At 45.9% G+C, this 49,394-nt stretch carries 49 protein-coding genes and 2 tRNA genes; 8 read left to right on the top strand and 43 right to left on the bottom strand.

Features of this window, described 5'->3' with window-relative positions; all coding sequences use genetic code 11:
- The coding region (locus tag ICN23_RS09615; protein WP_216232033.1) for a SprT family zinc-dependent metalloprotease at positions 1 to 543 on the bottom strand (543 nt) is incomplete at its 3' end.
- Positions 544 to 619: 76 nt separating this feature from the next.
- Here ICN23_RS09615 and ICN23_RS09610 point away from each other — a divergent pair.
- Positions 620 to 1,930 (top strand): amidase, encoded by a 1,311-nt coding sequence (locus tag ICN23_RS09610; RefSeq protein WP_216232032.1) that lies wholly within the window; start codon positions 620 to 622, stop codon positions 1,928 to 1,930.
- A gap of 9 nt (positions 1,931 to 1,939) precedes the next feature.
- Here ICN23_RS09610 and ICN23_RS09605 read toward each other — a convergent pair whose 3' ends face one another.
- Both ICN23_RS09605 and ICN23_RS09600 read right to left on the bottom strand, forming a co-directional pair.
- Entirely contained in the window at positions 1,940 to 2,914 is a 975-nt protein-coding gene (locus ICN23_RS09605) for a tripartite tricarboxylate transporter substrate binding protein (RefSeq protein ID WP_216232031.1), read from the bottom strand.
- A gap of 29 nt (positions 2,915 to 2,943) precedes the next feature.
- Positions 2,944 to 4,065 (bottom strand): NADH:flavin oxidoreductase/NADH oxidase, encoded by a 1,122-nt coding sequence (locus tag ICN23_RS09600; protein WP_216232030.1) that lies wholly within the window; start codon positions 4,063 to 4,065, stop codon positions 2,944 to 2,946.
- A 165-nt stretch (positions 4,066 to 4,230) separates the two neighbouring features.
- Between ICN23_RS09600 and ICN23_RS09595 the strand changes: the two genes are divergently transcribed.
- Positions 4,231 to 5,751 carry a CoA-acylating methylmalonate-semialdehyde dehydrogenase gene (locus ICN23_RS09595; RefSeq protein WP_216232029.1) on the top strand — a complete coding sequence of 507 codons (1,521 nt, stop codon included), beginning with the start codon at positions 4,231 to 4,233 and terminating at the stop codon, positions 5,749 to 5,751.
- Positions 5,752 to 5,819: 68 nt separating this feature from the next.
- Here ICN23_RS09595 and ICN23_RS09590 read toward each other — a convergent pair whose 3' ends face one another.
- From ICN23_RS09590 to rpsO, 22 genes are all read right to left on the bottom strand, one after another.
- Positions 5,820 to 6,305, bottom strand: coding sequence for a DUF1178 family protein (locus ICN23_RS09590; RefSeq protein WP_216232028.1), 486 nt, complete (start codon positions 6,303 to 6,305; stop codon positions 5,820 to 5,822).
- A 65-nt stretch (positions 6,306 to 6,370) separates the two neighbouring features.
- Positions 6,371 to 6,970, bottom strand: coding sequence for an NUDIX domain-containing protein (locus ICN23_RS09585; RefSeq protein ID WP_216232027.1), 600 nt, complete (start codon positions 6,968 to 6,970; stop codon positions 6,371 to 6,373).
- Positions 6,971 to 7,082: 112 nt separating this feature from the next.
- Positions 7,083 to 8,582 carry an NADH-quinone oxidoreductase subunit NuoN gene (gene nuoN, locus ICN23_RS09580; protein ID WP_216232026.1) on the bottom strand — a complete coding sequence of 500 codons (1,500 nt, stop codon included), beginning with the start codon at positions 8,580 to 8,582 and terminating at the stop codon, positions 7,083 to 7,085.
- Positions 8,583 to 8,592: 10 nt separating this feature from the next.
- Positions 8,593 to 10,059 (bottom strand): NADH-quinone oxidoreductase subunit M, encoded by a 1,467-nt coding sequence (locus ICN23_RS09575; RefSeq protein ID WP_216232025.1) that lies wholly within the window; start codon positions 10,057 to 10,059, stop codon positions 8,593 to 8,595.
- A 24-nt stretch (positions 10,060 to 10,083) separates the two neighbouring features.
- A complete protein-coding gene (gene nuoL / locus ICN23_RS09570; RefSeq protein ID WP_216232024.1) occupies positions 10,084 to 12,144 on the bottom strand; it encodes an NADH-quinone oxidoreductase subunit L in 2,061 nt (686 codons plus the stop codon).
- 2 nt (positions 12,145 to 12,146) lie between these two features.
- Positions 12,147 to 12,455: an NADH-quinone oxidoreductase subunit NuoK gene (gene nuoK / locus ICN23_RS09565; protein WP_215358970.1), complete on the bottom strand. Its 309-nt coding sequence runs from the start codon at positions 12,453 to 12,455 to the stop codon at positions 12,147 to 12,149.
- Entirely contained in the window at positions 12,452 to 13,099 is a 648-nt protein-coding gene (locus tag ICN23_RS09560; RefSeq protein ID WP_216232023.1) for an NADH-quinone oxidoreductase subunit J, read from the bottom strand. The genes nuoK and ICN23_RS09560 overlap by 4 nt, the downstream gene beginning before the upstream one ends.
- A 21-nt stretch (positions 13,100 to 13,120) precedes the next feature.
- Positions 13,121 to 13,612 carry an NADH-quinone oxidoreductase subunit NuoI gene (nuoI, locus tag ICN23_RS09555; RefSeq protein WP_216232022.1) on the bottom strand — a complete coding sequence of 164 codons (492 nt, stop codon included), beginning with the start codon at positions 13,610 to 13,612 and terminating at the stop codon, positions 13,121 to 13,123.
- Between the two features lie 11 nt (positions 13,613 to 13,623).
- Positions 13,624 to 14,697, bottom strand: a complete 1,074-nt coding sequence (gene nuoH, locus ICN23_RS09550) for an NADH-quinone oxidoreductase subunit NuoH (protein ID WP_216232021.1) — start codon at positions 14,695 to 14,697, stop codon at positions 13,624 to 13,626.
- An 8-nt stretch (positions 14,698 to 14,705) separates the two neighbouring features.
- A complete protein-coding gene (nuoG, locus tag ICN23_RS09545) occupies positions 14,706 to 17,021 on the bottom strand; it encodes an NADH-quinone oxidoreductase subunit NuoG (protein WP_216232020.1) in 2,316 nt (771 codons plus the stop codon).
- A gap of 32 nt (positions 17,022 to 17,053) precedes the next feature.
- A complete protein-coding gene (gene nuoF / locus ICN23_RS09540; RefSeq protein WP_216232019.1) occupies positions 17,054 to 18,352 on the bottom strand; it encodes an NADH-quinone oxidoreductase subunit NuoF in 1,299 nt (432 codons plus the stop codon).
- A complete protein-coding gene (gene nuoE, locus ICN23_RS09535; RefSeq protein WP_216232018.1) occupies positions 18,349 to 18,855 on the bottom strand; it encodes an NADH-quinone oxidoreductase subunit NuoE in 507 nt (168 codons plus the stop codon). Before nuoE ends, nuoF begins: the two co-directional genes overlap by 4 nt.
- A 22-nt stretch (positions 18,856 to 18,877) precedes the next feature.
- The gene (locus ICN23_RS09530) at positions 18,878 to 20,131 is read right to left on the bottom strand and encodes an NADH-quinone oxidoreductase subunit D (protein WP_215350019.1); all 1,254 of its coding nucleotides are present in this window, start codon (positions 20,129 to 20,131) and stop codon (positions 18,878 to 18,880) included.
- 3 nt (positions 20,132 to 20,134) lie between these two features.
- On the bottom strand, positions 20,135 to 20,734 hold the full coding sequence (locus ICN23_RS09525) for an NADH-quinone oxidoreductase subunit C (RefSeq protein WP_216232017.1): 600 nt from the start codon (positions 20,732 to 20,734) through the stop codon (positions 20,135 to 20,137).
- Between the two features lie 3 nt (positions 20,735 to 20,737).
- Positions 20,738 to 21,220 carry an NADH-quinone oxidoreductase subunit B family protein gene (locus tag ICN23_RS09520; protein WP_011902891.1) on the bottom strand — a complete coding sequence of 161 codons (483 nt, stop codon included), beginning with the start codon at positions 21,218 to 21,220 and terminating at the stop codon, positions 20,738 to 20,740.
- Positions 21,221 to 21,225: 5 nt separating this feature from the next.
- Positions 21,226 to 21,585, bottom strand: a complete 360-nt coding sequence (locus tag ICN23_RS09515) for an NADH-quinone oxidoreductase subunit A (protein ID WP_012357790.1) — start codon at positions 21,583 to 21,585, stop codon at positions 21,226 to 21,228.
- 108 nt (positions 21,586 to 21,693) lie between these two features.
- Positions 21,694 to 21,778: transfer RNA gene (locus tag ICN23_RS09510), tRNA-Leu, on the bottom strand.
- A gap of 86 nt (positions 21,779 to 21,864) precedes the next feature.
- Positions 21,865 to 22,209 (bottom strand): preprotein translocase subunit SecG, encoded by a 345-nt coding sequence (gene secG / locus ICN23_RS09505; protein WP_216232016.1) that lies wholly within the window; start codon positions 22,207 to 22,209, stop codon positions 21,865 to 21,867.
- Between the two features lie 22 nt (positions 22,210 to 22,231).
- The gene (gene tpiA / locus ICN23_RS09500) at positions 22,232 to 22,990 is read right to left on the bottom strand and encodes a triose-phosphate isomerase (RefSeq protein ID WP_216232015.1); all 759 of its coding nucleotides are present in this window, start codon (positions 22,988 to 22,990) and stop codon (positions 22,232 to 22,234) included.
- A 16-nt stretch (positions 22,991 to 23,006) separates the two neighbouring features.
- Positions 23,007 to 24,005: an NAD(P)H-quinone oxidoreductase gene (locus tag ICN23_RS09495; protein ID WP_216232014.1), complete on the bottom strand. Its 999-nt coding sequence runs from the start codon at positions 24,003 to 24,005 to the stop codon at positions 23,007 to 23,009.
- A 24-nt stretch (positions 24,006 to 24,029) separates the two neighbouring features.
- Positions 24,030 to 26,198 (bottom strand): polyribonucleotide nucleotidyltransferase, encoded by a 2,169-nt coding sequence (pnp, locus tag ICN23_RS09490; RefSeq protein ID WP_216232013.1) that lies wholly within the window; start codon positions 26,196 to 26,198, stop codon positions 24,030 to 24,032.
- A 267-nt stretch (positions 26,199 to 26,465) separates the two neighbouring features.
- Positions 26,466 to 26,735, bottom strand: a complete 270-nt coding sequence (rpsO, locus tag ICN23_RS09485; RefSeq protein ID WP_068323724.1) for a 30S ribosomal protein S15 — start codon at positions 26,733 to 26,735, stop codon at positions 26,466 to 26,468.
- 268 nt (positions 26,736 to 27,003) lie between these two features.
- On the opposite strand from rpsO, the gene ICN23_RS09480 reads away from it, so the two are divergent.
- Positions 27,004 to 27,546, top strand: coding sequence for a YSC84-related protein (locus ICN23_RS09480; RefSeq protein ID WP_255532791.1), 543 nt, complete (start codon positions 27,004 to 27,006; stop codon positions 27,544 to 27,546).
- 13 nt (positions 27,547 to 27,559) lie between these two features.
- On the opposite strand, the gene ICN23_RS09475 is transcribed toward ICN23_RS09480, so the two are convergent.
- From ICN23_RS09475 to ICN23_RS09450, 6 genes are all read right to left on the bottom strand, one after another.
- Entirely contained in the window at positions 27,560 to 29,107 is a 1,548-nt protein-coding gene (locus tag ICN23_RS09475) for a 2-isopropylmalate synthase (protein WP_216232011.1), read from the bottom strand.
- Positions 29,108 to 29,332: 225 nt separating this feature from the next.
- Entirely contained in the window at positions 29,333 to 30,196 is an 864-nt protein-coding gene (gene pssA / locus ICN23_RS09470; protein ID WP_216232010.1) for a CDP-diacylglycerol--serine O-phosphatidyltransferase, read from the bottom strand.
- A 28-nt stretch (positions 30,197 to 30,224) separates the two neighbouring features.
- Positions 30,225 to 30,872: a phosphatidylserine decarboxylase gene (locus ICN23_RS09465; RefSeq protein ID WP_216214978.1), complete on the bottom strand. Its 648-nt coding sequence runs from the start codon at positions 30,870 to 30,872 to the stop codon at positions 30,225 to 30,227.
- Between the two features lie 55 nt (positions 30,873 to 30,927).
- Positions 30,928 to 31,944, bottom strand: coding sequence for a ketol-acid reductoisomerase (gene ilvC / locus ICN23_RS09460; protein WP_068323077.1), 1,017 nt, complete (start codon positions 31,942 to 31,944; stop codon positions 30,928 to 30,930).
- 51 nt (positions 31,945 to 31,995) lie between these two features.
- Positions 31,996 to 32,487 (bottom strand): acetolactate synthase small subunit, encoded by a 492-nt coding sequence (gene ilvN / locus ICN23_RS09455; protein WP_011902903.1) that lies wholly within the window; start codon positions 32,485 to 32,487, stop codon positions 31,996 to 31,998.
- Positions 32,487 to 34,274, bottom strand: a complete 1,788-nt coding sequence (locus tag ICN23_RS09450) for an acetolactate synthase 3 catalytic subunit (RefSeq protein WP_216232009.1) — start codon at positions 34,272 to 34,274, stop codon at positions 32,487 to 32,489. The genes ilvN and ICN23_RS09450 overlap by 1 nt, the downstream gene beginning before the upstream one ends.
- Positions 34,275 to 34,467: 193 nt before the next feature.
- Here ICN23_RS09450 and ICN23_RS09445 point away from each other — a divergent pair, with 193 nt between their 5' ends.
- Genes ICN23_RS09445 through ICN23_RS09430 form a run of 4 tightly spaced genes read left to right on the top strand, consistent with a single transcriptional unit; the run spans position 34,468 to position 36,692 of the window.
- A complete protein-coding gene (locus ICN23_RS09445) occupies positions 34,468 to 35,037 on the top strand; it encodes an RNA polymerase sigma factor (RefSeq protein WP_216232008.1) in 570 nt (189 codons plus the stop codon).
- A complete protein-coding gene (locus tag ICN23_RS09440; RefSeq protein WP_216232007.1) occupies positions 35,034 to 35,492 on the top strand; it encodes a DUF3619 family protein in 459 nt (152 codons plus the stop codon). Before ICN23_RS09445 ends, ICN23_RS09440 begins: the two co-directional genes overlap by 4 nt.
- 14 nt (positions 35,493 to 35,506) lie before the next feature.
- Positions 35,507 to 36,148, top strand: a complete 642-nt coding sequence (locus tag ICN23_RS09435) for a DUF3106 domain-containing protein (protein WP_216232006.1) — start codon at positions 35,507 to 35,509, stop codon at positions 36,146 to 36,148.
- A gap of 7 nt (positions 36,149 to 36,155) precedes the next feature.
- Positions 36,156 to 36,692, top strand: a complete 537-nt coding sequence (locus ICN23_RS09430) for an RDD family protein (RefSeq protein ID WP_216232005.1) — start codon at positions 36,156 to 36,158, stop codon at positions 36,690 to 36,692.
- A 10-nt stretch (positions 36,693 to 36,702) separates the two neighbouring features.
- On the opposite strand, the gene ICN23_RS09425 is transcribed toward ICN23_RS09430, so the two are convergent.
- The 8 genes from ICN23_RS09425 to ICN23_RS09390 form a co-directional block, all read right to left on the bottom strand.
- Positions 36,703 to 39,189: an ABC transporter permease gene (locus ICN23_RS09425; protein WP_216232004.1), complete on the bottom strand. Its 2,487-nt coding sequence runs from the start codon at positions 39,187 to 39,189 to the stop codon at positions 36,703 to 36,705.
- Complete coding sequence (locus ICN23_RS09420) at positions 39,186 to 39,971, bottom strand: SDR family oxidoreductase (RefSeq protein ID WP_216232003.1); 786 nt, start codon at positions 39,969 to 39,971, stop codon at positions 39,186 to 39,188. Before ICN23_RS09420 ends, ICN23_RS09425 begins: the two co-directional genes overlap by 4 nt.
- 30 nt (positions 39,972 to 40,001) lie before the next feature.
- Positions 40,002 to 40,988 carry a tripartite tricarboxylate transporter substrate binding protein BugE gene (locus ICN23_RS09415; RefSeq protein WP_216232002.1) on the bottom strand — a complete coding sequence of 329 codons (987 nt, stop codon included), beginning with the start codon at positions 40,986 to 40,988 and terminating at the stop codon, positions 40,002 to 40,004.
- A 4-nt stretch (positions 40,989 to 40,992) separates the two neighbouring features.
- Entirely contained in the window at positions 40,993 to 41,619 is a 627-nt protein-coding gene (locus ICN23_RS09410; RefSeq protein ID WP_216232001.1) for a membrane integrity-associated transporter subunit PqiC, read from the bottom strand.
- Complete coding sequence (locus tag ICN23_RS09405) at positions 41,616 to 42,545, bottom strand: MlaD family protein (protein ID WP_216232000.1); 930 nt, start codon at positions 42,543 to 42,545, stop codon at positions 41,616 to 41,618. The genes ICN23_RS09410 and ICN23_RS09405 overlap by 4 nt, the downstream gene beginning before the upstream one ends.
- Positions 42,542 to 43,327: an ABC transporter ATP-binding protein gene (locus ICN23_RS09400; protein WP_216231999.1), complete on the bottom strand. Its 786-nt coding sequence runs from the start codon at positions 43,325 to 43,327 to the stop codon at positions 42,542 to 42,544. The genes ICN23_RS09405 and ICN23_RS09400 overlap by 4 nt, the downstream gene beginning before the upstream one ends.
- The gene (locus ICN23_RS09395) at positions 43,327 to 44,499 is read right to left on the bottom strand and encodes an ABC transporter permease (protein WP_216231998.1); all 1,173 of its coding nucleotides are present in this window, start codon (positions 44,497 to 44,499) and stop codon (positions 43,327 to 43,329) included. Before ICN23_RS09395 ends, ICN23_RS09400 begins: the two co-directional genes overlap by 1 nt.
- An 89-nt stretch (positions 44,500 to 44,588) precedes the next feature.
- A tRNA-Arg gene (locus ICN23_RS09390) sits at positions 44,589 to 44,665 on the bottom strand.
- A gap of 18 nt (positions 44,666 to 44,683) precedes the next feature.
- On the opposite strand from ICN23_RS09390, the gene greB reads away from it, so the two are divergent.
- Positions 44,684 to 45,190 carry a transcription elongation factor GreB gene (greB, locus tag ICN23_RS09385; RefSeq protein ID WP_216231997.1) on the top strand — a complete coding sequence of 169 codons (507 nt, stop codon included), beginning with the start codon at positions 44,684 to 44,686 and terminating at the stop codon, positions 45,188 to 45,190.
- Here greB and ICN23_RS09380 read toward each other — a convergent pair.
- The 4 genes from ICN23_RS09380 to ICN23_RS09365 form a co-directional block, all read right to left on the bottom strand.
- Complete coding sequence (locus tag ICN23_RS09380; protein WP_216231996.1) at positions 45,187 to 47,574, bottom strand: RelA/SpoT family protein; 2,388 nt, start codon at positions 47,572 to 47,574, stop codon at positions 45,187 to 45,189. The two genes, greB and ICN23_RS09380, sit on opposite strands and share 4 nt — an antisense overlap.
- A gap of 15 nt (positions 47,575 to 47,589) precedes the next feature.
- Positions 47,590 to 47,793 carry a DNA-directed RNA polymerase subunit omega gene (gene rpoZ, locus ICN23_RS09375; RefSeq protein WP_011902918.1) on the bottom strand — a complete coding sequence of 68 codons (204 nt, stop codon included), beginning with the start codon at positions 47,791 to 47,793 and terminating at the stop codon, positions 47,590 to 47,592.
- Positions 47,794 to 47,837: 44 nt separating this feature from the next.
- Positions 47,838 to 48,476: a guanylate kinase gene (gmk, locus tag ICN23_RS09370; RefSeq protein WP_216231995.1), complete on the bottom strand. Its 639-nt coding sequence runs from the start codon at positions 48,474 to 48,476 to the stop codon at positions 47,838 to 47,840.
- 11 nt (positions 48,477 to 48,487) lie between these two features.
- Positions 48,488 to 49,394 (bottom strand): YicC/YloC family endoribonuclease (locus ICN23_RS09365; protein WP_216231994.1); only part of this gene is annotated, 907 nt, incomplete at its 5' end.

Raw genomic sequence — 49,394 nt, 5'->3', positions numbered from 1 at the left:
GTCCTTAGGGCATATTGGCGCCCCATAACTAGCCCATTTTTTGAGTAAGGTGACTTCATAGCCACATTGGCTGCACTTGGCTTTGCTGCGACTGGCATTGCTTGGTCTAGGGGGTGGGAAAACAATTGCCTGATGCGGATATGGACCCAGTTCTTGGCTGATCATCATCAGCTTGACTGTTAACTCCTCAGTGGCATGCGCCATTCTGGCGGGACCTTCCAATCCTACGGTCTGAGCGATACCCTTGAAATCTTCACCATGGCCACTAAAGCAATCATCCACAGCATGACAAAGCTCATGAACCAAGGTATCTAAAAGCTGTACTGGTTCATCTAATTTTGGGGAGATAAATATCTCATTGACACCGCCACCAGATCGCTCGCGAGGCCAACATTGACCAAGCGTGGTTCTAGGGCTGCTGGAAGCCGGAAATCCGCAAGAAACCCTCACTGGAGGGATCGCATAACCTGCTTTTGAAAATACTGGCTCTAGATGCCTTACAGCGTCTTCAAGCCATGCTTCACGTACCGTATGTTGCTTCATCTAACTTCTCTTTTATTGAATTTCTAGTCCAAAACCTTAAATTGCGATCATACGCCACCAAAAGTAGAATGGGGCAATGAAAGATCTCGAAAGTCTCAGCGCCACCCAGGCCATTAAAGCCCTCTCTAGAAGAGAGATTAAGGCAACCGATTTGCTGCTCTCCTGCCTGGACCGCATAGGACAGAGGGAGAGCGTTGTCAAAGCTTGGACAAGCCTTGGCAAGGAGAGCGCCCTAGCCAAGGCTAAAGAGCTTGATAAGGGTGCATTTAAGGGTATTTTGCATGGGCTACCTATTGGCGTAAAAGACCTTTATGACACTTATGACTTGCCAACTTCTTATGGATCTCCGATCTATGCCAATCACTATCCGGCAGCAGATGCTGTATCCATTGCATTAATCCGACAAGCGGGCGGCATCATCCTTGGTAAAACAGTCACCACAGAGTTAGCCTCTTTTAAAAGTGGGCCAACCACCAATCCCCATCTTTCAAACCACACGCCGGGAGGATCTTCCAGCGGTTCTGCTGCAGCAGTAGCTGACTTCATGGTGCCCTTAACAACTGGCAGCCAAACAGCAGGCTCCATCATTCGTCCAGCGTCTTATTGTGGCGTAGTAGGCTTTAAACCCAGCTTAGGAAAAGTCAGTACAGCGGGGGTAAAAAGTCTCTCCACTACCCTGGATACATTGGGATGCTTTGGCAGAACTATTGAAGATGTCGGACTAGGTGTAGCAGCGATGAGTGGCGATCACCGCTTTACAAAAGTAGAGGCTTTGCACAATAAGCCTCGTGTAGCCATATGTAAAACATCTGATTGGCCTCTTGCGCAACAAGAAACCGTGACTGCAATGGCTGTTGCTCGCCATGCAGCAGAGCTTATCTCCAAAACAACCGTTTCTGATCTAAAGCTTCCTCATTCTTGTGATGGTATTACGCAAGTACAAACGCGCATCATGCTCTCTGAGATGTCTCGCAGCTTTGTATTCGAGCGAACCCATTACCCAAAGAAACTAAGTTTAATTTTGAGTAAACAACTTAGTGATGGTGCAGCAATTAGTTATGAGCAATATGCAAAAGATTTACTTTTTACCGATAAAGCAAAAGCATCCATCATCGAGCTATTTCAAGATGAGGTTGATTTATTGATTGCTCCTAGCGCACTAGGAGAAGCACCCAACATTAAAGATGGGACTGGAGACCCGGTCTTCTGTCGTGGATGGACACTATTAGGCCTACCCTGCATCAATATCAATGTGGGCAGCGGCCCCAATGGATTACCTGTCGGAGTGCAACTGATTGCTGGGCCAGGAAAGGATCATTTTCTTTTAAGCGCAGCAAGGGCTTTCGTACTTGCGCTGCCTGATCCCACTTTAAGAGATCAGGCTTAAAACGCATATTTAATCTAAAGTAATGTTCGCCGCTTTAATCGCTTTACCCCAGAAAGGAATCTCTTTTTTCACTAGTGCATCAGTTTGCGCCGGATTGAGATAACGAAGCTCCACTCCAGCGGCATCTGAACGCTCTTTGACTTCAGGTAATGCCAGACTCTGTTTTACAGAGTTCGTCAGTTTTGTAATGACCGGCGCTGGCGTGCCTGCTGGAGCATACAAAGCAACCCAAGACTCTAGCTGAAATGAAGGAAGCCCTGCTTCTGCAGTGGTTGGTACATTGGGCATGCCTGGATGACGGTTTTTCCCTGTTACTGCCAAACCTTTTAGCTTGCCACTTTGCACATGTTGCATCAAAGAAGGTGGCGTACTAATAAATACTTGAACCTGCCCCGCCAATACATCCTGAATGGCAGGACCAGATCCCTTATAAGGAACGTGCACCATTTCTACACCAGTAGTTTGCTTGAAGATCTCGGTACCGATATGAGAAACAGATCCGTTACCTTGTGATGCGTAATTTAATTTACCTGGATTTGCCTTTGCATACGCAATGAACTCTTTCAAGTTGTTCACGGGTACTGAAGGATGTACAGCAATCACATTGGTTGAAACAGTGAGCAAAGCTACCGGCGTAAAGTCCTTGATTGGATCCCAGGAGAGCTTGTCAAATAACGCAGGGTTGCCTACGTGATAACCGGAATAAGAAATTAATAAGGTATACCCATCAGGTTTTGCATTCGCAACATATTGATAGGCGATATTACCGCTGGCACCCGGCTTGTTATCTACCACTACCGTTTGGCCAATCACTCTAGTTAAAGGCTCGCTCAACAAACGCGCAGAGGTATCAACCAGGCCACCTGGTGGATTTGGCACTACTAGGGTAATTGGACGATCAGGAAAAGATTGTGCAGAAACTGTGCCTGTTAAACCCAAACTCAATACTGCTAAAAAACAAAATAAAACCATATTCTTTTTCATCGGTGTCTCCAGATTTTTATTATTGAAAATTATCTTTGCCCTATTTTTACACTACCAAATACCGCTTGAGCCTCACGTGGCAAGCAACGCCAGTAACGCTCATTTGCGGTAACTGTTCCGCCTAAAGCAGCAGCTGCTTCCCAGCCCCAACGGGGTTTATATAAGAAAGCTCTTGCCAGTGCTATCAAGTCTGCATCGCCTGCCTGCAAAATATCCTCCGCCTGTTGCGGCTCAGTAATTAAGCCAACTGTCATGGTAGGCAGGCCAGATTGATCTTTCACAATCTTCGCAAAGGGCACTTGATAATTTGGCCCAATGGCAATTTGCTGTTTTGGTGAAATGCCGCCAGAAGAGATATGAACAAAATCACAACCTAAAGGCTTTAGTCGTTGTGCAAAAACTGCCGTCTCTTGCGGGGTCCAACCCCCTTCTATCCAATCACTAGCAGAAATTCGGATACCGAGAACGCCCTGATAGGCTGCTCTTACAGCAGCAAATAGTTCTAGCGGGAAACGAATCCGATTTTCAAAAGAGCCGCCGTACTCATCGCTACGTTGATTGGCAATGGGTGATAAAAATTGATGTAACAAATAACCATGAGCGCCATGAAGTTCAATGCCATCAATACCAATACGATCTGCACGTTTTGCGGAAGCAACAAAATCAGCAATCAGTTTCTGGAGTTCATCCGTGCTTAATTCGTGTGGCAAACGCTCTCCGTCTAACTGCGGAATAGCTGAAGGCGCTAATGTCTCCCACCCGCCCTGATGTTTTCCAAGCAATTGGCCACCATTCCATGGGGTAGCACTGGATGCCTTGCGGCCCGCATGAGCCAGTTGAATAAAAACTGGCATAGCTGGGGCCAAGGCACGTGCACGACTTAATTTATCTTTTAGCGCAGCTTCGGTACGGTCATCCCAAAGGCCTAGGCATGCCGGCGTAATTCGAGCTTCTGGACTAACACCCGTGGCTTCAATAATGAATAAAGCGGCACCGCTATTGAGCAAATTACCCCAGTGCATCAGGTGCCAGTCAGTCGCCTCACCGTTATTGGCCGAATATTGGCACATTGGCGCAACCACAATACGATTTGCTAGCTCTAAGGGCCCTCGAGGGGAATTCAGGGTATAGCCAGTAAATAAAAGACTCATCGAATGCCTTAAAAATGCCCCAAAGGGTTCAAAAATACGAAATTTGCCGTAAAGCGATAGAATACTTAAAAAGTAGAATAAACGAGACCGCGAAGTCGTGCAGGCCAGAAATAGCCTAGCGGCTTGTTTAACTAAAAACCCCTAAAACACTCACTACAAGAGACTATGAACGCACCTCAAGCCTTTAAATCAAAAGAAGATATTGGTCACTATGTTGGCGGCAATGTTGTTAATCCTAAAGACGGCCGCTTTGCCGATGTTTACAACCCAACTAAAGGGTCTGTAGCCCGTCGTGTTGCCCTTGCTAGTCGCAAAGAAGTAGACGCTGCAGTCGCAGTTGCTCAAAAGGCTTTTGAGACCTGGAGCCAAACCAGCCCCCTGCGTCGCTCGCGTATTCTGTTTAAGTACCTTGAGCTCTTGAATGCCAACCGCGATGAATTGGCTGCGATCATTACAGCTGAGCATGGCAAAGTATTTACCGATGCGCAAGGTGAAGTTACTCGTGGAATTGAAATTGTGGAATTTGCCACTGGCATTCCAGAGTTGCTCAAAGGCGATTACACCGAACAAGTTTCTACCGATATTGATAACTGGGTAATGCGTCAGCCATTAGGCGTTGTTGCTGGCATTACGCCATTTAACTTCCCTGTCATGGTGCCAATGTGGATGTTCCCTATGGCAATTGCTTGTGGCAACACTTTTATTCTCAAGCCAAGCCCTACAGACCCATCTGCCTCATTATTCATGGCTAAGCTACTCAAAGAAGCCGGACTTCCAGATGGCGTATTTAACGTGGTTCAAGGCGACAAAGAAGCCGTTGATGCTTTGATTGAAAACCCAGATATTAAGGCAGTAAGTTTTGTAGGCTCTACACCTATTGCCAACTACATCTACGAGCGTTGCGCTCACTTTGGCAAACGCTCACAAGCTTTGGGCGGGGCTAAGAATCATATGGTCATCATGCCTGACGCCGATATTGAAAAAGCAATTGATGCATTGGTTGGCGCCGCTTACGGCTCAGCTGGCGAACGCTGCATGGCGATTTCAGTGGCAGTCTTAGTTGGTGATGTTGCAGAAAAAATCATGCCAAAACTAATCGAGCGCACCAAAACACTGAAAGTGAAGAACGGTATGGAGCTCGATGCAGAGATGGGTCCTATCGTTTCTAAGGCAGCTCTAGAGCGCATTACTGGCTACATTGAAAGCGGTGTGGCTTCTGGAGCAAAGCTGTTGGTAGATGGTCGCGGTCTTAAGGTGCCTGGCAATGAGAATGGCTTCTTTATTGGCGGCACATTATTTGACAATGTCACCCAAGATATGAAAATCTACTTGGAAGAAATCTTTGGGCCAGTGTTATCTTGCTTGCGCGTAGCAAACTTTACTGATGCACTGAACCTAGTGAATTCTTGCGAATTTGGTAACGGAGTTGCGTGCTTTACTAGCGACGGCAATATCGCCCGTGAATTTGCACGACGTGTTCAAGTTGGTATGGTTGGTATCAACGTACCTATTCCTGTGCCAATGGCCTGGCATGGCTTTGGTGGTTGGAAGAAATCGATCTTTGGCGATATGCATGCATATGGCAAAGAAGGCGTTCGCTTCTATACCAAGCAAAAGAGCGTGATGCAGCGCTGGCCTGAGAGTATTGCTAAGGGTGCAGAGTTTGTCATGCCTACCTCCAAGTAATACTAGGAGTAAATAGCAAAAAAGCGATCTTCGGATCGCTTTTTTATTGACTGGATTTTATTAGGCTATTACTGAAGGGTATTTTTCAACGCAGGAATCACTGGCATTGAAAGGACATCAATGCCCTCTTCTCTTAAGGCTTCAGCCTCATCCAAAGTAGTCTGACCACGAATGCTTCTTTCAGGGGACTCTTTATAGTGAATCTTTCTAGCCTCATCAGCAAAAGAATCGCCAACATCTTCTGAGCGACCCATGAGCTCTCGCATGCCTTTTAAGAACGCTGCCTGGACCTGGGCTTCTAACTGGGAATGATCGCTACCAGTAAGCGCAACCACGCCTCCACTAAGATTCTCAGATTCAGCTTTAGGGATTGCTAATTCTGTAGAAGATGATTTGCCAATATGCGGTGCTGAAGGCATCCGGGTAATTTCTGCGCTGTCACAAACCGGACAAGCAAGCATCCCCTTGTCTTGTTGGGCAAGACAATCCTCTTCCGAAGCGAACCACCCTTCAAAACGGTGATTTAACGGGCAAGCTAAGTTATAGACTTTCATAAAACGTATATAGGGGTAAAAACGATAAATTCAATACCCCCATTTTAATCGGGTTTGGGAGCGCCCTATTCGATCGGGGTTGGCTTGACTAAGCCTCTGCGATAACGATCGAGCCAATAGGCTGAAATCGTTGTTTTAACGTCCGTAATCTCACCTTCCTCAACCCAGCCTAACAATTGCTCCAAAGGGGCTGCAAAGACATCTAAAAACTCTTCATCATCTAGATGACTCTTGCCAGGGACCAAGTCTTCAGCAAAGTAAATATCAATGAACTCCGTTGAGTAAGAAATCACCGGATGAATACGCCGGATATAACTCCATTTTCTTGCCGTGTAGCCTGTCTCTTCTTCTAGTTCACGCTTGGCACAAACCAAATGGTCTTCGCTTGGATCAAGTTTCCCAGCGGGTATTTCAATGCATGCTTTTGCAATCGGATAACGATACTGTCGCTCTAGAAGTACTCTACCGTCATCTAAGATAGCAACAATGGCTACAGCACCCGGATGAGTTAAGTATTCACGTATAGCCTCTTCACCATCTGGCAAAGCAACTTTGTCACGCTTCATCTTCAGGAATATTCCGCCATAGATATCCTCGCCAGAGATCCACTCTTCACGTAAATGAGCATCCCCTAGTGGTAAATCTTGAAATGATTTTTCAGTCATGCGCTTATTCCTGTTTCATTCAGTTGCTTCATCATACAAAAGAGTCATGACATTTAAATGTCATAAACAATAAAGGCTCCCTAAGGAGCCTTTAGTTATGTTAGATCTCGTATCAAGAGCCCAGCAAGGTGCGACGCATGGCATCTAAACATAGACTCATTAAGCCAGCTGGAACAATACCGATCGCCAATACCAAAATGCTATTGAGGCCTAAGATACCTTTAGCAAATCCAGAGCCACTCACAGTGATCTCATGCTCAGGCTCATCAAAGTACATGACTTTAACAACTCTGAGATAGTAGAAAGCGCCAATTAATGAAGCAATCACAGCAATCACAGCCAAGAATGTGTGCTCTGCATCAACCAATGCTTCTAGAACGCCTAACTTAGCAGCAAAGCCAACAGTTGGCGGAATGCCAGCCAAAGAGAACATCATCACTAGACCAATAAAGGCAAACCAAGGATGCTTCTTATTGAGGCCTTTTAAACCATCTAAAGTCTCGCAGTCGTAACCCTTGCGTGACAAGACCATCAATAAGCCGAAAGTACCTAAAGTAGTTAATACATAAGTAATCGCGTAGAACATCGCTGCGCTAAAGGCATGATCATCGAATACAGACAACATGCCTAGTAACACAAAGCCCATTTGCGCAATAGCTGAATAGGCCAACATACGCTTGATATTAGTTTGCGCAATCGCCGTCACGTTACCAACAACGAGAGATAGCACTGCAAGCAATACCAACATTGGCTGCCAGTCACCTAGCAATGGCAACAAAGTGTTCACCAATAGACGGAATAACAAAGCAAAGGCAGCTAACTTAGGCGCGGCAGCAATCATCAATGTGACTGCAGTTGGAGCGCCCTGGTAAACATCCGGCACCCACATGTGGAATGGGACCACGCCTAATTTAAATGCCAAACCAGCAACAATAAAGACTAATCCGAAGGCCATGACCAAATGATTTACACGTGGGTCAGCTACAACCTTAAAGATTTCAATCAAATCCAAGGATCCGGTGACGCCGTACAACATAGACATGCCGTAAAGCAAGAAGCCGGAGGCTAAAGCACCTAAGATGAAGTATTTAATACCCGCCTCAACACTCTTTTCGCTGTTGTGACGCATGGCAACCAAAGCATAGGTTGGCAAAGCCATCAATTCCAAGCCAAGATATAAGGTCAGTAGATTTGCGCCAGAGATCAATACGAATTGGCCTAGCAAAGCAAGCAAGGCTAAGACAATAAAGTCAGGGCGAAATAATGCTCGATCAGTTAAATATTGCTTGGAATAAATCAAGCTTACCAATACAGCAATACAAGAACACGCTTTAAGCAAGTTTGAAAAAGGATCGGACTGGAATAGTCCATTCATTGCCACTAGCGCTGGATCAGCCATGCGACCAGCAAAAGCAAAAACGAAGTATACCAATAAGATGATTGTGAAGAAATAAACAAATCCTACGCCACGTGGAGTGTGGAAAATATCTTGCTCTACACCTGGTGTAGAAGTAACTCTCTCAGGAACATAAACACTTGCAACTAGTAGCAAACAAGTTGCAATTAGTAAAACAAGTTCCGGCAGGATGGCGTATAGGTCGAATGCTTGCATTTGTGCTTACTCAGAGTTTGCTAACAGCAACATGCTGTAGCAGATTAATCACAGCTGGATGAATAATGTCGGTAAATGGTTTTGGATAAACACCCATACCAATAACGCAGATAGATAGAACAGCCATCAAGAAATACTCACGACCGTTCAAGTCCTTTAACTCTTCAACATGGGCATTATTGATGGTGCCAAAAAATACCCGCTTCACCATCCATAAAGAATATGCAGCGCCTAATATCAAAGCAGTTGCCGCCAAGATACCAATCACAAAGTCGTAATCCACAGCAGCCAAAATCACCATAAACTCACCCACGAAACCAGAGGTCGCAGGTAAACCGCAGTTAGCCATTGCCATTAAAACTGCGAATGCAGTGAATGCTGGCATACGGTGTACAACGCCACCGTAATCAGCGATCTGACGAGTATGCATACGGTCATAGAGCACGCCAATGGACAGGAACATTGCTCCGGCAACAAAGCCATGAGAAATCATTTGCACAATGCCGCCCTCAATACCCAAAGGACTAAAGAGGAAGAAACCTAAGGTTACAAAACCCATATGCGCTACAGATGAATAAGCAACCAACTTTTTCATATCCTTCTGAACCAAAGCGACTGCGCCAACATAGATCACAGCAACTAAAGACAAGAAGATTACAAATGGACCTAAATATTGACTTGCGTCTGGCGCAATTGGTAATGAGAAACGCAGGAAACCATAAGCACCAAGTTTCAACATAATTGCAGCCAATACAACGGAGCCACCGGTAGGCGCCTCAACGTGCACATCTGGCAACCAAGTATGCAGTGGCCACATTGGCACCTTCACAGCAAATGCCATAAAGAAAGCGGCAAATAACAAGATTTGTTCAACGATATCTAAACGTGCATTTTGCCAGGCCAAGATATCAAACGTATTGGTTACGTTGTATAGGTAAAGCATGGCAATCAAAGTCAATAATGAGCCAAGCAATGTATACAAGAAGAACTTAAATGCAGCGTAAATACGATTATGACCACCCCACACACCAATAATGATGTACATCGGGATTAGCGTTGCTTCAAAGAAGACGTAGAACAGTAAAGCATCCAGCGCGCAAAAGACGCCAATCATTAATCCAGATAGGATCATGAAAGAAGCCATGTATTGAGATACCTTAGTCTCAATTACCTCCCAAGCTGCTATCACCACTATGACATTGATGAATGCTGTGAGAACAATGAACCAAACAGAAATACCGTCGATACCGAGGTAGTAATTGATGTCGTAACGTGGAATCCAGCTAATCTTTTCAACAAACTGCATACCAGGATTTGCAATATCAAATTGCAGAATCAAAGGCAAGGTCGCAATGAAGCCGAGTACAGCACCAATAAGGGCTAACCAGCGTACACCTGCAGTTGGCTTCTCAGACCCATAAAACAAAATGATGAGTCCAAAGACAATTGGGGTCCAGATGGCGTAAGAAAGAATCATAGTGGCTACTTAAGTAACAAAGGCCTAGCGAACAAAAGGCAGATAAGCGTACAAAACCCAAGCTAACAATACCGCTAGGCCCGCAATCATTGCGAAAGCATAGTGATACAGATAACCGGATTGCAAATGGCGAATAACTCCAGCAAAGCGCCCTACTGCATGCGCACTACCGTTAACAAAGAAACCATCGATAACCTTTTGGTCACCGCGATGCCATAGGAAGCCACCGATCCAAATGAGGCCCTTAGCAAATACAGCTTGGTTGATTTCATCGAGATAATATTTGTTATCAAACAATTTCTTGATTGGTGCAAATGTTTCAGCAACTTTGCCAGGCAATTTTGGTGCCCACAAGTACCCAATTGCGGCAGTTAATACGCCCAACACCACCAAGAGCAATACTGGAGAAGTGAACGCATGAATCGCCATAGCGATAGGGCCATGGAATTCATCTTCTAATTCTTTCATCACTGGATGACGCGCCAAATCAATAAAGATGGAATCGCCAAAGAATGTTCCGAACAACAATGGTGAGATTGTGTAAAAACCGATGATCACTGATGGAATAGCTAAGAGAATCAAAGGCAATGTCACCACAAACGGTGATTCATGTGGCTTTTGACCAGGAGCTAATCCGTGATGCGCGTGATCGTCACCCTGCTCTGCATGATCATGGTGATGGTCATGTGCGTGTGCATCATCATGACCCCAGCGAGCTTTACCGTGGAATACATAGAAATACAAACGGAATGAATACAAGGCGGTTACGAATACGCTCGCCATAACCGCAAAGTATGCAAATCCAGAACCAGGAATATGGCTTGCAGCTACCGCTTCAATAATCGAATCTTTAGAGTAGAAACCTGAGAAGAATGGCGTACCTACCAGCGCTAAGTTACCGAGCAACATCATGAGGCAAGTAATCGGCATGTATTTCCAGAGACCGCCCATCTTACGCATATCTTGTTCATGATGCATACCAAGAATCACGCTACCAGCAGCAAGGAATAATAAGGCCTTAAAGAAAGCATGTGTCATCAAGTGGAAGATAGCTACCGGGTAAGCAGAAACACCCAGAGCAACAGTCATATAACCCAATTGAGACAAAGTGGAATATGCAACTACGCGCTTAATATCATTTTGGACAATACCAAGGAAGCCCATAAAGAGTGCTGTGATGGATCCAATCACTAAGATGAAGCTCAATGCAGCATCAGATAATTCAAACAATGGAGACATACGTGACACCATGAAGATGCCAGCAGTAACCATCGTTGCAGCGTGAATCAACGCAGAAATTGGGGTTGGACCTTCCATCGAATCTGGCAACCAAACGTGCAATGGAAATTGAGCAGATTTACCCATCGCACCAATGAATAAGCAAATACACGCAACTGTCATCAAATTCCAGCCAGTACCTGGCAGCGTTTGCGCAGCCAATGCAGAGTTTTGAGCAAAGATGACGTCGTATTGCATCGAGCCAGTGCTGGCCAACAAAATACCGATACCAAGGATGAAGCCAAAGTCACCAACGCGGTTCACCAAGAAAGCCTTCATGTTGGCAAATACTGCAGATTGGCGCTCAAAGTAGAAGCCAATTAATAAATAGGAAACGACTCCCACTGCTTCCCAACCGAAAAAGAGTTGCAACAGGTTATTACTCATCACCAACATCAACATGGCAAAGGTAAATAAGGAAATATAGGAGAAGAAGCGGTTGTAACCCTCTTCACCATGCATATAGCCAATGGTATAAATGTGAACCATCAGCGACACAAAGGTTACTACGCACATCATCGTCGCAGTTAGAGGATCAATTAAAAAGCCGATATCTAAATTGAGCTCACCCAGTTGCATCCAGCGGTAAACGGTGCCATTGAAATAGAAACCGTCCATCACCTGCACCAAGACATTGCAGGACAAAACAAAAGCAATTGTGACGCCTAAGATGGTTACGAATTGACTTGCGCCATGTCCGATGCGATTGCCGCCTAATTTAGTACCAAAGAATCCGGCAATGATGGAGCCAATCAATGGCGCCAAAGGAATTGCGCAGAGTACGGGGATATTTAAGGTCAATTGCATGACTAGCCTTTAAGGTGGTCAAGATCTTCGGCATTAATGGTGTCAACCTTACGGAAGAGCACAACCAAGATTGCCAAGCCGATAGCCGCTTCAGCAGCTGCCACAGTCAAAATAAAGAATACGAATACTTGACCTGCCATATCTCCCAAGTAATGAGAGAAGGCAACAAAGTTCATATTGACCGCAAGAAGCATCAATTCGATTGCCATCAGCAATACGATCACATTCTTGCGGTTTAAGAAAATTCCAATAACGCTAGTTGCAAACAAAATTGCACTAAGCACTAAATAATGAGCGAGAGTGATAGTCATTTCTTCTCCCCTCTTGTATCTTGTTTTGCCGCCATATCAGAACCCATTTTCACCACACGCATACGATCTGCGGCAACTACGTTTACTTGCTCGTGAATATTCTGTGACTTAGAGTCTTTGCGATTACGCAGTGTCAACGCAACAGCAGCAATAATCGCCACCAATAAGATCACTCCAGCCACTTCAAATGCATAGACGTAATCAACGAAGATCAACACACCTAAAGCTTGAGTGTTATTCGCCATCATCTCTTCTGGCATTGGCTGCACTGGGACATTTGTACCGATGAAGCTGCGAATAATCACAATCGAAAGTTCTAAAACAATGACAGCACCCATTAAGAAAGCAACGGGTAGGAATTTTTTGAAATCACGACGCAGATGTTCTAAATCCAAATCGAGCATCATGACTACGAAAAGGAATAAAACCATTACGGCACCAACGTAAACCAAAATCAAAGCCAAACTCAAGAATTCGGCCTTGAGTAGCATCCATAAGCCAGAAGCACAGAAGAATGCCAATACTAAGAATAAAGCAGCATGGACTGGGTTACGGGCAGTAATCACACGCAAAGCAGATATGACTAGCAGGCCTGCAAAGCCGTAGAAGAAAACAGCAAACAAAGTAGATGGATCGAATGTCATATTTAGTTCAGCTCGATTCGATTAACGGTAAGGTGCATCAGCTGCACGGTTAGCGGCGATATCTTTTTCATACTTATCGCCAACAGCTAATAGCATGTCTTTAGTGAAGTACAAGTCACCACGCTTATCGCCAAAGTATTCAAAAATATTCGTCTCAACAATCGCATCTACTGGACACGCTTCTTCACAGAAGCCGCAGAAAATACACTTTGTTAAGTCAATGTCATAACGGCTGGTACGACGGGTACCGTCATCACGCTCAGCAGTTTCGATAGTGATTGCATATGCTGGGCATACGGCCTCACAGAGTTTGCAACCAATACAGCGCTCTTCACCATTCTCATAACGACGCAACGCATGCAAACCGCGGAAGCGACTGGATAAAGGCGTCTTCTCATCCGGATACTGAACAGTGATTTTTGGCTTGAAAAGATAGCGGCCTGTAATCGACATGCCCGTAAGGATGTCTTTGAGCATCAAGCTATAGAGGAATTGGGAAATTTTCTTAAACATGATCGATCAACTTATTTCCAAATATTCCATGGGGATACAACCCACGCGCCAATGACAACCACCCAGAACACGGAGATGGGAATAAAAATTTTCCAGCCTAAACGCATGATTTGGTCATAGCGATAACGTGGCAATGTTGCACGTAACCAGATCACACAAGACAAGAGGAAGAATGTCTTACCGAACAACCAGAAGAAGCCTGGAATATCACGCAAGATTGGTAAATCAACAATGGGCAACCAGCCACCAAGGAACATGATGGATGCAACAGCAGCGATCAAAATCATATTGGCATATTCAGCCAAGAAGAACATGGCAAATGACATGCCTGAGTACTCAACCATGTGACCGGCAACGATCTCAGACTCGCCCTCAACAACGTCAAATGGATGGCGGTTTGTTTCGGCAACGCCTGAAATAAAGTAAATCAAGAACATCGGCAGCAATGGGAGCCAATTCCAAGACAGGAAATTAAGACCCATATCCGCAAACAATCCTTGTTCTTGTGAGGCAACAATTGCGCTTAAATTTAAAGAGCCGGAAGTCAGCAACACAGTAACTAAAGCAAAGCCCATTGCAATTTCATAAGAAATCATCTGGGCAGATGCACGCATTGCTCCAAGGAATGGGTATTTAGAGTTAGAAGACCAGCCGGCCAAGATAACGCCATACACACCAATGGAAGAAATAGCCATGATGTACAAAAGACCAGCATTGACATCCGCTAACACCATCTTGGCTTGGAATGGAATCACGGCCCATGCAGCAAATGCCGGCATGATCACCATCACTGGCGCTATGAAATAAAGGACCTTGCTAGCTTGCGCTGGAGCAATGATTTCTTTTAGCAATAGCTTCAGTGCATCGGCAATCGGCTGCAATAAACCTAATGGGCCAACACGGTTTGGTCCAAGACGTATATGCATCCAGCCAATCAGCTTTCTTTCCCACAGTGTTAAGTAGGCTACGCAACCAAACATTGGCAATACGATAATGACGATGCGCACCAAAGCCCAAACCAATGGCCACAATGAACCAAAGATGGCTTCGCCTTGGGTGGTAACGAGGTTCAGGAAATTATCCATCTCTGACCTTATGCCTTACTAACAGTTACAGGGCCAAACATAGAACCCAATTTCGCACTAGCCATAGTTCCAGCAGAAATTCTGACGGCGCCTGGCGCTAAATTTACTTCTAAAGTTGCTGGCATATCCACTGACTGGTTAGCTTGAGTAACGCGCACAGCATCACCCTCTTTCAAACCCAATTCAGAGAATGTTTTTTGATTTAAGCCCACTTGATTGCCGCGTTTTGCATCGCGAGTTAGTTGCAATGCAGATGAACGACGAACAATTGGATCGCCAGCATAGATATTGACATCCGCCAAACGCTCAAGACCATTCAAAGGAGCTACATTTCCGTTAGCGATGGAAGTACTTATAGTCTTATTGCTTAAATGAGTGCAATAGTTTTCTGGCAATGCCTCTCCGAGAACTTCCTCAGGAAGATTAAATAGGAAACCATCGAGACCTAAAAGACCGCCAAGAACACGGATTACTTTCCATGCTGGACGTGAATCACCTAATGGCTTCACTGAAGGTTGAACGGTTTGCGCTCTACCTTCTAGGTTTACAAATGTAGAAACTGTTTCTGTGAATGCGGAGATTGGCAGAATGACATCAGCCACCTCTAGCAAATCTGAACTCTTGTATGCGCTCAATGCAATCACGGTATTTGCTTTAGCCAAAGCAGCGCGTGCCGCAGCAGGATTTGGTAAGTCCGCGTCAGGTTCGATATTCATCAAGATCACAGCACGACGATCGCCGGACAGGACAGATTCCACACCAACGCCGTTAGCATTAACTAAGGAAGCGCCTACTGCATTGCCGCCCTCAGGCAAGAAACCTAAAGTTGCGTTAGTTTGGTCAGCAATAAATTGGGCCAGCACATGCAAATCAGATGCATATTGATGAGCAATGGCAGCAGAGCCAAGGAGTACTGCTGCTGATTCACCAGAAATGAGACTGTCTGCAATTTTTTGTGCTGCAGGAGAAACTGTTAAGTTAGCCGTTCCAGCTGGTGCGCTAACTGATTTGGCTTTGGCGACCGCCTGTGCCACTTCACTTAATGTGCTTAACCAAGCGCTTGGAGCTGCAGCAATACCGCTACTTGGAATTAGCCAATCATCACCACCCGCATCAATACGAGCAACTTGTAAACCACGCTTGCTAGCGGTGCGAATACGAGCCGCCAATACTGGCTGATCCTTACGCAAGAAGCTACCAATAACCAAAACGCGATCTAATTCACTGACCTTTGCAATAGGCATACCGAGCCATGGTGCAGGTGCTGAAGACTTCACATCAGTTTGACGTAAACGAGTCTCAATTTGTTGAGAACCTAATCCGCGAACCATCTTCTGTAAGAGGTGCAATTCTTCTGCGCTAGAAATTGGGTGAGCCAAAGCGCCGATCGCTTCAGGGCCACTTTCAGCTGAGATAGTCTTTAATGAATGTGCAACGTAATCTAGTGCTGATTGCCAATCTGTTTCTAGCCACTGACCGCCCTGCTTCACCATTGGTGTTGTGACGCGGTCAGCGCTATTTAAACCTTCATAAGAGAAGCGATCGCGATCGCTAATCCAGCACTCATTAATTGATTCATTTTCTAAAGCAACAACGCGCATCACTTTATTGGCTTTAGTTTGAACGGTAGTGTTTGCGCCTAAGCTGTCGTGCGGACTTACAGAACGCTTGCGACCTAATTCCCAGGTACGGGCAGCGTAGCGGAATGGCTTGCTGGTTAACGCGCCTACTGGGCATAAGTCAATCATGTTTCCAGAAAGCTCTGAATCCACTGTCTGACCTACGAAAGTAGTAATTTCTGAATGCTCACCACGGTTGACCATTCCTAATTCCATCACGCCAGCCACTTCTTGACCGAAACGAACGCAACGCGTGCAGTGAATGCAACGTGTCATCTCCTGCATAGAAATTAATGGGCCAACATTCTTATGGAAAACAACGCGCTTTTCTTCATCGTAGCGAGAATTGGATTTACCATAGCCTACAGCCAAATCTTGTAACTGGCACTCACCACCTTGGTCGCAAATTGGGCAATCCAATGGGTGGTTAATGAGCAAGAATTCCATTACAGAGCGCTGCGCTTCTACAGCTTTAGCAGAATGCGTAAATACCTTCATGCCTTGAGTAACTGGCGTTGCACAAGCTGGCAATGGTTTTGGTGCCTTTTCAACTTCAACTAAGCACATACGGCAGTTAGCAGCAATTGATAATTTCTTGTGATAGCAGAAGTGAGGAACATAAGTGCCGAGCTTATTCGCGGCGTGCATCACCATCGAACCTTGCGGAACTTCTACGGCCTTACCATCTAATTCGATTTCTACCATGCTCACTTTTAGATATCCCGTGCTCTAAATCTTTATAAAGGTTTCGCAGAATCTAAGCAGCGCTTATGCTCTACGTGATACGCAAATTCATCCATGTAATGCTTCAACATGCCGCGAACCGGCATCGCCGCTGCGTCACCTAAAGCGCAAATCGTACGACCCTGAATATTGGCCGCTACGTCATTGAGCAAATCCAAATCCTCTGGACGCCCTTCTCCATGCTCAATACGGTGAACAATGCGCCATAACCAACCGGTACCCTCACGGCATGGGGTGCACTGACCACATGACTCTTCGTGATAGAAGTAAGACAAACGCTCCAATGCACGAACCATGCAACGGGTTTCATTCATCACAATGACGGCACCAGAACCCAACATCGAACCAGCTTTAGCAATGCTGTCGTAGTCCATTGTGAGTTCCATCATTTGTGCGCCAGGCACAACAGGCGAAGATGAACCACCTGGGATAACCGCTTTTAATGCCTTACCATCGCGCATACCACCAGCAAGCTTCAATAAATCAGCAAATGGTGTGCCTAAAGGAATCTCATAGTTACCTGGGTGTACTACATCCCCAGAGATAGAGAAGATTTTTGTTCCACCGTTATTTGGCTTACCAAGATCCAAATAAGCCTGACCACCAATTGCCAAAATGAATGGCACAGCAGCAAATGTTTCGGTGTTGTTAATTGTCGTAGGTTTGCCATACAAACCAAAACTAGCAGGGAAAGGAGGTTTGAAGCGAGGCTGACCTTTCTTGCCCTCTAATGACTCAAGCAGAGCAGTTTCTTCACCACAAATATAAGCACCCCAACCTGGAGAGGCATGTAATTGGAATGAAAAATCACTGCCTAAAATTTTGTCGCCTAAATAACCTGCAGCGCGTGCTTCTTCCAAAGCTTCTTCAAAGCGTGAATACACCTCCCAGATTTCGCCATGGATATAGTTATAGCCAGTTGTAATACCCATGGTGTACGCACCAATAATCATGCCTTCAATCAAAGCATGCGGGTTGTAGCGCATGATGTCGCGGTCTTTAAAAGTACCAGGCTCGCCTTCGTCGCTATTACAAACTAAATATTTTTGTCCTGGGAATTGACGTGGCATAAAGCTCCACTTCAAACCAGTCGGGAAGCCTGCACCGCCACGTCCACGCAATGATGAAGCTTTTAATTCAGCGATGATGGCATCAGGCGCAACTTTATCGTTGATTAAACGACGTAATTGCTGATAACCGCCACGGCTTTCGTAATCTTTTAAACGCCAGTTATCACCATTTAATCCGGCAAGAATCAAAGGCTTGATATGACGATCGTGCAAGCTGGTCATGCTGCTTTCCCTTCTGCACGCAATTCATTTAACAATGCATCAATCTTTTCTTTACTCATGAAGCTGCACATACGTTTGTCATTCACGAGCATGACTGGTGAATCACCACATGCACCCATGCACTCGCCCTCTTTCAAGGTAAAGGTTCCGCATGGAGTGGTTTCGTTATAGCCGATACCGAGTGTTTCTTTGAGGTATGTCGCTGCTGTTTCACCGTGTGTTAGTTGGCAAGGCAAATTTGTGCAAATCACTAATTTGTATTTACCAATCTTTTTAGTGTTGTACATGTTGTAGAAAGTCGCCACTTCATCAACTGCAATGCTTGGCATCTCTAGAATTTGTGCAACAGTCTCGATCACTTCGGGCGAAACCCAACCCACTTCAGTTTGGGCAGCAATCAAACAAGCCATCACAGCAGATTGTTTGTGCTCTGGCGGATACTTGGCGATATTGCGACGAATATCAGCCATTGTTTTATCGGATAGTTGAAGAGTTGTAGTCATTAAATAATCCTTGGCACGCTTATTAGCGGTCAATCTCCCCGAACACGATATCTTGGGTACCGATGATGGTTACCGCATCAGCCAGCATGTGGCCACGTGACATCTCATCCATTGCAGATAAATGCACGAAACCTGGTGCACGAATCTTCATGCGGTATGGTTTATTGGCGCCATCTGAAATCAAGTAAATACCAAACTCACCTTTTGGATGCTCAACAGCAGAGTAAGCCTCGCCATCAGGAACGTGGATACCTTCAGTAAAGAGTTTGAAATGGTGAATCAATTCTTCCATATTGGTTTTCATATCCACACGCTTTGGTGGAGAAACCTTATGGTTATCGCTCATGACAGGACCTGGATTTGCTTTTAACCAAGCTACGCACTGTTTGATGATGCGATTGGATTGACGCATTTCTTCCATACGCACCAAATAACGATCATAAGAATCGCCATTCACGCCCACTGGAATATCAAAGTCGAGGCGATCATACACTTCATACGGTTGCTTTTTACGCAAATCCCACTCGATACCAGAGCCGCGCAACATTGGGCCAGTAAAGCCCAATTGCAATGCACGCTCAGGCGTTACGATACCGATGTTCACTAAGCGTTGCTTCCAAATACGGTTATCTGTAAGGAGGTTGCAATACTCATCAACATTAGCATCAAAGCCATTGGTAAATTGCTCAATGAAATCTAATAATGTGCCACTGCGGTTTTCATTCAAGCGCTTGACAGCGGAAGCGCTACGAATCTTAGATTTATCGTATTGAGCCATTTGATCTGGCAGATCACGATAGACTCCACCCGGACGGTAGTAAGCCGCGTGCATACGCGCACCAGAAACTGCTTCGTACATGTCAAAGATATCTTCACGATCACGGAAGGCATAAAGGAATACCGCCATCGCGCCAACATCTAGACCATGACAGCCAATCCAGAGCAAGTGATTCAATAAACGGGTTAACTCGTCATACATCACACGGATGTACTGAGCACGCAAAGGAACATCTACCTGCAATAACTTTTCAATGGCCATGACATAGGCATGCTCATTGGACATCATCGAAACATAATCCAAGCGATCCATGTAAGGAACGTTTTGAATCCAAGTGCGCGTCTCAGCTAATTTTTCCGTAGCGCGATGCAATAAGCCAATATGAGGATCGGCGCGCTGGATCACTTCACCGTCAAGCTCAAGCACTAAACGTAAAACGCCGTGTGCAGCCGGATGTTGAGGACCGAAATTGAGTGTGTAGTTCTTAATTTGTGCCATGACTTAAACCGGACCTCCGTACTGCTCTTCACGAACAATGCGTGGAGTAATTTCGCGAGCCTCAATCGTTACCGGCTGGTAAACAACACGCTTTAACTCTGGGTCATAGCGCATTTCAACATTGCCGCTGATTGGGAAATCTTTTCTAAATGGATGACCAATAAATCCGTAGTCAGTCAAAATGCGACGTAAATCGTCATGACCATCAAACAAGATGCCGTAGAGGTCAAATGCTTCACGTTCAAACCAGTTTGCAGAACTCCATACCGGAGTAATTGATGCGACCAATGGATAGCTATCGTCTGGCGCAAATACGCGTACACGCAAACGCCAGTTATGCGCCAAAGACAATAAATGACTTACTACGCCAAAACGTTGACCAGACCAGGCTCCATCACGAAAGTCTTGATAATCCACGCCACACAAGTCAATCAATTGCTCAAAAGCAAGTGATGGGTCATCGCGCAATAACATGGCAGATTCAAAATAAGTATCTGCATTCACGACTACAGTGACTTCACCCAGAGCGATTTCAATAGACTGAATGCGCTTACCTAAAACTTTATCTAAATTAGCGGCTAATTGATTTAAACGATCTGACATGATTTAAGCCTTCCGCGCGATCGTGCTGGTTCGTGCGATCTTGGATTGCAACTGAATAATTCCGTAGATCAGCGCTTCTGCAGTTGGAGGGCAACCAGGAACATAAATATCCACCGGCACAATGCGGTCGCATCCGCGAACCACTGAATAGGAGTTATGGTAGTAACCACCACCATTGGCACAAGAACCCATTGAGATTACCCAACGTGGTTCAGGCATTTGATCGTAGACCTTACGCAAAGCTGGAGCCATCTTGTTGCATAAAGTACCAGCCACAATCATCAAGTCAGACTGACGTGGAGATGGGCGGAACACCACGCCAAAACGGTCTAAGTCATAACGGGATGCGCCAGCATGCATCATCTCAACTGCGCAGCAGGCCAGACCGAAAGTCATTGGCCATAAGGAGCCATTACGTGTCCAGTTAATCAACTGGTCAGCTGTAGTGGTAACAAAACCTTCTTTGAGAACGCCTTCTAATGCCATATCTATCACTCCCAGTCGAGAGCGCCCTTTTTCCAGATATATACAAATCCCACAATGAATTCCAATAAGAAAATCACCATAGAGGCGTAGCCAAGCCATCCAATATCACGTAGAGCTACACCCCATGGGAATAGGAATGCGGTTTCTAAGTCAAACAGGATAAAGAGAATGGCAATTAAGTAGTAACGCACGTCAAACTTCATACGCGCATCTTCGAAAGCTTCGAAACCACACTCATATGGAGATAGTTTTTCAGCATCAGGCTTCGAAGGAGCCAAAATTTTTCCGAGGAACATGGGGACTAAACCCACCCCAATACCTACGAGGATGAAAAGCAGAACAGGAAAGTAATTAGCGAGATTCAAAATAGCCCTGATTCGTTTATCTAGTAAATCCTAAAAGCAGCAAATTATTAATTATTCCACTACATAAAGAGTTGATTTAGAGCAAAAACCCTTATCAATACTTGTTTTTGGTGCCGACGGCGAGACTCGAACTCGCACAGCCTAAGCCACTACCCCCTCAAGATAGCGTGTCTACCAATTTCACCACGTCGGCATCTTGCAAAACCCATCAATTCTACTGCATTGCACCACTGCACTACCCCATTTTTGGGGCATTTAAATACGTAAAAACCTACTTTTTTACTTAGGAACTGCTGGCTTACTTGGGTCTTGAACTGGAGCAACAGGAGCAGCTGGAGCCACTACTGGGGCTACCGTTCCAGAAAGCACACCAGGACTCACTTCTTTCTTATTACCAATCCAGGTAATACCCAGGGTGCTGATAAAGAAAACAGCAGCAAAAATAGCTGTCGCATGAGAAAGGAAGTTGGCTGAGCCACTAGCGCCAAAGAGGCTGCCAGAAGAGCCAGAACCAAAGGCTGCACCCATATCGGCGCCTTTGCCCTGCTGCAACAGAACCAAGAGAATCACAGCCAACGCTGAGATTACCTGCAATACGATCAATAAAGTCTTAAACCATTCCACAGCTTATCTCCAAATAAAAAATCTATGCCTGACAGATGGCTAGAAAGTCTTGAGGATTCAGTGAAGCACCCCCAACCAATCCACCATCAATATCCGGCATGGCAAACAATTCAACGGCATTGTCAGGTTTGACACTGCCGCCATACAAAATTCCTACATGCGAAGCGACGTCCTCATTAAATTCAGCTAACTGCTGACGAATGGCGCGATGCATATCCTGCGCCACCTGAGCGCTAGCAACCTTACCGGTACCAATCGCCCAAACTGGCTCATAGGCAATCAGGCAGTCGGCAAGTCGATCTTGAAGAACGCTAACCTGCTTGGCAACTTGTGAGCAAACAATCTCTTCTGCTCGACCAGAATTTCTTTCATCAGCCGTCTCACCAACACAAATGACCGGGGTCATGCCGTTATCTAAAACCTGAAGAGCTTTAGCAGCTACAAGCTCATCAACCTCATGATGCATTTGACGACGTTCTGAGTGACCAACAATGACGTAAGTACAACCTACTTCTTTGAGCATTGATGCCGCTACCTCACCGGTATAAGCGCCGGACCCAAAAGCTGAGGCATCTTGTGCCCCTAAGCTTAAAAAGGCCATTGAATGCGCTTTGATTAGCTCAGCACATTGCGGCAAATATGGAAATGGGGGACATACAGCATATCTACGACCTGATGGCATTCCACTCTCCATGCCACGAGCAACGGTCTTGATCCAGTCTTGATTGCTTGCAAGACTGCCATTCATTTTCCAATTACCGATAACGATGAGTGGTCGCATAGAGGTGATGAAATTTCTAGACAGTTAAAACGATTTTGCCAACGTGCTCAGACGACTCCATTAATGCATGAGCATCGGCAGCCTGATCTAGCGTAAATGTCTTATAAATAACTGGTTTGAGTTTGCCCGCATTCAGCAAAGGCCAAACATTTTCAAAGAGCTGCTTGGTAATTTGCTTCTTAAAAGAAACGGGACGCGGACGCAATGTTGAACCAGTAATAGTCAAGCGTCGGCGCAAAATCTGATTCGTACTCACTTCAGCTTTAGAGCCACCCTGGATGGCAATGATCACGATGCGGCCATCATCAGCCAGGCAATCGATTTCTTTTTGCACGTAAGCGCCGGTAACCATATCCAGAATGACGTTTACACCCTTGCCATCTGTAGCTTTTTTGACTTCCTCAACAAAGTCTTTTGTCTTGTAATTGATGGCAAGATCAGCACCTAAAGCCACGCAAGCAGCACACTTTTCATCAGTACCGGCCGTTACAAATACTTTGTGCCCCAATGCTTTTGCAATCAAGATCGCAGTAACACCAATGCCGCTAGAGCCGCCTTGAACCAGCAAAGTTTCGCCTTCAGCTAATTCACCACGCATGAAGACATTGCTCCAAACGGTGTAGAACGTTTCAGGTAAAGCTGCTGCCTCTTGGTCGCTGAAGACCTTTGGATATGGCAAGCATTGGGCAATTGGTGCGGTACACAACTCTGCGTAACCACCGCCTTGCACTAGTGCGCAAACTTTGTCACCCAGCTTTAATCCAAATACATTGTCAGAGTGAGATAAATCACCGCCGACAATCTCACCTGCAACTTCAAGACCGGGAATATCAGATGCACCTGCTGGAACTGGGTAATGCCCTTTGCGTTGTAAAACGTCTGGACGATTGATTCCAGCAGCTAAAACTTTGATCAAAATTTCACCTGTTCCAGCAGCCGGAGCTACTGGATCAGGGCGATTGGTTGGCACCAACATTTCTGGCGCACCAAATTCTTTGATTTCAATTACGCGCATAGATATTCCTACTAGCTAATGTAATTAAGCAGACTCGCCAGATGCAGGAGCAACTTCAGCCACTGCTTCAGTTGCGCCAGCTAAAGGAGCAATCGTGCCACCTTCATCAGCCATCGCAGCTTTCAATGACAAACGTAAACGGCCACGCTCATCAGCAGCCAATAATTTCACGCGAACAATTTGACCTTCAGCCAAATAGTCCTTCACTTCTTTTACGCGCTCATTTGAGATTTCAGAGATGTGCAAGAGGCCGTCTTTGCCTGGAAGAATATTGACCAAAGCACCGAATTCAAGCAATTTCACAACTGGACCTTCGTAGATCTTGCCTACTTCGGCTTCAGCAGTAATGCCTTCAATACGTGCTTTTGCTTCTGCCATGCCTTCAGCAGATGTAGAAGCAATCGTTACAGTGCCGTCATCTTTAATGTCGATGCTGCAACCAGTTTCTTTAGTCAACGCTTGAATTGTTGCGCCGCCTTTACCGATTACTTCACGAATCTTGTCTGGATGAATCTTGAAAGAAACCATACGTGGAGCATGTGCGGATAATTCTGTACGAACTGAACCCATCGCTTCTTGCATTTTGCTCAAGATGTGCAAGCGACCTTCTTTAGCTTGCGCCAAAGCTACTTGCATAATTTCTTTAGTGATACCTTGTACTTTGATGTCCATCTGCAAAGCAGTAATACCATTCGCTGTACCAGCAACTTTAAAGTCCATATCACCTAAGTGATCTTCGTCACCCAAGATGTCTGTCAACACAGCAAAACGATTGCCATCAAGGATCAAGCCCATTGCTACGCCAGCAACGTGCGCTTTAACTGGAACACCAGCGTCCATCATTGCCAGGCAGCCGCCGCAAACAGAAGCCATTGAAGATGAGCCATTGGACTCGGTAATCTCTGAAACCACACGAATGCTATACGCAAAATCTTCTGCGCTTGGCAATACTGGAATCAATGCGCGTTTAGCTAAACGGCCGTGACCGATTTCACGACGCTTTGGGCTGCCTACACGGCCTGTTTCACCAGTAGCAAACGGAGGCATGTTGTAGTGGAACATAAAACGATCGCGATACTCACCCTCGAGCGCATCAATAATTTGTTCGTCACGTGCAGTGCCCAATGTTGCAACAACCAACGCTTGAGTTTCACCACGAGTAAACAAAGCAGAACCGTGTGTGCGTGGCAATACGCCGTTACGAATTTCAATCGGACGCACTGTACGTGTGTCACGACCATCAATACGTGGCTCACCATTCAAAATCTGGCTACGAACAATCTTTGCCTCGATTTCAAACATGATGTCGCTTACAGCAACAGCATCAACATCGCCTTCTTCAGACAATTTAGCCATTACTTCTTTAGAAATTTCCTTGAGCTTGTCTGAACGAGCGCCTTTTTGACGAATCTGATAAGCCTCACGCAATGGCGCTTCAGCCAATGCGGTTACCTTAGCGATGAATAGCTCATCTTTAGGGGCTGCAGTCCAATCCCACTCAGGTTTGCCAGCTTCACGAACTAAATCATTAATAGCGTTGATCGCTGTTTGCATTTGGTCATGACCGTATACAACTGCGCCCAACATCACTTCTTCAGACAATTGATTTGCTTCAGACTCAACCATCAATACGGCAGCCTGTGTACCAGCAACAATTAAATCGAGTTCACTGGTAGCTTGTTCTGTACGAGTTGGGTTCAAGAGGTATTGGCCATTTGCATAACCAACGCGTGCTGCGCCAACTGGACCGGCAAATGGGATGCCTGAAACAGCTAAGGCTGCAGATGCAGCGATCAAAGCAGGAATATCAGCAGGAACGTCTGGGTTGATAGACAACACGTGCACCACAACCTGAACTTCGTTCAAAAAACCTTCAGGGAATAAAGGACGCAATGGGCGGTCAATCAAACGGGAGATCAACGTCTCGCCTTCAGATGGACGACCTTCGCGGCGGAAGAAGCCGCCAGGGATCTTGCCTGCTGCGTAAGTTTTTTCTAGGTAATCAACAGTCAATGGGAAAAAAGACTGGCCTGGCTTTGCAGACTTAGAGGCAACAACTGTACCCATCACTACTGTGTCATCTACGTTAACGATAACGGCACCACCGGATTGACGAGCGATCTCGCCTGTCTCCATAGTGACTTGATGATTGCCCCATTGAAAACTTTTAACTGCTTTTTTAAACATAGTCATTCTGATCTTCTCCAAATTGTTCACGCAAAACTCACATGAGCATTGCGCTTGTCGTGGGATAAAGCAGTGTCACGACAACACTGGAGCGATTTAAGATCACAAGGGATGCCATTCCAGGGAGGCTCTGAATCATATTCAGAAGCTCATTGGAATGACACAATCCCCTACACAAATAATCTTGAAACGCCCAAAAAACATGCCATCTGCTTAAGACTGATTCTGTGAAGAAACAACCCTAAGAAAGATGGCATTGCATACCGATAAGAATTACTTACGGAGACCTAATTTCTCAATCAATGCGCGATAGCGATCCAAATCTTTGCCTTTGAGGTAATCCAAGAGGCGACGGCGACGTGAAACCATCTTCAACAAACCACGACGGCTGTGATGATCTTTAGCGTTAGCCTTGAAATGGGGGGTTAATTCATTGATGCGGGCTGTAAGCAATGAAACTTGAACTTCAGGGCTACCCGTATCGTTTGCGCTGCGCGCGTTTTCTTTGACGATTTCCGCCGTTTTAATATCAGCAACTGCCATTTTTAATACTCCTAACTTGCGAACACGTGAGCTTTCACCCAATATGTGTCGTGCGTATTTAACAAAATAAAACAAAAAAGCTTTACAAATCAAAGCCCTCGAATTGTAGCAGACAGCAGCCCAAAAGAAGGAATTGCCCCACAGATATTGTTATTCTCTAGGGGTACATGAATCTTCTAATTATAAAAATATCTATATTAATCAATAACTTACAAAAATGATCTCTATTTTCCGCGCTTTCAGCCCCCTCCTTTTCCTAGCTTTTTGCATGAACACCCCTGTTTTTGCACAGTTTTCAAACCCCTTTGCTTCAGACAAGACGGTTGCCCAGCAACAACAGGACATTTTGACTAAGAACGAACAAACCCTAAAGCGGCTGTATTCCGTTGAGCCAAAAGCTAAAGAGTTAATCGAGAAATCTGCTGGATACGCGACGTTTAGTAATTTTGGAATGAAAATTTTGATTGCCGGCGGTGGCACGGGCAGCGGCGTAGTCATCAGCAAAGATAAAAAGCCGGTTTATATGAATATGGCTGAGGTCCAAGCAGGACTGGGCCTCGGCATCAAGTCCTTTCAGAACATTTTTGTTTTTCAAAATGATGCAGCCATGAATGAATTCGTGAATTCAGGCTGGACTTTTGGCGGTCAAGTAACTGCTGCTGCCAAGTATGAAAAAGATGGTGGTGCTTATCAGGATGCAACGGTTGTTGCGCCTGGGGTCTTAATGTATCAACTCACTGACTCCGGCCTTGCCGCTGAAATCACCGGCAAGGGCACGAAGTACTATAAAAATACTGACCTAAATAAGTAATTGATGATGACGCTTATGGCGTCATCTGCGCATTGAGCTTCGCCTGACTTGGATCATGCAATTTATTCAAAGCTGATAAATAGGCTTTCGCAGAAGCGGCAATGATGTCAGGGTCAGTGCCAACACCATTCACAATACGGCCACCTTTTGCCAAACGCACAGTCACCTCACCTTGCGATTGAGTTCCTGAAGTAATTGCATTAACTGAGTAGAGTAATTGCTCTGCGCCACTCTTAGCTACACCTTCAATGGCATTCAAACTGGCGTCAACTGGTCCATTACCTTCCGCTTCCGAGCTAATCTCTTTGTCACCCATGCGAAAAGTCACGCGTGACTTAGGACGTTCACCAGTTTCAGAGTGTTGACTCAATGAAATAAATTTGTAATGCTCGCCCTCTTCTGCCGCAGCAGAATCAGACATAATGGCAATAATATCTTCGTCAAAAATCTCTGACTTCTGATCCGCCAATGATTTAAAACGAGTAAATGCTTCGTTCAAATCAGCTTCAGCTTCAACCGTAATACCCAATTCTTGTAAGCGTTGCTTAAAGGCATTGCGGCCCGACAATTTACCCAAAACAATTTTATTTGCAGACCAACCCACATCTTCTGCACGCATAATTTCATAGGTATCGCGGTTTTTTAAGATGCCATCCTGATGGATGCCTGAAGTATGTGCAAAAGCATTTGCACCAACCACCGCCTTATTAGGCTGCACAACAAAGCCGGTAATTTGAGAAACCAATTTAGATGCCGGGACAATTTGAGTAGCATCAATACCGCAAACCATATCAAAATAGTCTTTACGAGTACGCAATGACATCACAATTTCTTCTAATGCAGTATTGCCTGCACGTTCACCCAAGCCGTTAATCGTGCACTCGATTTGACGAGCTCCACCAATCTTGACGCCAGCCAAAGAGTTAGCCACCGCCATACCTAAGTCGTTATGGCAATGCACAGACCACACTGCTTTATCTGAGTTTGGCACTCGAGTACGCAAGGTCTTAATAAACTCTCCATACAACTCAGGAGTTGCGTAACCTACGGTATCCGGAATATTGATTGTTGATGCGCCTTCATTAATGACCGCCTCAACTACTCTGCATAAGAAATCCATTTCTGAACGATAGCCATCCTCAGCAGAGAATTCAATATCGGAAGCCAAATTACGTGCAAAACGAATAGAACGTTTCGCTTGCTCCAATACCTCTTCTGGAGACATGCGCAACTTCACAGCCATATGCAGAGGGCTGGTTGCCAAGAATGCATGAATTCGTTTGGCATTGGCGGCATGCAATGCGTCAGCGGCACGGGTGATGTCCTTATCATTTGCTCTTGCTAAAGAACACACAATAGAGTCCTTAACTGCAGCAGCAACAGCAGATATCGCCTGGAAATCACCTTCAGAGCTTGCTGCAAAGCCAGCCTCGATTACATCAACCTTTAGACGCTCTAACTGACGGGCAATCCGCACTTTTTCGTCTTTAGTCATTGATGCGCCAGGTGACTGTTCGCCATCACGCAAGGTGGTATCAAAAATGATTACTTTGTCGCTCATTACTACTCTCCGGTTTTAAATACTTCTGAACTCATGAATTCAATCTTAGAAAACAAAAACCCCAGCAATTTGCTGGGGCTGGTATGTGTTGGCTAATGAATTTCTTTTATCTCATTAACTCAGGCCTTACCCGCCCCAAGCTTTAGGCTTAGTGCTAGCAGAAGAAGGCTAGATAAAAGTGAGAAATTCGTAGTCATGGAATTACTATACCCCAAAATGATGGAATTAGCTAAAACGCTTTCCACTGAGTCGTTCCCAGGCCCAAATCACATAGCCGGATATGGAATACACCACAAACAAACCAAATAGGGTCAATGGCGGGTTAGATGAGATCAGAACAAAGGTCAAAATCATTAAAACCATCACGCCAAAGGGCACGCGGTAGCGAACGTCTAAGGCTTTGCCACTATAAAAACGGGCATTGGAAACCATCGTTAAACCGGCATAGACCGCAATAAAGAAAGTTACCCAAGGAATCGCAGTGTCACGCACCGGAATCTTGTTGTCATCAGCCAACCAGATAAAGCCAGCCATTAAAGCCCCAGCTGCTGGGCTTGGCAAACCTTGGAAAAACTTCTTATCCACGACGCCTGTGTTCACATTAAAACGCGCTAAACGCAAAGCAGCGCCAGCGCAGTATGTAAATGCAGCCAACCAGCCCCATTTACCCAAATCTTTTAAGGCCCACTCATATGCGACCAATGCAGGTGCAACACCAAAGGAAACCATATCTGCCAAAGAGTCGTACTGCTCGCCAAAAGCACTCTGAGTATTAGTCATACGCGCTACACGGCCATCCATGCCATCCAAGACTAAAGATGCAAAGATCGCGATTGCCGCCATCTCAAATTGATGGTTCATCGCATTCACAATGGCAAAGAAACCGCAAAACAAAGCTGCGGTGGTGAATGCGTTTGGTAGGAGGTAAATCCCCTTGCTGCGTAAGCGGGGCTTTTGAGGGTGCAACTCTTCTACTTCGTAATCAATTCCATCACCCAACTCCTCTGCCCATTCCTCGTTGGAAATGGGTGTATGTTTATGGGAGAGACGGCTACGGTCTATACGACCACGACGGCGAAATGTTGTCAAAAAATATCCTAGTGAATAATATTTCGAATCAATCTAAACCAGGCAAACGCGCCAAAGCGGTATTTGTTGCAAATACTTTATCACCAACACTCACTAAAGGTTCGGCTGTTAGGGGTAAATACACATCAACACGCGAACCAAAGCGAATAAAGCCATAGCGCTCACCGGCTTTAAGGCGGTCACCAACATGGATATAGCAAAGAATACGGCGGGCAATTAAGCCGGCAACCTGAACCAAAGTCACGATTTGACCATTGGCATCGATTACTACGGCATTACGCTCATTCTCTGTAGACGCCTTATCTAAATCAGCATTGACGAACTTGCCAGGGAAATATTGCACTTCCTTCACCAAGCCATTCACCGCGCTGCGATTAGAGTGGACATTGAATACGTTCATGAATACGCTAATTTTGAGCGCTTCACGACCAGCATAAGGATCATTGGTTTTTTCAACCACCACAATGCGACCATCAGCCGGGGACAAAACAAGATCGCGGCCCATAGCAGGAATACGTTGTGGGTCGCGGAAGAACTGCAGAACAAAGATAAAGATAATCCACAGAGGCCATGACCACGCTATGCCACCGAGATAGTGAACAAGTAAAGTCACTGCCCCCACTAACGCTAAATACGGCCAACCTTCTTTCGCAATAATGGGGTGCGGATACATCATCTTTGTTCTGAGCCTTTTTATTTACTGCTATTGGTTAATTGCTTTGCTTTTTAGCTTAGTTCTTAGTTTGGTCAACCAATTTGTTCTTCGCAATCCAAGGCATCATAGCGCGCAATTTAGCGCCAACCACTTCGATGTCATGCTCTGCATTCAAACGACGACGTGAAATCAAAGTAGGCGCACCTGCTTTGTTTTCCAAAATGAAGCTCTTTGCGTACTCACCAGTTTGAATATCTTTCAAGCACTGACGCATTGCATTCTTAGTGTCTTCTGTAACAACGCGTGGGCCAGTGACATACTCACCGTACTCAGCATTATTAGAGATTGAATAGTTCATGTTGGCGATACCACCTTCGTAGATCAAGTCAACGATCAACTTGAGCTCATGCAAGCACTCGAAGTAAGCCATCTCAGGAGCGTAACCAGCCTCAACCAAAGTTTCAAAACCAGCCTTGATCAACTCAACCGCGCCACCACAAAGAACAGCCTGCTCACCGAACAAGTCAGTCTCAGTTTCTTCGCGGAAGTTGGTTTCGATGATGCCAGCACGGCCACCGCCGTTAGCAGTTGCATATGACAAAGCAACATCGCGCGCTGAACCAGATTTATCTTGGTAAACGGCGATCAAATGAGGAACGCCGCCACCTTGTGCGTATGTGCCACGAACAGTGTGACCAGGCGCTTTTGGAGCGATCATGATGACATCCAAATCAGCGCGTGGCTGAACTTGACCGTAGTGAACGTTAAAGCCGTGAGCAAAAGCAAGAGCTGCGCCCTGTTTGATATTGCCGTGAACTTCTTTGTTGTAAACATCAGCGATTTGCTCATCAGGCAACAACATCATGACTACGTCTGCGTCTTTAACAGCTTCGCCAACTTCTTTTACTGTCAAGCCAGCATTTGCGGCTTTGCTCCAGGAAGCGCCATCTTTACGCAAACCAACGGTAACGTTAACGCCAGAATCTTTGAGGTTCAATGCGTGCGCGTGACCTTGTGAACCATAACCAATGATGGTGACTTTCTTGCCCTTAATAAGGGACAAATCAGCGTCTTTATCGTAAAAAACTTTCATGCTCTTTCCTTGTATTGAAAATGTAATTAATGCAGTAATTAGTTAAAAAAATTAAACCTTGAGGATGCGTTCTCCACGACCAATTCCGGAACCGCCAGAGCGGACAGTTTCCAAAATCGATGCGCGATCGATCGAATCAATAAAGGCATCCAACTTGGCACCATCACCCGTTAACTCAATGGTGTAACTCTTGTCTGTCACATCAATAATGCGACCACGGAAGATATCGGTAGTGCGTTTGAGCTCTTCACGCTCTTTACCTACAGCGCGCACCTTGATCATCATGAGCTCGCGCTCAATATGAGGACCTTCACTCAAATCAAATACCTTAACAACCTCAACCAAGCGGTTTAAGTGTTTAGTGATTTGCTCAATGACATCGTCGGAACCAAAGGTAACGATAGTCATACGGGACAAAGATGGATCTTCAGTTGGCGCCACACTTAAAGTATCAATGTTGTACCCGCGCGCAGAAAAAAGACCTACTACGCGTGACAATGCGCCCGGCTCGTTTTCAATCAGTACAGAAATAATATGGCGCATTAGAGATCCTCACTACCCAAAAGCATTTCAGTAATACCCTTGCCTGCTTGAACCATAGGCCAAACGTTTTCTTCTGGGTCAGTCTGGAAATCCATAAATACAGTGCGATCTTTTAAGCGAATGGCTTCTTTGAGCGCGCCCTCTACATCGGATTTCTTTTCGATGCGCATACCAACGTGCCCATAAGCCTCAGCCAACTTCACAAAGTCAGGTAATGAATCCATATAAGAGCTGGAATAACGCTTGTTATAAGTCAGTTCTTGCCATTGACGAACCATACCGAGATAACGGTTGTTCAGTGACACGATCTTGACCGGGGTGTTGTATTGCTTACAGGTTGATAGCTCCTGGATACACATCTGAATAGAGCCTTCGCCAGTAATAGCAAATACATCCTTATCAGGGAAAGCTTTCTTGATGCCCATAGCGTATGGCAAGCCCACGCCCATAGTTCCCAATCCACCAGAGTTAATCCAACGGCGTGGTTTATCAAACTTATAGAACTGAGCAGCCCACATTTGATGCTGACCTACGTCAGATGTAATGAATGCATCACCACCGGTGAGCCCCCATAATTTCTGAACAACGTATTGCGGCTTCACAATCTGGGAAGCTTCATCGTATTTCAAGCAATCTTTTTTACGCCACTCATTGATCTGATCCCACCAGGCGGCAACTTTGTCACCATTCTTGCGTGGACCTGCTGCCTTAATTTGCGCAGTCATCTCAACCAATACTTCTTTGAGATTGCCAACAATAGGAACATCCACCTTAACGCGCTTAGAAATCACGGAAGGATCGATATCAATATGAATGATTTTGCGTGGATGGCTAGCAAAGTGTGATGTATTTCCAATCACGCGGTCATCAAAGCGAGCACCAATGGCAATCAATACATCGCTGTGTTGCATTGCCATGTTTGCTTCATATGTTCCATGCATACCGAGCATGCCCACAAACTGTGGACTGGTGCCAGGGAATCCACCCAAGCCCATCAAGGTATTAGTCACTGGATAGCCCAAAAGATCAGCGAACTCTTTTAACTCAGCAGCAGCATCGGACAGGATCACGCCACCACCGGTGTAGATGTATGGACGCTCCGCCTCTTGCAACAAAGCAACTGCTTTGCGAATCTGGCCGCTATGGCCCTTGATAACTGGGTTGTAAGAGCGCATCTCCAGTGTTTCTGGATAAACGAACGGGCCTTTAGCCGCTGAGACATCCTTAGGGATATCAATCAACACTGGGCCTGGACGGCCGGTCTGCGCAATATGGAAAGCCTTCTTCAAGACCAAAGGAAGATCCTTCACGTCTTTCACTAAGAAGTTGTGCTTAACAACTGGACGAGTAATACCTACAGTGTCTGCTTCTTGGAAAGCATCTTCACCAATTGCATATGTAGGCACGTTACCGCTGATGATCACCATAGGGATTGAATCGGTATACGCAGTAGCAATACCAGTCACCGCATTGGTTACACCGGGACCTGAAGTGACCAGCGCTACACCAACCTTACCGGTTGCGCGCGCATAGCCATCGGCCGCATGAACCGCTGCTTGCTCATGGCGAACAAGAATGTGCTCAAACTTGTCTTGCTTAAAAATTTCGTCATAAATGAAGAGAACGGAACCGCCTGGGTAACCCCATACGTATTCAACACCCTCTTTGTGCAATGCATGAACGAGCATCTCTGCGCCAATCATTTCTGGAGGCGCTGCATCATTGTTTGTATTTGTTGAGTCTTTGTTAGCTTTGCTAGCTAAAAATTCGGCGCTGCTTGTATTCATTTTCTTTCGTCCTTTGCAATTTTCGGCAAAAAATTGATTGGTCTGTTCTGTCTCCTGCTTATGGCCTGAGTTCGAACGGCGCTGCTACCGGAAAAAACCACTTCTTGAATGAGATTCTAGGTAGTAAGCCCTATATTCTATAGCAATCCCCTAAAATGGCTGAATTCTTACAGATTCAGGTCTAATCCATTGCATGGCATCAGCCCAAGAACTATCTGACTTTCTGAGCAGTGTTGAGCAGCGCGCCTTTAAGCAGGCGGTCTACGCTGTGCGTGACGACGATGCTGCGTTAGATATCGTTCAAGATGCCATGATCAAGTTGGCCGAAAAATATGGGGATAGACCTGCTGCAGAGCTACCCCTGGTTTTCACCAGAATTTTGCAAAATCGCATTCATGATTGGTTTAGAAGGCAAAAGGTAAGAAATACCTGGGTCACCCTTTTTTCCAATATGGGCAAAAAAGCCGATGAAAGCGATGATTTTGACCCCCTGGAGTCCCTATCCGCTCCCGATGACAGTGAAATTCACCAAGATGGGGCTCAAAAGCTTGAAAAAAGTCAGCTTTTACAGGCTCTGGAGTCAGAAATATCTAAATTGCCTGTACGTCAACGAGAAGCCTTCCTGATGCGTTATTGGGATGAGCTAAGTATTACTGAGACGGCACTGGCAATGCGTTGTAGTGAAGGTAGCGTCAAAACCCACTGTTCTAGGGCCACCCAGACATTAGCTAAAGCATTGAAATTAAAAGGAATTACGCTGTGAAACACTTTGATGACCAATTTACCCAGACTGAAGTCGACCAATTTGGCCAGGCTAGCGCTGCCCTGCTTCGTCAAAGCACTCAGAACATTCCCCAAAGCATTAAGGATCGCCTGTATTCAGCGCGAATGAAGGCTCTATCAGTCAAAAAACCAGAAAAAGTGCGTCTTCAGAAACAGGTGTTGGCTGGCGCCTCTCGGAACTGGACGTCTGGATCCAATGGGGTTTGGGATACCGTAGGTTGGATGGCCCCCCTCGTAGTTTTAGTGTTTGGTCTGATTGGTATTGCCCAGTGGCAGGATGACTCCCGCATTAATGACATCGCCGAAGTTGATGCCGCTTTGTTATCCGATGACGTTCCACCAGATGCCTATGCTGACAGCGGCTTTATGGCGTTTCTTAAAAATGGTCCTTTAACTGAGTCAGATAACTCATCAGACTCCATCCAAAGCAAATAATCCCGACTCATTTGATGTCATCAACAATGAGAACGAATACGGTTGGCAACCTTGCGCTGATAGTCGCCTTGCTGGTCGCTCCAGCGAGTCATGTACTTGCGCAAGCTCAACCGAATAGCCCACCCGGCAAAGTTGCAGCCCTCGCTGAAAAAAAGCCTGACGGCACATGGGAAGGCCTCAAGCCAGCCCAGCAAAAAATTCTGGCGCCACTAGAAAGCGATTGGGATTACATGTTGCCCGATAGCCGCAAGAAATGGATTCAGGTTGCCAATATTTATCCCAAGATGAGCGTACAAGACCAAGAGCGTCTTCAGTCTCGCATGACTGGCTGGTCAAACCTCTCCCAAAAAGAGCGTCGTCTTGCGCGTGAAAACTATCTCGCTAGCCTTAAATTCCCTGCTGAGAAAAAAGCAGAGGCTTGGACTGCCTATCAAAAACTAACTGATGATCAGAAAAAGAAACTCGCAGAATCAGAAGCCAAGAAAAAACCGACGGCTGCCAATGCACCCACACTGCAACAACATCCCATTTCTCCAAAAGCATCGCTTCCGCCTGCCGCCTTAACTCCAAGCACACCTGCATCTCCAGAAAACACAGGGTCTGCAGTAGAAGGCAGCACATCGGGTAGTTCTTCTAGCAACTCATCAAATAACTAAGCAGTCTATGACGCCTGCTGAACTCAACGTATTACCTGCCCCTCAATTTTGGCGTCGTGTCTCATGCTGCCTCTATGAACAGCTCGTTTTACTGGGTGTCATTGCTTTTACTTTTTTATTGCCCAACCTTGGGTTAGGTATTCTTTTTGGCATTTCATTGCCTAGCTGGCTGACTTTTCTTTACCTCTATGCAGTCTTAGGCATTTATTTTGTTTGGTACTGGACCAAGTCGGGTCAAACGCTAGCCATGCAAACTTGGCGAGTTCGTATCATTGGTCGCGGTGGTTACACCCTCACCAAACGACAAGCCTTCTGGCGTTACATCTATGGCTCTCTATGGTTAATTCCTTGCGTGATATTGCAATGGGCATTTCATTTAGAGAAGTGGCAAATTATCGAGATGCTCTTTGCGGTAGCCCTATTTATTTGGCCATTGAGTATTTATTTAGACCGTCAAAATAAATTACATCGACAAAGCCTGCCAGATCGATTGGCTGGTACCCGCTTAGTTGAGCTTCCTAAGAACCTAGTAACCTTGACCTAAGAACTTGGCCTTAGGCTTCACGTAAACATTCAATAGCGGTTGCCTTCTGAATCCTCTTCTGAAAGCGATATCCAGAAGCCAGGCAGGCGATGATGCCAAAGCCAATCCCCATCAATAGGGCCTCGCCAAATGCATTGAATTGGATCTCCATCACATAACGGCCCAAGGCCCAAGCAGCCATTCCAGCGGCAAGACCAGCCAACACACCTGATAAAAGACCAATCATAAGCAACTCAATATTGGCAATATTGGATAAGGTATTTCGAGAAGCTCCTAAAGCTTTTAATAAGGCAGCATTTTTATAGCGCTCATCTTGGGTGGCTGCAATGGCAGACATTAAAACCAAAATTGCAGCAATGACAGTGAATGCCAATAGCAATCCTAAGACGGAAGAGAGTTTATTCAGCACTTCCTGAATTTGCTGCAAGGAAGCTGATACGTCCACAATCGTCAGGTTGGGATAAGCTTGGCTCAACTGAAAATCCAGAGACTCTTGTTTGGGTGCTTGATAGTAGGAAGTAATCCATGACTGGGGTAATGCCTGTAACTGAGCGGCAGGCATGATGACAAAGAAGTTCACCCGCATGGAGCCCCAATCCAATTTGCGCAATGAGGTAATCGGGGCAGTTATTTTTTCTCCTGCCACCTCAAACGTGAGCTGGTCGCCCAATTTCAATTTCAAGGTCTTGGCTATGCCTGTTTCCATTGAAATCTGTGGTGCATCACCCTCTATCCATTTACCAGTCAACAGTTGATTGCCTGGTGGCATTTGATCTGTGTAAGACAAATTGAACTCGCGATCTACAAGACGCCTTGCATTTTCTTCTGTGTAACTGTTTGGCGTAACGTCTTTCCCATTGATCTCCGTTAAGCGACCTCTCACCATTGGATAAAACTGGGGAGCTAATACACCTGCGTCTTGCAAAGATTGTGTAAGGCCTTTCTTTTGATCTTCTTGCACATTAATCATGAAACGATTCGGCGCGTCGGCAGGTATATTACCCTGCCACGCACTCAAGAAATCTGCGCGCAATAAAAGAACCAATAGAAGCGCCATCAAAGCTATTCCAAGAGCGGTAATTTGGACGACTGCTAATCCCGTTCTACGACCCTGGGAGAGAATGACAAAGCTTAGAGCAAAGCGTTTAGTAGGTATTGAGCAAATCAGCCTTAAAAAGCCCCAAGAGACAAAACTGAAGATCACAATGGCAGCAGCAAAGCTCAGGCTAGTCCATAAGGCCAATTTCCAATCGCGCGCTGCAATCACAATTAACACAACTGCTGTTGCTAATCCAAAAGCCGCCGTCCAAAATGTAGAGACATCAACACCATTAAATTCTTTTCGAATCAAACGAATTGGCGAAACCTTGACCAGGCGAAATATAGCGGGACCTGCAAAGCCAAACAGTAAACACCAGGCAACCAGAATGCTCCAAAGGACAGGCCATAGCGATACCTGCGGCAATTCTGATATGACCAAGTTACCCAAGAGCAACGTTAAGACGTATTGACCGAAATAGCCCAGCAGCGAACCCAAAATAGCCGCAATCAGACCCAGAGTTAAAAGTGTTTGGCCCTGACGCATCAGGATGGCATTGGATTTGGCTCCTAAGCATTTGAGAACCGCACATGCATCCGCTTGTTTACGCGTGTAGCGATGCGCAGATAAGGCAATAGCAACGGCAGCTACCATCGCTGTCAGCAAGGCGATCAAGGATAGAAAACGATCGGCACGTTCCAGTGTTTTGCGCATCATGGGCTGAGCATTCTCTAGGGTTTCAATACGCACACCCTTTAGCGCTTCTTTCTCAATATATTGAGTTGCCCATGCTCCATATGCAGTAATTTGCTCGTCTGATCCAGCAAGCAATAATCGATAAGTCACCCGACTACCAAGACCAATCAAACCGGTTGAACTTAAATCCGCCAGTGACATCATCACTCGAGGAGCAAAATTCATAAAGCCCGCACCTCGATCAAGCTCACGCTCTAAGACTCCGCCAATGACAAAGGCTTTGTCGCCAAGCCGGATGGAGTCACCTTCTTTTGCAGCCAAGCTAGCTAACATGGCAGGATCAACCCAAACAACACCTTGTTGGGGCCCAGAGCTGAGTGTGTTGCTGGTGGCTACCGACTGAACACGCAATGATCCGCGTAAGGGGTATTGAGGACTAACCGCTTTTAGGGATGCAAGTTTACTATTTGCACCGACAGTAGCCATGCTGGGAAACACCACTGTTTGCGCAATCTTTAAATTCTTGCTTTGGGCTTCCTCTATAAACAAGCTAGGTAAAGGCTGATCAGAAACTATCAGCAAGTCTGATGCCAAGAGTTGACGAGCATCGAATGCAAACGCTCTTTGCATGCGATCCGCCAGAAAACTCACACTAGAAAGTGCTGTAACGGATAGTGTTAATGCTACAAACAACCAAGCTAATTCAGCTGAGCGCAAATCACGCTTCAGATCACTGAAGAAGCGAAGTATCAATTGACTCAAACCGCCTGAATTTGACCGCCATCAACACGCATGACAGTGCCTGTAATAAAGGATGCGTTTTGACTAGCTAAAAATGCCGCGGTATCGCCGTATTCCTTAGGGTCTCCATAACGTCCCATCGGAATCTGACCCAAGCTGAGCTTCACCACATCCTCGTAGCTTCTGTTCTCCCGTTTTGCTCGAGCTTCATCGAGCTGACGCAGGCGATCCGTCGCCACCCTGCCCGGCATGATGATATTGACAGTAATACCATCGGCAGCTACTTCAGCTGCTAAGGTCTTAGACCAAGCTAGGAGAGCGGCACGCAATGTATTGGAGATCGCTAAATTTTTGATAGGTGCAATCGCGCCTGAAGTAGTGCTGGTAATAATACGACCCCATTTACGTTGGCGCATACCAGGCAATACTCGATCTGTAATGGCGATTAACGAAAGCACCATATCGTTAAAGCTCTTTTGCCATAGCGCTGGATCTTGACCGGCCGCTGGTGTTGGTGGCGGACCACCAGTGTTATTAATGAGGATGTCAATTGGCCCTAATTCTTTTTCTACTTTGGTGATCAAGGAATCAATGACTGATAAATCCGACAAATCCCAGTTAAGCGCCAATGCTTTACCGCCAGCAGCCTCAATTAACTTAACAGACTCCTGTAAGCCTTCAGCGTTGCGTCCAGTGACAGCCACTTTCACGCCCTCACGTGCCAGCGATACCGCCATGGCTTGACCTAAGCCACGACTTGATGCCATCACTAAGGCTACCTTCCCCTGAATTCCTAAATCCATGTTGTCTCCAAAAACTTATTTCTATATTTTTTAGTCAATCTGTAATTTTTGCTTTGCAACCACTTCTTTATAAACGGTGTACTCCGCTTTAATTTCTTTTGCAAAGGCATCGGGACCATTCACATTAATAATGGATCCGGTATCTTCAATGCGCTTCTTCACTGCTGGATCTACAACCACTTTTTGGAGTGCTGCCGTATATTTATCCACGATCTCTTTTGGAATACCGGCCGGCCCCAAAAGTCCATAGTAGGCCATGCGATTCACTGGTGCTAAACCCACTTCAGCAAAGGTGGGGACATTGGGCAACTGAGCTAAACGCTTGGGTGCGGCTATAACAATCGGCACTAGCTTGCCATCTTTGATAAATGGCAAAGAGGAAGGCAGGTTATCAAAAATCATCGACACTTGGCCACCAACAGTGTCGGCCAATGCAGGACCAGCACCACGATAAGGAATATGCACAATAAATACACCCGTCAAACTTTTAAATAATTCAGTTTGCAAATGCCCAATGCCACCGGTACCAGAACTAGAGTATGAATATTTACCTGGGTTCGCCTTTAAGACCTCCATAAACGTTTTAAAGTCTTTGGCTGGAAATGACGGATTCACCGCGATGATGTTGGGTGTCGCAGCAATATTACTAATAGCCGTGAAATCAGTAATGGGATCGTAGCCAATCTTGGGATTGATCGCTGGATTAGCGGCCGTAGTCGATACCGTTGCCATACCAATGGTGTAGCCATCTTTAGGTGCTCGCATCACCTCTAATGCACCAATAGAACCACCACCGCCTGCCTTGTTCTCAACAATGACCGGCTGTCCTAATTGACGCCCTAAAGCATCTCCTACAGCACGCGCAATGATATCGGTGCTTCCACCTGGCGCAAACGGCACTACTAAGCGAATTGGTTTAACTGGGAAATTTTGCACTTGCGCTATAGAAACTGAACTCGCAGCTAAAAGAACAGTTGCACTGAAAAGTTTAGTGAGGACAAAAGATGAGATTTTCATAAACTTACTGACCCAAAGGTTTTGGTAAATTGGCCGCATACTTGGAAAGCTGAACTTCATACTCACGGAAGATTTCAGCTAAGGCTTGCTGCTGACCCAAAACAAGTGCCTCAGGGGTATTGTCTTTAAGTGCTACGCGTTTTGTATATCGATTTGCACCAATCAAGGGATTGGTTTTTCCTGCGGTAGCTGCAGATAGGAAAAACTCCACACTAACTACTGCCTCAGGCTTAATGCGGTAATCCCCATAAAACTCATTCACTGTTAGCTGCAAGGTATAGAAAGGGAAAAAGGTATTGCCCTGACCAACCGTCGCAGAAAAGATATTGGCTTGGTTAAACCATTTGCGCTCCGCATTAGAGATCATCTCCGAAGGGATCACGGTGTAGATGTTATAAAAGTCCTTCTCATACCGTTGATCGCCGAGACGGTAGACCAAAGACTTTGCATCAAATGGCGGCGCTACCGTGACTGGCCCAATCTTGAGCCAGAGATCTGAACGGGTTGGTAGCGCTGCTCCGGTTCGCTCAGGGGCCACCATCCAACTCGTTGACGCAACTGGCGCCCTAGTAGGCAAAGAGCATGAGACTAATCCCAGAATTGCTGCAATAAAGAGAATTCGTTTCATCATTTTTGTGCTCCTGAAGCGCCTGTGCCATTCAGCGGTGGTGTAATTTTTGCGGGAGGCTCACCCCAAATTAAGCTTGACGGCGATTGGCTAGCAATTCGACTAAATTCGTTGAGATTTTCGCTAACCTGCTTCAGGTTCTCAATTGTGACACTCGTATCGCCTTGAATGCTAGAGACTGTTTGACGCAAGGTCACCATCGTACCCACAAGCTCACGCATCAGAATGCCCAGCTCATCTTTGTCAGTTACCTTAGCAATCCGAGCCATGATGAGGTTTAGCTGCTTAACGGACTCAATCATGCCATTATTGCTTTTGCCATCACCAGCCATTAACACATTCAGATTACCCAACAAGGAATCTAACTTCTTCTGGGTGCCATCGATATCCATATGATTGAGGGCGCCAATCAGCTTTTGAATACCGGAAATGATTTCATCAGCCTGATTAGGCAAAGATGGAATGACTGGGTATTCAGGCTTCCAACTATACGGAAGCTCTTCTGTCCGATTGGCTTCGCCAACAAAATCAAACTCTACATAGTTCACACCAGTGATACCCATCGACTTAACGCGCGCACGTAAATTATTTTTGACGAAAATATTCAGGTGGTCCATATCCACTTGCTCACCATAAATTTGCATGCGAACGATCACATACTGACGACGCTCTTCAAAGGGAACATCTTTTTCATAAATATCCCCTGTTAAACCAATCATGGTGACCTGACCTACCTTTACACCCCTAAAGCGCACTGCAGCACCAGCATCCAAGCCAGTAACGGACTGCTTAATATAGGTTTCAATATAGAAAGATTTTTTAAAAAACTGTCCGGATCCAAAGATCAGTATCACTGCCAATAGCACCCCTATTCCGGCAAGAACAAAAATGCCTAAGCGGAAATAATTCGGATTTGAGTTATTGCTCATGCTGCGTCCTTACTCATAATGCGATTGAAAAATTGATGCACTCTAGGATCCTTACTGGTATCTCTTAATACTTTTGGATCGCCCTCAGCAATGATGCCTTTTGCGTCCTTATCCAACATGATGACTTTGTCAGCAATGGCATAAATACTTGCCAACTCGTGAGATACGATTACAAAGGTAATGCCGAGGTTTTTTGATAGATCCTGGATGGTGCTGTCAAGATCTGCTGAGGTGATTGGATCAAGGCCTGCAGAAGGTTCATCCAAAAACAATATTTTAGGATCCAGTGCCATTGCTCTTGCAATCGCAGCACGCTTTTGCATGCCACCACTGATTTCGCTCGGCATATAAGTCTCGTAAGGCAAGAGGCCAACCAAGTCGAGCTTACAGCGCGCTAGAAGATTCATTTGAGCCTGCGTCAGCTGGGTGTATTCCTGCATAAACAGTGTGACGTTATCCAGCAGATTCATTGATCCAAATAGAGCGCCCTGCTGATACATCACCCCAAAGCTGGTCATGATCTTTTGACGTTCAGCTCCAGTAGCCGTGGTGATGTTTTGCCCTTCAATCAGGACATCGCCTCCCAATGGCTGATATAAACCAAACAGGTTTTTAAGAAGGCTCGATTTACCGCAACCCGAGCCCCCTAGAATGACAAAAATTTCACCATTATTGACGGTGAAGTTAAGGTTCTGCATCAAAACCTTGGAGCCGTACCCGACTGTCAAGTTCTGTACGTCGATGGCGTAAGGAGAATTATTAGGAGTAGTCGGCGCGTCCATCAGAAACCTGTTTTATAGGAAATGAAGGCAAAAATACCGTCAACAATGACAATCATGACGATACTACTGACCACTGCACGGGTAGCAGAGATGCCCACCGCTGCTGCGCCATTACCGGTTTGCATGCCTCGCAAACAACCCATTGCCGAGATAACCACGCCAAAGAGAGTTGCCTTTAATAATCCAGAAAGAATATCTTCAACATCTACAGCAGACAACATTCCATTGTAAAAATTGATAAATGGAATGCCATAGATCAACATCGTCAACATCGAAGAAAAAATACTGACGATGTCGGCAAATAAAGTCAAAATCGGCGCAACTAGTATGCCCGCAAGAACACGCGGCACAACCAAGAAACGCATGGGGCTTAAGCCGCCTGAAACTAAAGCATCTACTTCGCTGTTCACCGTCATCGTGCCAATCTCAGCTGCAAAGGCTGCTGATGAACGACCAGCCAACAAAATAGCGGTAATTAAGGGGCCCATTTCGCGAACAATGCCTAGCGCTGCCAGCGGGCCTACAAAAGATACTGCGCCAAACTGTTTCATACCAATTGCAGCCTGGAAAGATAAGATCACACCAATCAAGAAAGCTACTAATCCAACGATTGGCAATGCCGCTATACCTGCCTCAACAGCAGCATTGATAAAGTCACCCCATCGCACGTGCTTTGGGTTTCTGACAGACCACACTAAATCCGAAAACAGATGACCCATGAATTCAATTAAACCTACGGTGTCATCAATGATGTTTTGAACTGCCATCCCCAGGCTCACCACAAAACTTCTTTTGGGTTTTTCCAATGGTGTCGGAAATAAATTATTGATGGGATCAAACTCTTTTAATAGAGGTTGATAACGTGAGTTCAATCCTGTTAATTCATATTTGCCGCCAGCAACAGTCTGCGCTTCTTCTATTGCAATCAAAAATGCGATGCCAGCACCATCCAAAGAAGCAACGCCTGAAGAATCGACGCTGAGTGATTTCGCCTTGCTATCGCCTTGCTTTAACCAAGCATCTTGAGAATCGCGAATTTGAGTCCAGATTCCGCCCAAGGAGTAAGCGTTAATAACTCCGGAAAGTGACACCTTCGCAGAAGTAGCGCCTATTTGCGACCAAACAGCAACTGGGGCCTCAGAAACGGCAGAAATGGTGTCAGAATTGCTCATAACCCAACTATAAGGGATACAGGTTTAAGTGATGTAAAAGGCTTAAAAATGAAAAGGGCCCAGTTTTGCAACTAGGCCCTCATATAAGTTGGTGCGGCTGGCAGGAATTGAACCCACGACCCCTTGGTTCGTAGCCAAGTACTCTATCCAGCTGAGCTACAGCCGCAACAGCCATAATTATGCCATGGAAGAGAAGAACTACATCACCCCTGCTGGTCATGAGCGCATCAAAACCGAGCTCCTACAGCTCTTAAACCTTGATAGACCGGAGGTTGTCAAGGTGGTGCACTGGGCCGCCAGCAATGGCGACCGATCGGAAAATGGCGACTATATCTACGGAAAAAAGCGTCTCAGAGAGATCGACAGGCGTATTCGCTTTCTCAATAAACGCCTCGAATTTGCGGTAGTTGTCGATAATTCCGCCCGAAAATCCGGGGAAAATGACGCCGACCAGGTCTTCTTTGGGGCAACTGTCACCTACTCCGCGCTAGCGGGTGCTCAATCCGGCAAAGAGACTGTTATCACGATTGTGGGGGTGGATGAAGTCGACTTAGATAAAGGGCATGTCAGCTGGGTATCACCGATTGCAAAAGCACTCATTAAGGCGCGCATTGGTGATTGTGTTTTCATTCAGACGCCAACCGGTCCTGCTGAAATTGAAATCTTAGACGTTCAATATTTGCAAAACTAAACAGCGCGCGTTCTCGTCACCCTCATCACATCTGGATTAGCGCGCAAACTACGCATCACTTTAGAGAGATGCAAGCGATCATAGACTTGGATCGTAAAGCGAATGGTTACAGAATCCTCTTTAAAGCGGTCTTCCATCGAAACATTCATGATGTTGGAATCGGCTGCAGTCACACTACTGGCAACTCTAGCCAAAACACCTTTACCTTGGCGTGTATCAATGGCCAAATCAAGCTCAAACTCGCGATTGAGTTCTTTGCCCCACTCCACCTCTACCCACTTATCGCTATCTTTGGAGAGCATGCGTAAGGCTATAGGACAGTCATTGGTATGAACCTGTAATCCCTCACCCTTACCGAGATAACCAATGATGTTATCGCCTGGAATTGGATGGCAACAGGTTTGAAAATGAATTGAATTACCTTCACGGCCATCCACCAAAATAGCTTGACGTTGATGGTGATTGATTTCTTGATTTGGCGCAACCCAATCAGTGGCACCCAAGCGCATCTGCTCTGATCCGCCTTCATCATCAATCAAAATTTTGAGGCGTATGGCCAACTCTTGGGGTGATCGTCTTCCCAAGGCAATATTGACGCAAGCCTCTTCTCTGGTTTTGTCGCCCGTCCAATGGGTAAGCTTTTCCCAAATCTCGGGGCTCAGCAATGCAGCATCTACACCTTGCTGGCGCAATGCATTTGCTAATAGGCGTTCACCCAGTTGTAGAGATTCGGAATAATGCTTGGTCTTTAAAGAATGGCGTATAGAAGCGCGGGCTTTGCCAGTTCGCACAAAAGCGAGCCAACCGGGATTAGGCTGTGAGCTTGCGGAAGTAATGACCTCAACAATGTCACTATTTTTAAGCTCGCTACGCAAGGGCAATTGCAGACCATTGATCTTGACGGCTACACAAGTATTACCAAGATCGCTATGGATGGAGTATGCAAAATCAAGTGCGGTAGCGCCCCTTGGTAAAGCCCTAATCTGTCCAGTAGGTGTGAATACATACACGGCATCTGGGAACAAATCGATTTTGACGTGTTCTAAAAATTCTTGTGAATCGCCACTACTATCTTGAATATCAATCAAAGACTGCAGCCATTGATGAGCTCGGTTTTGTACTTCGCTCATATCGGGCGAACCATCTTTATAGGCCCAATGCGCTGCCACCCCTGCCTCAGCAACGGCATGCATATCAGTTGTGCGAATCTGAAACTCAACCGGCACGCCCGATGGGCCTAATAAGGTAGTGTGTAAGGATTGATAGCCGTTCAACTTAGGGATGGCAATGTAATCTTTAAACTTGCCAGGCATTGGCTTATATAAAGAATGCAAAATACCTAGCGCGCGATAGCATTCGTCGATCGAATGAACGGTAACGCGAAATGCATACACATCCAATACCTGCGAAAAGCTTAAATGCTTAGAGCGCATCTTGTTATAGATGCTAAAGAGCGTCTTTTCACGACCGCGAAGATCGACTTCTAAATTGGCTTTAGCGAATGCCATACGAGAAGCTTGCAAAATCTTCTCAACCATTTCCTTGCGATTACCACGCGCCCGCTTGACCGCCCCTTCAATCACCCTAAAACGCATTGGCATCGAGTAACGGAAGCTTAGATCCTGGAGATCGCGGTAAATGACGTTCAGGCCGAGACGGTGAGCAATGGGTGCATAGATTTCAATGGTTTCCGCTGCTACACGACGACGCTTCTCCATCGGCACTGCATCGAGAGTGCGCATATTGTGCGTACGATCAGCCAGCTTGACTAAGATAACGCGAACATCGCGTGCCATCGCCATGAACATCTTGCGAAAGCTCTCCGCTTGCGCCTCAGCATGACTCTGAAACTCTAATTTATCGAGTTTAGTTAGACCTTCAACCAGCTCGGCCACTTTGTTGCCAAACTTTTCAACTAAATCTGCTTTTGTGCAACCGGTATCTTCAATCACATCGTGCATTAATGCCGCCATGATGGAAGGTGCATCTAAGCGCCAGGTAGCGCAAAGCTCAGCAACAGCAACTGGATGGGTGATGTACGGTTCACCGCTATGGCGGTATTGACCTAAATGCGCTGCATCCGAAAACTGAAAAGCTTTTTTGATTTGCGCAATTTCTTCTGGTTTGAGATAGGTCAACTTTGATAGCAACCCCTCTATCGAAACTACCTGATGCTTGAGGGGTAGATTGGGTGCTGAGGTAGGCCCAAACAAATGACGACTCGATTGCGCTAACAAACTCGCAATGATAGATTTTTTACCGCTTTGAGATGTGTTGGATTCGATATCCAACAATTGCGCTTGAGCTGAGTCAAGCGAAGCATCTTTAGGCAAGATGCTTCCTACTTTTTCCGATGTTTTGACTTGTCCAAGAGGGAGCTCCACACCGGAACTCCTAAATTACAGAGGTACTTTGGTCAACATGTCACGGTCGGTTACACCAGCAGCTACTTCGCGCAATGCAACTACAGTAGCTTTATCTCTGGACTCAACACGTGGGGAGTGACCTTGCACCAATTGGCGCGCACGATAAGTGGCAGCCAAAACCAATTCAAATCGGTTTGGAATCGTTTTAAGGCAATCTTCTACAGTAATACGGGCCATGCTGAACTCACTTAATTTAGCTTCAATACCTATAGGATAACTGATTAGACCCCAAGGCGCTTCAAAAGCGCTGGATTTCTGGCCATACTGGGCCCAGAACGCAGGCGGCTAGAAGCCAAAATATGCTTCAAATCCACTAAAGCCTGATCAAAGGAATCGTTCACAACGATGTAATCCGCCTCATGGGCATGCGTGAGCTCGATATGAGCAGCTGCCAAGCGCCGCTCAATGGTGGCCTCATCATCTTGACCCCGTTTACGTAAGCGCTCCTCTAAAGCCTCAATAGATGGCGGGAATATGAAGATCCACTGCACTGAAGGAATTAATTTACGAATCTGTTGGGCGCCCTGCCAATCGATCTCTAACATGACATCGCTGCCTGCTTGCATTTGCGACTCAATCCACGGCTTGGATGTGCCGTAGAAATGACCATGTACTTCTGCCCACTCCAAAAAATGGCCTTGATCACGTTCTTGCAAAAAATCTTCTTTGGTCAAAAAACGATAGTCTTTGCCGTCTACCTCTCCCGGTCTTGGGGCACGAGTGGTAGTCGATAAAGAAAGTTTTAATCCCTGGTCATCTTTTAACAAAGCATTCACTAAAGATGATTTACCGGCACCCGATGGTGCCACGATCATCAACATGCTGCCTTGATAGGATGGAGTCAAAATAGCGTTAGTCATGAATGAATTAATTACTCAAGATTTTGAACTTGTTCACGCATTTGCTCAATAAACAGTTTGAGCTCTAGCGCTGCTTGGGTGCACTCTTCCGATACAGATTTGGAACTTAAGGTATTGGCTTCACGATTGAGTTCTTGCATCAGAAAATCCAAACGCTTGCCTACTGGGCCCTTGCCTGTGAGCGCTGTATCTACAGCCTGGAGGTGGGTTTTTAAACGAGCGAACTCTTCAGCGACATCAATACGTACTGCGTACAAGACAACCTCTTGACGAATACGTTCCATAAGTTCAGCCCCTGCCTTAGCCTGCTCTTGCGCAGCCAAGGCTTCCGCCAATCGCTCAGTCAACTTCTCTTGGTACTGTGCTACATATTCAGGAACTTTAGGTTCAATCACCTTAACAATCTCACGCATCTTGCTGGTAATACTGGTGAGAACGCCAACCAAGGCTTTACCTTCAGCGCTGCGACTTTCCATGAGAGCTGCAAGAGCTGCACGCCCTGCTTCAACTGCGGCAGTAATCCAACTATCTTCTTCGCCCCGCGGCTCAGAAACAACACCGGGCCAACGCAATACTTCAGCAATACTCAGTTCTTGCGCTTTAGGAAAGGCGTCTTGGGCTTTTTCTTGTAGGGTATACAAAGCGTCTAAACGGTCTTTATTAATAGCGCCTAGTGCATGTGGATTGGATTTAGCCGAGCTAGCTGCCCCAGCATTGACTCGCCAAGCAGCCCGGAACTCTACCTTGCCACGCGAGAGGCTTTGAGTGGCCATTTCCCGCAAGGCAGGCTCAGCCCCTCGACATTCGTCCGGAAGACGAAATCCCAAATCCAGAAAGCGGCTATTTACAGCCCGACATTCCACCTGCAGATCAGCAACTACACCCGCTCCTAAGGAGACTTGGCGAGAAGCGCTGCCA

The organism is Polynucleobacter sp. MWH-Jannik1A5 (assembly GCF_018881795.1).
Classification (GTDB): domain Bacteria; phylum Pseudomonadota; class Gammaproteobacteria; order Burkholderiales; family Burkholderiaceae; genus Polynucleobacter.
This window is presented reverse-complemented; position numbering and strand designations above follow the sequence as displayed.

Excerpts from the sequence above, each read along its gene's own strand:
- ICN23_RS09400 (WP_216231999.1), bottom strand. The coding sequence starts at position 43,327 with ATGGACGCGCCGACTACTCCTAATAATTCTCCTTACGCCATCGACGTA.
- ICN23_RS09435 (WP_216232006.1), top strand. The coding sequence starts at position 35,507 with ATGTCATCAACAATGAGAACGAATACGGTTGGCAACCTTGCGCTGATA.
- ICN23_RS09595 (WP_216232029.1), top strand. The coding sequence starts at position 4,231 with ATGAACGCACCTCAAGCCTTTAAATCAAAAGAAGATATTGGTCACTAT.
- ICN23_RS09450 (WP_216232009.1), bottom strand. The coding sequence starts at position 34,274 with ATGAATACAAGCAGCGCCGAATTTTTAGCTAGCAAAGCTAACAAAGAC.
- ICN23_RS09405 (WP_216232000.1), bottom strand. The coding sequence starts at position 42,545 with ATGAGCAATAACTCAAATCCGAATTATTTCCGCTTAGGCATTTTTGTT.
- nuoK (WP_215358970.1), bottom strand. The coding sequence starts at position 12,455 with ATGACTATCACTCTCGCTCATTATTTAGTGCTTAGTGCAATTTTGTTT.
- ICN23_RS09520 (WP_011902891.1), bottom strand. The coding sequence starts at position 21,220 with ATGGCATTAGAAGGCGTTCTCAAAGAAGGTTTTGTTACCACTACAGCT.
- ICN23_RS09605 (WP_216232031.1), bottom strand. The coding sequence starts at position 2,914 with ATGAAAAAGAATATGGTTTTATTTTGTTTTTTAGCAGTATTGAGTTTG.
- ICN23_RS09395 (WP_216231998.1), bottom strand. The coding sequence starts at position 44,499 with ATGAGCAATTCTGACACCATTTCTGCCGTTTCTGAGGCCCCAGTTGCT.
- greB (WP_216231997.1), top strand. The coding sequence starts at position 44,684 with ATGGAAGAGAAGAACTACATCACCCCTGCTGGTCATGAGCGCATCAAA.
- ICN23_RS09430 (WP_216232005.1), top strand. The coding sequence starts at position 36,156 with ATGACGCCTGCTGAACTCAACGTATTACCTGCCCCTCAATTTTGGCGT.
- nuoF (WP_216232019.1), bottom strand. The coding sequence starts at position 18,352 with ATGACCAGCTTGCACGATCGTCATATCAAGCCTTTGATTCTTGCCGGA.
- ICN23_RS09445 (WP_216232008.1), top strand. The coding sequence starts at position 34,468 with ATGGCATCAGCCCAAGAACTATCTGACTTTCTGAGCAGTGTTGAGCAG.
- nuoN (WP_216232026.1), bottom strand. The coding sequence starts at position 8,582 with ATGCAAGCATTCGACCTATACGCCATCCTGCCGGAACTTGTTTTACTA.
- rpoZ (WP_011902918.1), bottom strand. The coding sequence starts at position 47,793 with ATGGCCCGTATTACTGTAGAAGATTGCCTTAAAACGATTCCAAACCGA.
- nuoH (WP_216232021.1), bottom strand. The coding sequence starts at position 14,697 with ATGGATAATTTCCTGAACCTCGTTACCACCCAAGGCGAAGCCATCTTT.
- ICN23_RS09480 (WP_255532791.1), top strand. The coding sequence starts at position 27,004 with ATGAACACCCCTGTTTTTGCACAGTTTTCAAACCCCTTTGCTTCAGAC.
- tpiA (WP_216232015.1), bottom strand. The coding sequence starts at position 22,990 with ATGCGACCACTCATCGTTATCGGTAATTGGAAAATGAATGGCAGTCTT.
- ilvN (WP_011902903.1), bottom strand. The coding sequence starts at position 32,487 with ATGCGCCATATTATTTCTGTACTGATTGAAAACGAGCCGGGCGCATTG.
- ICN23_RS09420 (WP_216232003.1), bottom strand. The coding sequence starts at position 39,971 with ATGGATTTAGGAATTCAGGGGAAGGTAGCCTTAGTGATGGCATCAAGT.
- ICN23_RS09600 (WP_216232030.1), bottom strand. The coding sequence starts at position 4,065 with ATGAGTCTTTTATTTACTGGCTATACCCTGAATTCCCCTCGAGGGCCC.
- ICN23_RS09590 (WP_216232028.1), bottom strand. The coding sequence starts at position 6,305 with ATGAAAGTCTATAACTTAGCTTGCCCGTTAAATCACCGTTTTGAAGGG.
- ICN23_RS09525 (WP_216232017.1), bottom strand. The coding sequence starts at position 20,734 with ATGTCAGATCGTTTAAATCAATTAGCCGCTAATTTAGATAAAGTTTTA.
- ICN23_RS09475 (WP_216232011.1), bottom strand. The coding sequence starts at position 29,107 with ATGAGCGACAAAGTAATCATTTTTGATACCACCTTGCGTGATGGCGAA.
- pnp (WP_216232013.1), bottom strand. The coding sequence starts at position 26,198 with ATGACTATGTTTAAAAAAGCAGTTAAAAGTTTTCAATGGGGCAATCAT.
- nuoI (WP_216232022.1), bottom strand. The coding sequence starts at position 13,612 with ATGTTTAAGAAAATTTCCCAATTCCTCTATAGCTTGATGCTCAAAGAC.
- ICN23_RS09610 (WP_216232032.1), top strand. The coding sequence starts at position 620 with ATGAAAGATCTCGAAAGTCTCAGCGCCACCCAGGCCATTAAAGCCCTC.
- gmk (WP_216231995.1), bottom strand. The coding sequence starts at position 48,476 with ATGACTAACGCTATTTTGACTCCATCCTATCAAGGCAGCATGTTGATG.
- ICN23_RS09530 (WP_215350019.1), bottom strand. The coding sequence starts at position 20,131 with ATGGCACAAATTAAGAACTACACACTCAATTTCGGTCCTCAACATCCG.
- ICN23_RS09560 (WP_216232023.1), bottom strand. The coding sequence starts at position 13,099 with ATGACATTCGATCCATCTACTTTGTTTGCTGTTTTCTTCTACGGCTTT.
- ICN23_RS09495 (WP_216232014.1), bottom strand. The coding sequence starts at position 24,005 with ATGCGCGTAATTGAAATCAAAGAATTTGGTGCGCCAGAAATGTTGGTG.
- ICN23_RS09585 (WP_216232027.1), bottom strand. The coding sequence starts at position 6,970 with ATGACTGAAAAATCATTTCAAGATTTACCACTAGGGGATGCTCATTTA.
- ilvC (WP_068323077.1), bottom strand. The coding sequence starts at position 31,944 with ATGAAAGTTTTTTACGATAAAGACGCTGATTTGTCCCTTATTAAGGGC.
- nuoE (WP_216232018.1), bottom strand. The coding sequence starts at position 18,855 with ATGACTACAACTCTTCAACTATCCGATAAAACAATGGCTGATATTCGT.
- rpsO (WP_068323724.1), bottom strand. The coding sequence starts at position 26,735 with ATGGCAGTTGCTGATATTAAAACGGCGGAAATCGTCAAAGAAAACGCG.
- ICN23_RS09575 (WP_216232025.1), bottom strand. The coding sequence starts at position 10,059 with ATGATTCTTTCTTACGCCATCTGGACCCCAATTGTCTTTGGACTCATC.
- ICN23_RS09410 (WP_216232001.1), bottom strand. The coding sequence starts at position 41,619 with ATGATGAAACGAATTCTCTTTATTGCAGCAATTCTGGGATTAGTCTCA.
- ICN23_RS09415 (WP_216232002.1), bottom strand. The coding sequence starts at position 40,988 with ATGAAAATCTCATCTTTTGTCCTCACTAAACTTTTCAGTGCAACTGTT.
- ICN23_RS09465 (WP_216214978.1), bottom strand. The coding sequence starts at position 30,872 with ATGATGTATCCGCACCCCATTATTGCGAAAGAAGGTTGGCCGTATTTA.
- nuoL (WP_216232024.1), bottom strand. The coding sequence starts at position 12,144 with ATGCAATTGACCTTAAATATCCCCGTACTCTGCGCAATTCCTTTGGCG.
- nuoG (WP_216232020.1), bottom strand. The coding sequence starts at position 17,021 with ATGGTAGAAATCGAATTAGATGGTAAGGCCGTAGAAGTTCCGCAAGGT.